Source organism: Pseudomonas sp. IT-P4 (assembly GCF_949767755.1).
In the GTDB taxonomy this organism is placed as follows: domain Bacteria; phylum Pseudomonadota; class Gammaproteobacteria; order Pseudomonadales; family Pseudomonadaceae; genus Aquipseudomonas; species Aquipseudomonas monachiensis.
Window position 1 is genome coordinate 1 of record NZ_CATKPX010000100.1, and the last position, 57,671, is coordinate 57,671.

General features: G+C 60.8%; 48 protein-coding genes (1 of these 48 running past the window's edge). 14 read left to right on the forward strand and 34 right to left on the reverse strand.

From position 1 onward, the window contains the following. Positions 1-3 precede the first annotated feature (3 nt). Both ACM6IT_RS27050 and ACM6IT_RS27055 read right to left on the reverse strand, forming a co-directional pair. Positions 4-1,191: an MFS transporter gene (locus tag ACM6IT_RS27050; protein WP_414919029.1), complete on the reverse strand. Its 1,188-nt coding sequence runs from the start codon at positions 1,189-1,191 to the stop codon at positions 4-6. 280 nt (positions 1,192-1,471) lie between these two features. Further along, positions 1,472-3,058, reverse strand: coding sequence for an ABC-F family ATPase (locus tag ACM6IT_RS27055; protein ID WP_056724659.1), 1,587 nt, complete (start codon positions 3,056-3,058; stop codon positions 1,472-1,474). Positions 3,059-3,547: 489 nt separating this feature from the next. Here ACM6IT_RS27055 and lpxO point away from each other — a divergent pair, with 489 nt between their 5' ends. Then, entirely contained in the window at positions 3,548-4,447 is a 900-nt protein-coding gene (lpxO, locus tag ACM6IT_RS27060; protein WP_056724661.1) for a lipid A hydroxylase LpxO, read from the forward strand. A 64-nt stretch (positions 4,448-4,511) separates the two neighbouring features. Here lpxO and ACM6IT_RS27065 read toward each other — a convergent pair whose 3' ends face one another. Continuing rightward, positions 4,512-5,372 (reverse strand): Ku protein, encoded by an 861-nt coding sequence (locus tag ACM6IT_RS27065; RefSeq protein ID WP_056724663.1) that lies wholly within the window; start codon positions 5,370-5,372, stop codon positions 4,512-4,514. 193 nt (positions 5,373-5,565) lie between these two features. Between ACM6IT_RS27065 and ACM6IT_RS27070 the strand changes: the two genes are divergently transcribed. The 3 genes from ACM6IT_RS27070 (at position 5,566) to ilvA (ending at position 8,362) form a co-directional block, all read left to right on the forward strand. After that, positions 5,566-5,913 carry a hypothetical protein gene (locus ACM6IT_RS27070; protein ID WP_414919030.1) on the forward strand — a complete coding sequence of 116 codons (348 nt, stop codon included), beginning with the start codon at positions 5,566-5,568 and terminating at the stop codon, positions 5,911-5,913. Between the two features lie 67 nt (positions 5,914-5,980). After that, a complete protein-coding gene (locus ACM6IT_RS27075; RefSeq protein ID WP_414919031.1) occupies positions 5,981-7,141 on the forward strand; it encodes a PQQ-dependent sugar dehydrogenase in 1,161 nt (386 codons plus the stop codon). A gap of 204 nt (positions 7,142-7,345) precedes the next feature. Next, complete coding sequence (ilvA, locus tag ACM6IT_RS27080; RefSeq protein WP_414914427.1) at positions 7,346-8,362, forward strand: threonine ammonia-lyase, biosynthetic; 1,017 nt, start codon at positions 7,346-7,348, stop codon at positions 8,360-8,362. A 174-nt stretch (positions 8,363-8,536) separates the two neighbouring features. Here ilvA and eco read toward each other — a convergent pair whose 3' ends face one another. Continuing rightward, complete coding sequence (gene eco / locus ACM6IT_RS27085) at positions 8,537-9,019, reverse strand: serine protease inhibitor ecotin (RefSeq protein WP_409079041.1); 483 nt, start codon at positions 9,017-9,019, stop codon at positions 8,537-8,539. A 276-nt stretch (positions 9,020-9,295) separates the two neighbouring features. On the opposite strand from eco, the gene ACM6IT_RS27090 reads away from it, so the two are divergent. Further along, the gene (locus ACM6IT_RS27090) at positions 9,296-9,562 is read left to right on the forward strand and encodes a DUF1652 domain-containing protein (protein ID WP_056724670.1); all 267 of its coding nucleotides are present in this window, start codon (positions 9,296-9,298) and stop codon (positions 9,560-9,562) included. Here the strand turns inward: ACM6IT_RS27090 and ACM6IT_RS27095 are convergent. From ACM6IT_RS27095 to ACM6IT_RS27155, 13 genes are all read right to left on the reverse strand, one after another. After that, on the reverse strand, positions 9,559-9,954 hold the full coding sequence (locus tag ACM6IT_RS27095; RefSeq protein WP_414919032.1) for a hypothetical protein: 396 nt from the start codon (positions 9,952-9,954) through the stop codon (positions 9,559-9,561). The genes ACM6IT_RS27090 and ACM6IT_RS27095 overlap by 4 nt on opposite strands. A 93-nt stretch (positions 9,955-10,047) precedes the next feature. Beyond that, the gene (locus ACM6IT_RS27100; RefSeq protein WP_056724674.1) at positions 10,048-10,314 is read right to left on the reverse strand and encodes a DUF2790 domain-containing protein; all 267 of its coding nucleotides are present in this window, start codon (positions 10,312-10,314) and stop codon (positions 10,048-10,050) included. A gap of 290 nt (positions 10,315-10,604) precedes the next feature. Then, positions 10,605-11,549 (reverse strand): carbohydrate kinase family protein, encoded by a 945-nt coding sequence (locus tag ACM6IT_RS27105; protein WP_414919033.1) that lies wholly within the window; start codon positions 11,547-11,549, stop codon positions 10,605-10,607. A gap of 7 nt (positions 11,550-11,556) precedes the next feature. Next, positions 11,557-13,062, reverse strand: coding sequence for a xylulokinase (gene xylB / locus ACM6IT_RS27110; RefSeq protein WP_414919034.1), 1,506 nt, complete (start codon positions 13,060-13,062; stop codon positions 11,557-11,559). Positions 13,063-13,247: 185 nt separating this feature from the next. Continuing rightward, positions 13,248-14,720, reverse strand: coding sequence for a mannitol dehydrogenase family protein (locus tag ACM6IT_RS27115; RefSeq protein ID WP_414914431.1), 1,473 nt, complete (start codon positions 14,718-14,720; stop codon positions 13,248-13,250). 16 nt (positions 14,721-14,736) lie between these two features. Continuing rightward, positions 14,737-15,840, reverse strand: a complete 1,104-nt coding sequence (locus ACM6IT_RS27120; RefSeq protein WP_056724682.1) for an ABC transporter ATP-binding protein — start codon at positions 15,838-15,840, stop codon at positions 14,737-14,739. Between the two features lie 134 nt (positions 15,841-15,974). Beyond that, positions 15,975-16,805 (reverse strand): carbohydrate ABC transporter permease, encoded by an 831-nt coding sequence (locus tag ACM6IT_RS27125; RefSeq protein WP_056724684.1) that lies wholly within the window; start codon positions 16,803-16,805, stop codon positions 15,975-15,977. 8 nt (positions 16,806-16,813) lie between these two features. After that, a complete protein-coding gene (locus tag ACM6IT_RS27130) occupies positions 16,814-17,713 on the reverse strand; it encodes a carbohydrate ABC transporter permease (RefSeq protein ID WP_223541245.1) in 900 nt (299 codons plus the stop codon). Between the two features lie 211 nt (positions 17,714-17,924). Next, positions 17,925-19,235: an ABC transporter substrate-binding protein gene (locus ACM6IT_RS27135; RefSeq protein WP_414919035.1), complete on the reverse strand. Its 1,311-nt coding sequence runs from the start codon at positions 19,233-19,235 to the stop codon at positions 17,925-17,927. Between the two features lie 285 nt (positions 19,236-19,520). Then, entirely contained in the window at positions 19,521-20,426 is a 906-nt protein-coding gene (locus ACM6IT_RS27140; protein WP_414914434.1) for an AraC family transcriptional regulator, read from the reverse strand. A gap of 61 nt (positions 20,427-20,487) precedes the next feature. Next, complete coding sequence (locus ACM6IT_RS27145) at positions 20,488-21,378, reverse strand: phospholipase (RefSeq protein ID WP_414914435.1); 891 nt, start codon at positions 21,376-21,378, stop codon at positions 20,488-20,490. Positions 21,379-21,484: 106 nt separating this feature from the next. Further along, complete coding sequence (locus ACM6IT_RS27150) at positions 21,485-22,783, reverse strand: glycosyltransferase (RefSeq protein WP_414914436.1); 1,299 nt, start codon at positions 22,781-22,783, stop codon at positions 21,485-21,487. 74 nt (positions 22,784-22,857) lie between these two features. Then, positions 22,858-23,220 (reverse strand): response regulator, encoded by a 363-nt coding sequence (locus tag ACM6IT_RS27155; RefSeq protein WP_056724696.1) that lies wholly within the window; start codon positions 23,218-23,220, stop codon positions 22,858-22,860. A 246-nt stretch (positions 23,221-23,466) separates the two neighbouring features. Here ACM6IT_RS27155 and ACM6IT_RS27160 point away from each other — a divergent pair, with 246 nt between their 5' ends. The 5 genes from ACM6IT_RS27160 (at position 23,467) to ACM6IT_RS27180 (ending at position 30,011) form a co-directional block, all read left to right on the forward strand. Continuing rightward, entirely contained in the window at positions 23,467-26,958 is a 3,492-nt protein-coding gene (locus tag ACM6IT_RS27160; protein ID WP_414919036.1) for a response regulator, read from the forward strand. After that, positions 26,958-27,791 (forward strand): CheR family methyltransferase, encoded by an 834-nt coding sequence (locus ACM6IT_RS27165; RefSeq protein ID WP_056724701.1) that lies wholly within the window; start codon positions 26,958-26,960, stop codon positions 27,789-27,791. The genes ACM6IT_RS27160 and ACM6IT_RS27165 overlap by 1 nt, the downstream gene beginning before the upstream one ends. Then, the gene (locus ACM6IT_RS27170; RefSeq protein ID WP_414919037.1) at positions 27,788-28,381 is read left to right on the forward strand and encodes a chemotaxis protein CheB; all 594 of its coding nucleotides are present in this window, start codon (positions 27,788-27,790) and stop codon (positions 28,379-28,381) included. The genes ACM6IT_RS27165 and ACM6IT_RS27170 overlap by 4 nt, the downstream gene beginning before the upstream one ends. Next, complete coding sequence (locus ACM6IT_RS27175) at positions 28,375-29,556, forward strand: ATP-binding protein (RefSeq protein WP_414919038.1); 1,182 nt, start codon at positions 28,375-28,377, stop codon at positions 29,554-29,556. Before ACM6IT_RS27170 ends, ACM6IT_RS27175 begins: the two co-directional genes overlap by 7 nt. Positions 29,557-29,633: 77 nt before the next feature. After that, entirely contained in the window at positions 29,634-30,011 is a 378-nt protein-coding gene (locus tag ACM6IT_RS27180; RefSeq protein ID WP_007970583.1) for a response regulator, read from the forward strand. Between the two features lie 4 nt (positions 30,012-30,015). Here the strand turns inward: ACM6IT_RS27180 and ACM6IT_RS27185 are convergent, their stop codons facing one another. The 3 genes from ACM6IT_RS27185 to ACM6IT_RS27195 form a co-directional block, all read right to left on the reverse strand. Then, complete coding sequence (locus ACM6IT_RS27185) at positions 30,016-31,686, reverse strand: response regulator (RefSeq protein ID WP_056724709.1); 1,671 nt, start codon at positions 31,684-31,686, stop codon at positions 30,016-30,018. Beyond that, on the reverse strand, positions 31,683-33,185 hold the full coding sequence (locus tag ACM6IT_RS27190; RefSeq protein ID WP_056724711.1) for an ATPase domain-containing protein: 1,503 nt from the start codon (positions 33,183-33,185) through the stop codon (positions 31,683-31,685). The genes ACM6IT_RS27185 and ACM6IT_RS27190 overlap by 4 nt, the downstream gene beginning before the upstream one ends. A 116-nt stretch (positions 33,186-33,301) precedes the next feature. Further along, positions 33,302-34,357 (reverse strand): tetratricopeptide repeat protein, encoded by a 1,056-nt coding sequence (locus ACM6IT_RS27195; protein ID WP_056724713.1) that lies wholly within the window; start codon positions 34,355-34,357, stop codon positions 33,302-33,304. Between the two features lie 183 nt (positions 34,358-34,540). On the opposite strand from ACM6IT_RS27195, the gene ACM6IT_RS27200 reads away from it, so the two are divergent. The 3 genes from ACM6IT_RS27200 to ACM6IT_RS27210 are packed head-to-tail and all read left to right on the forward strand — an operon-like array spanning position 34,541 to position 37,818. Next, positions 34,541-36,676: an FUSC family protein gene (locus ACM6IT_RS27200; RefSeq protein ID WP_414919039.1), complete on the forward strand. Its 2,136-nt coding sequence runs from the start codon at positions 34,541-34,543 to the stop codon at positions 36,674-36,676. After that, positions 36,666-36,866, forward strand: coding sequence for a DUF1656 domain-containing protein (locus ACM6IT_RS27205; protein ID WP_414919040.1), 201 nt, complete (start codon positions 36,666-36,668; stop codon positions 36,864-36,866). Before ACM6IT_RS27200 ends, ACM6IT_RS27205 begins: the two co-directional genes overlap by 11 nt. 4 nt (positions 36,867-36,870) lie before the next feature. Further along, positions 36,871-37,818, forward strand: coding sequence for an HlyD family secretion protein (locus tag ACM6IT_RS27210; RefSeq protein WP_056724719.1), 948 nt, complete (start codon positions 36,871-36,873; stop codon positions 37,816-37,818). Positions 37,819-38,019: 201 nt separating this feature from the next. Here ACM6IT_RS27210 and ACM6IT_RS27215 read toward each other — a convergent pair whose 3' ends face one another. Genes ACM6IT_RS27215 through mexE form a run of 3 tightly spaced genes read right to left on the reverse strand, consistent with a single transcriptional unit; the run spans position 38,020 to position 43,886 of the window. Beyond that, positions 38,020-39,441 carry an efflux transporter outer membrane subunit gene (locus ACM6IT_RS27215; protein ID WP_414919041.1) on the reverse strand — a complete coding sequence of 474 codons (1,422 nt, stop codon included), beginning with the start codon at positions 39,439-39,441 and terminating at the stop codon, positions 38,020-38,022. After that, positions 39,441-42,620, reverse strand: coding sequence for an efflux RND transporter permease subunit (locus ACM6IT_RS27220; RefSeq protein ID WP_414919042.1), 3,180 nt, complete (start codon positions 42,618-42,620; stop codon positions 39,441-39,443). The genes ACM6IT_RS27215 and ACM6IT_RS27220 overlap by 1 nt, the downstream gene beginning before the upstream one ends. 12 nt (positions 42,621-42,632) lie before the next feature. After that, positions 42,633-43,886 (reverse strand): multidrug efflux RND transporter periplasmic adaptor subunit MexE, encoded by a 1,254-nt coding sequence (gene mexE / locus ACM6IT_RS27225; protein ID WP_414919043.1) that lies wholly within the window; start codon positions 43,884-43,886, stop codon positions 42,633-42,635. Positions 43,887-44,200: 314 nt separating this feature from the next. Here mexE and ACM6IT_RS27230 point away from each other — a divergent pair, with 314 nt between their 5' ends. Then, positions 44,201-45,208: an Ldh family oxidoreductase gene (locus ACM6IT_RS27230; RefSeq protein ID WP_056724727.1), complete on the forward strand. Its 1,008-nt coding sequence runs from the start codon at positions 44,201-44,203 to the stop codon at positions 45,206-45,208. 148 nt (positions 45,209-45,356) lie between these two features. Here the strand turns inward: ACM6IT_RS27230 and ACM6IT_RS27235 are convergent, their stop codons facing one another. The 11 genes from ACM6IT_RS27235 to ACM6IT_RS27285 all read right to left on the reverse strand — a co-directional run. Continuing rightward, positions 45,357-46,937, reverse strand: a complete 1,581-nt coding sequence (locus tag ACM6IT_RS27235) for an aldehyde dehydrogenase (NADP(+)) (protein ID WP_414919044.1) — start codon at positions 46,935-46,937, stop codon at positions 45,357-45,359. A gap of 139 nt (positions 46,938-47,076) precedes the next feature. Further along, positions 47,077-48,474, reverse strand: a complete 1,398-nt coding sequence (abaF, locus tag ACM6IT_RS27240; protein WP_414919045.1) for a fosfomycin efflux MFS transporter AbaF — start codon at positions 48,472-48,474, stop codon at positions 47,077-47,079. Positions 48,475-48,547: 73 nt separating this feature from the next. Further along, positions 48,548-49,465 (reverse strand): dihydrodipicolinate synthase family protein, encoded by a 918-nt coding sequence (locus ACM6IT_RS27245; RefSeq protein ID WP_056724733.1) that lies wholly within the window; start codon positions 49,463-49,465, stop codon positions 48,548-48,550. Positions 49,466-49,591: 126 nt separating this feature from the next. Beyond that, on the reverse strand, positions 49,592-50,620 hold the full coding sequence (locus tag ACM6IT_RS27250; protein WP_414919046.1) for a trans-3-hydroxy-L-proline dehydratase: 1,029 nt from the start codon (positions 50,618-50,620) through the stop codon (positions 49,592-49,594). Positions 50,621-50,749: 129 nt separating this feature from the next. Beyond that, the gene (locus tag ACM6IT_RS27255) at positions 50,750-51,472 is read right to left on the reverse strand and encodes an amino acid ABC transporter ATP-binding protein (RefSeq protein ID WP_414919047.1); all 723 of its coding nucleotides are present in this window, start codon (positions 51,470-51,472) and stop codon (positions 50,750-50,752) included. Next, the gene (locus tag ACM6IT_RS27260; protein WP_223541233.1) at positions 51,465-52,115 is read right to left on the reverse strand and encodes an amino acid ABC transporter permease; all 651 of its coding nucleotides are present in this window, start codon (positions 52,113-52,115) and stop codon (positions 51,465-51,467) included. The genes ACM6IT_RS27255 and ACM6IT_RS27260 overlap by 8 nt, the downstream gene beginning before the upstream one ends. Before the next feature lie 10 nt (positions 52,116-52,125). Next, positions 52,126-52,791, reverse strand: coding sequence for an amino acid ABC transporter permease (locus tag ACM6IT_RS27265; protein WP_056724739.1), 666 nt, complete (start codon positions 52,789-52,791; stop codon positions 52,126-52,128). After that, positions 52,784-54,562 carry an aconitase X gene (locus ACM6IT_RS27270; RefSeq protein WP_056725104.1) on the reverse strand — a complete coding sequence of 593 codons (1,779 nt, stop codon included), beginning with the start codon at positions 54,560-54,562 and terminating at the stop codon, positions 52,784-52,786. Before ACM6IT_RS27270 ends, ACM6IT_RS27265 begins: the two co-directional genes overlap by 8 nt. A gap of 10 nt (positions 54,563-54,572) precedes the next feature. Next, positions 54,573-55,391: a transporter substrate-binding domain-containing protein gene (locus tag ACM6IT_RS27275; RefSeq protein ID WP_046042020.1), complete on the reverse strand. Its 819-nt coding sequence runs from the start codon at positions 55,389-55,391 to the stop codon at positions 54,573-54,575. 344 nt (positions 55,392-55,735) lie between these two features. Further along, on the reverse strand, positions 55,736-56,485 hold the full coding sequence (locus ACM6IT_RS27280) for an AraC family transcriptional regulator (RefSeq protein WP_056724741.1): 750 nt from the start codon (positions 56,483-56,485) through the stop codon (positions 55,736-55,738). A 74-nt stretch (positions 56,486-56,559) separates the two neighbouring features. Next, positions 56,560-57,671: the 3' portion of an FAD-dependent oxidoreductase gene (locus tag ACM6IT_RS27285; protein WP_414919048.1), read on the reverse strand. 145 nt of this gene lie beyond the right edge of the window; only the last 1,112 of its 1,257 coding nucleotides appear in the window; the start codon falls outside the window, past its right edge; the stop codon is at positions 56,560-56,562.

The following is a 57,671-nucleotide window of genomic DNA, read 5'->3' on the forward strand; positions in this document are numbered from 1 at the left end:
GATTCAAGCCATGGCGCGGTGTTTCAACAGCAGGGTCAGCCCCAGCCCCGTCACCGACAACAACGCCGCACTGAAGAAAATCCACGTATAACCCAGGTTCAACGCCACTGCGCCCATCAACGGGCCGGCGATGGCCAGCGCCAGGTCGAAAAACACAGCATAAGCACTCAGGCCTGCGCCCCGGCTGGAGTTGGGGACCTGTTTGATGGCCTCGACACCCAGCGCCGGATACACCAGGGACAGGCCAAATCCGGTCAGGCCGGCACCAATGAGCGCGTAACCGGTCGACGGTGCCAGCCACAGCAGCACCAGGCCAACGGTCTCAATGCACATGCAGGCAATGGCCGAGGTGAACCCGCCGAAACGGCTGATGGCGGAAATGAACAGCAGTCGCGACAGAATGAAACACGCGCCAAACACCGTCAGGCAGTAGGCCGCGCCGGACCAACCGCGATTGACGTAGTACAAGGTGATAAAGGTCGTCAGGGTGCCATAGCCAATGGACGCCAGGCTCAGGCTCGCGCCAAACGGCGCAATGCGTCCGAACACCGCCCAAAACGGCAAGCGTTCACCGCGCACCACCGGCACCGAGGGCTTGTTGCGAATCAACAGCAGTGCAGCCAGGGCCAGCAGCGACAGGGCAATGCCCAGGCTGGCGAAACCCAGTTGTTGCACCATGACCACGCCCAGCGGCGCGCCAATGGCAATCGCCCCATAGGATGCGATGCCGTTCCAGGAAATCGACCGCGCAGTATGCTCGGCGCCCACCTGGCCCATGCACCAACTGATGGTGCCGACGCCGATCAACCCTTGGGCGATCCCCAGCAACAGGCGCCCGGCGATCAGGATCAGCAGGCTGAGCAAGGGAAAACCTTGCAACAGGGTCGACAGCCAGGTCAGCACGCCGCTGAGCACAATCCCGCACAAGCCATAGATGATTGCGCGCTTGGTACCAACGCTGTCGGACACCCGCCCGGCCATGGGGCGGCTGAGCAGGGTGGCGAGGTATTGCGAGCCGATCGTCAACCCGGCCACGATGGCGCTGAACCCGAGTTGTTCATGGACATAACCCGGCAAAACGGCAATCGGCAATCCGATGCAGAGGAAGGCAATGAAGGTATAGAAGACGATAGAGACGATCTGCAGGGTGATCGCCATGGAGCTTTGCGCAGGCACTTGCGGCACAGACATGAGGGCTCGTTCGCGGGCGGCGGTGGGAGACCTGCATCATGGCGCGGTGTCGGGATAAATGAAAGCAGGCTAACTACTTTTGCCGTGACATTATCACTGTTCCTCATGGCCTCTTCGCGAGCAAGCCCGCTCCCAAAGGGGAACGCATTCCAAATGTGGGAGCGGGCTTGCTCGCGAAGGATTCTCCACCCAGAAAGTCCCACCCATGAAACGCAAAAAGCCCCGTCACATGGACGGGGCTTTTCACTTGAGGCTTGCAGCTAAAGGCTTGTAGCTACCTTTAGAACACCACACCCTGGCTGCGCAGGTAGTCGTCGTAGGTGCCGCTGAAGTCGGTCACGCCGTTAGGGCTCAACTCGATGATGCGGGTGGCCAGGGACGATACGAACTCACGGTCGTGGCTGACGAAGATCAGCGTGCCCGGGTAGTTTTCCAGCGCCAGGTTCAGCGCTTCGATCGATTCCATGTCCAGGTGGTTGGTCGGTTCGTCCATCACCAGTACGTTCGGCTTTTGCAGGATCAGCTTGCCGAACAGCATGCGACCTTGCTCACCACCGGAGATGACCTTGACCGACTTGAGGATTTCGTCGTTGGAGAACAGCATGCGGCCCAAAGTGCCGCGAATGATCTGCTCGCCCTGAGTCCACTGGCCCATCCAGTCGAACAGGCTGACGTCGTCTTCGAAGTCATGGGCGTGGTCCTGGGCGTAGTAGCCCAGTTCCGCGCTTTCAGTCCACTTCACGGAACCGGCGTCCGGGGTCAGCTCGCCCATCAGGGTGCGCAGCAGGGTGGTCTTGCCGATACCGTTCGGGCCGATGATCGCCACGCGCTCGCCGGCTTCGACGGTGAAGCTGAAGTTCTTGAACAGGGTCTTGCCGTCGAAGCCTTTGGACATCTGCTCGATGGTCACGGCCTGGCGGTGCAGCTTCTTGGTCTGTTCGAAGCGGATGAACGGGCTCACGCGGCTCGATGGCTTGACTTCGGCCAGCTGGATCTTGTCGATCTGCTTGGCGCGGGAAGTGGCCTGCTTGGCTTTCGAGGCGTTGGCCGAGAAGCGGCTGACGAAGGTTTGCAGTTCGGAGATCTGGGCTTTCTTCTTGGCGTTGTCCGACAGCAGTTGCTCGCGGGACTGGGTCGCCGCCGTCATGTACTCGTCGTAGTTGCCCGGGAACAGGCGCAGCTCGCCGTAGTCCAGGTCAGCCATGTGGGTGCAGACGCTGTTGAGGAAGTGACGGTCGTGGGAAATGATGATCATGGTGCTGTTACGCGCCTTGAGGATCGTTTCCAGCCAGCGAATGGTGTTGATGTCCAAGTGGTTGGTCGGTTCGTCGAGCAACAGCACTTCAGGATCGGAGAACAGTGCCTGGGCCAGCAATACCCGCAGTTTCCAGCCTGGAGCCACTTCGGACATCGGGCCGAAATGCTGTTCCAGGGGGATACCCAGGCCCAGCAGCAGTTCACCGGCGCGGGATTCAGCGGTGTAGCCGTCCATCTCTGCGAATTCGGTTTCCAGCTCGGCCACGGCCATGCCGTCCGCTTCGCTCATTTCCGGCAGCGAATAGATGCGGTCGCGCTCGGCCTTGACCTTCCACAGCTCTTCGTGACCCATGATCACGGTGTCGATCACGGTGAATTCTTCGTAGGCGAACTGGTCCTGGCGCAATTTACCCAGGCGCACGTTCGGCTCCAGCATGACCTGGCCGCCGGACGGCTCGAGGTCATTGCCGAGAATCTTCATGAAGGTCGACTTGCCGCAACCGTTGGCGCCGATCAGACCGTAACGGTTGCCACCGTTGAATTTGACCGAGACGTTTTCGAAGAGCGGCTTGGCGCCGAACTGCATCGTGATGTTAGCTGTAGAAATCAAAGGTTTTTCCTGCGAAGCATTCAGAGTAGCTAGGGGTGCGGCAGTACCGGTTCAGTACCCGTTCCACTGTCCGGACCCGGGGACATTCATCCCGATCGGCAGTGGAAGATCCATCTGGCATCAAGTGGACAGCAGCATGTGGCGCGCCTGGCCCGAGTCAATGTGCGCTGAAAGGGGGATTTTCCCGCTCTCAACCTGGGGGCGCGTAAAGTTTGGCGGCGATTGTACTGGTCTGGCTCTTTAAACGATAGGGCGATGAGGCCTATGCAACGCTTTGACGGTTTTTGCGGACACATTTTCACAGTTACAGGTTAACTATTGGTTACAAACTGTGGCTAAAATGCCATCTAACAGCTGAACGGTGACCAATCGGCGTAGCTGGATGGCGCCAAAGGGCCGCTGTTTCGTATTCAACCGCTGCACAAGACCCGGGGACCGGCATGCCGGTAAAGGGCGCAGTTTGTATACTTCCGACCTGTGACGATTTCCGTGAAACTGATCATTGCCGTTATTTACATTGTCTCTATTGCGTACGTCCACCTGCGTGGCCGAGTGCGCCACAAGCTGGGCCGCCAGTTGAGTGATCACTCGACGTTCCTGGCGCCAATCAACTGCTTTCTTTATCTGTTCTCGAAAATCCCCAACAAGCCGTATCTCGATCCGGCTGATTTTCCCGACCTGAGCCCCTTGCAGGCACATTGGGAAGAAATTCGCGTCGAAGGCCAGAACTTGCTTCACGCCGGCGAGATCAAGCGTTCGAACCAATACGATGACGTCGGTTTCAACTCGTTTTTCAAGACCGGCTGGAAGCGCTTTTATCTCAAGTGGTATGGCGATAGCCACCCGTCGGCCATGAAGCTCTGCCCGCGCACCACCGAACTGGTGCAGGGCATCGGCTCGATCAAGGCGGCGATGTTCGCCGAGTTGCCACCGGGCTCCAGACTGGTGCGCCACCGCGACCCGTATGCCGGTTCGTACCGTTATCATCTCGGGCTGGACACACCCAACGCCGAAGGTTGCTACATCAATGTCGATGGCCAGAACTACCATTGGCGTGATGGCGAAGCGGTGATGTTCGATGAGACCTACATTCATTACGCAGAGAACACCACGCCACACAATCGCATCATCCTGTTCTGCGACGTCGAACGGCCCATGAAGTATCGGTGGGCGGCGGCTTTCAATCGCTGGTTCAGCCGTAATGTCATGTCGGCGGCAGGTGCACCGAACGAGGACGGAGACCACACCGGCGGGCTCAACCGGCTGTTCAGCAAGGTCTACAAGGTGCGCCTGCGCGCCAAGGAACTGAAAAAGCGCAACCGCAAGCTTTACTACCTGCAGAAGTGGTCGATCTTTGCCGGGTTGCTGGCGGTCTTCATTCTTATCTGATTTTCGGTGTGGCGTACCTGGGCTTCGCGAGCCTGCTCGCGAAGAAGCCGGGACATCCAGCGGATCACTTACTGACTTTCTTCCTGGCAACCGGTTTGCTGCCCGGCTTCGGCCTGGCCGCTGCTTTGCCGGCACCTTTGCTGCCGAGGCTGCGCTTGAGCAGTTCGGTCAGGTCAATGACATCCGCCGTTTTGCGCTCCTCTTCACCAGAAGCGGTTTCGACGTCTTCGATCTTGCCTTCACGGGCCTTTTTGTCCACCAGGGCCATGATCTTGTCCTCAAAGCCGTCCCGATAGTCATCCGGCGTCCACTCGGCACTCATGTCCTCCACCAGGCGCCTGGCCATGTCCCGTTCGCCCTTGGCCAGTTCGGGGCTGGTCACTTCGCTGCCCAGCGCCAGTTCATCGAGACTTCGCACCTCGGCCGGCCAGCGCAGCATCACCAGGACCAGCGCCGACTCCAAAGGCATCAGCGCGGCCAGGTGCTGGCGGGTATGCAAGACCACGCGGGCGAGGGCAACCTTGCCGGTTTTGGTCAGGGTTTCGCGCAGCAGTGCATAGACTTTGCCGCCGCGCTTGTCGGGGGCCAGGTAGTAAGGCGTGTCGATGTTCTGCAAGGGAATCTGCTTGCCGTCGACAAAGGAAAAAATGTCGATGGTCTGGGTCGAGAGTGGGTGAGCGGAACGGATCTCCTCTTCACTGAGCACCACGTACCGGCCCTTTTCGTATTGCACACCCTTGACGATGTGCTCCCTGGTGACCTCCTTGCCCGTGACTTTGTTGACCCGCTTGTAGCCCACCGGGTCCATGCTGCGGCTGTCGAGCCAATCGAAATCGACGCCTCGGGAGGACGTTGCCGAGACCAGCGCCACGGGGATGTGCACCAGTCCGAAGCTGATTGCGCCTTTCCAGATTGCCCGTGCCATGGTCGTCTACTCGCAGGTGATGTTCAGGTGACCTGCGGTCCTGGGCAAAAGTTTCTGTGGGCTGCGCGCCGGCTCCCTGGCTGGATCAACCGGGGTGCAACCTCTTGCCGGGGAGTTTTTGGTTAACAAATCCGAACCTCGGGCGTAGCGTGGTATCGAAGTCCTTATCCACGCGGACGCAGAGAGGCACCCCATGAACCGATACGTGTCTGGCGCCATTGCACTGGCCTTGAGTGGCATATTGGGCCCCTTGGTCCAGGCCGACGACCCTGCTTCGTTGCAGTTGGCCCAGAACCTGCCGGGCAGCACCAGCAATAATCCTTACAACAGCCCGATCCGGCGGGCCAATCCCAACAGTATGCAAGGCACTCAACCCAGTGCCCCGCCCATTCGCGGACCCAATACCGTGCCGGTCCCGCGCCCGCCGACGCTGGACAACGGTGGCATCGGTAATCGCTATCCCGACCGGACAGCGCCCGCCAGCCCACCGAAATTCATTCCCAATCCACCCCCACGAGACACCGGCACCAGCAACCGTTGAGTGGCAGGCGTGACGTCTACCCGCTACTTTTCACCAAGTCTCATTTCCATCAGAAAAGGAATCCTGCATGTTGCGTAAAAACCTGTTGGCAACCCTTTGTGCCAGCGTACTGATGAGCGCCGGCCCTGTGCTTTCCGCGCCGGCCCAGACGATGAAAAGCGAAGACGGCACCCTTGAGGTCACCCCCGTCGTGACGGGGCTGGAGCACCCCTGGGCCCTGGCATTCCTGCCGGATAGCAAAGGCATGCTGGTGACCGAAAGGCCCGGCAATCTGCGACTGGTGACCGCCGAAGGCAAGTTGTCCGCACCGCTCAATGGCGTACCCACGGTCTGGGCCAAAGGGCAGGGTGGATTGCTCGACGTGGCACTGTCACCCGACTTCAAGCAGGACCGGATGGTCTATCTGTCCTATGCCGAAGGTGGCGGCCAGGGCGGCAAGGCCGGCACGGCGGTGGGCCGTGGCCGGCTCTCCGACGATATGACGGCACTCAAGGATTTCCAGGTGATCCTGCGTCAGGAGCCCAAGCTCTCGGTCGGCAACCATTTTGGCTCGCGGCTGGTGTTTGATCGCGACGGCTATCTGTTCGTGACCCTGGGGGAAAACAACGACCGCCCGACCGCCCAAGACCTCGACAAGCTGCAAGGCAAAGTGGTGCGCATCTACCCGGATGGCACGGTGCCCAAGGACAACCCCTTTGTCGGCCAGGCCAACGTACGGCCGGAGATCTGGTCCTACGGGCAGCGTAACCCGCAAGGCGCTGCGCTCAACCCGTGGAACGGCACGCTGTGGGAAAACGAACACGGCCCTCTGGGCGGTGATGAAGTCAACATCATCGAGCGCGGCAAGAATTACGGCTGGCCGCTGGCGACCCATGGCATCAATTACTCCGGTCAACCGATTCCCGAAGCCAAGGGTGAGACCGCTGAAGGTACCGTTGCCCCGAATCATGTCTGGGAAAAATCCCCGGGCCTGAGTGGCATGGCGTTCTACGATGCCGATCGTTTCAAGGCCTGGCAGCGCAACGTGTTTATCGGAGCGCTGATCAGCCAGGAACTGATCCGCCTGGAGTTCGATGGCGACAAGGTGATCCACGAGGAGCGCTTGCTCGGGGATTTTAAAAAACGCATCCGCGATGTGCGGCAGGGGCCGGACGGCTATTTGTATGTTTTGACTGATGAGGAGAACGGTGGGTTGTATAAGGTGGGTTTGAAGTTGCTGGCTGACTAAGATATCTGAAAACTTGCCATTGACTTGCCATCAGACCCCGGCTAATTTCGAACCATGACTTCCACCGTATTGCGCTGCCAGCCAAGCATTATTACCGCCATTCCTCATTTGGCGGGCTAGCTCACGACTGCAGCACCCAACCCGCCCTGGAGGCGGGTTTTTACTTTCTGTCTCCCGGGCCCCGAACAATGTCAGGAGACGACCATGAGTTTTACGACCGACCAGCAAAGCCTGCTTGGACACTACGTCAAAAAAATCCTTGCCGCGCCGGTGTATGAACTGGCCGTGCGCACGCCGTTGCAACCGGCACCTGCCTTGTCCGAAGCCTTGGGTAACCAGGTCCTGCTCAAGCGCGAAGACCTGCAACCGACCTTTTCCTTCAAGATCCGCGGCGCCTACAACAAGCTGGTGCAATTGAGCGAGGCGCAAAAGGCTCGTGGCGTGGTCACCGCTTCTGCTGGTAATCATGCCCAAGGCGTGGCCCTGGCCGCGCGGGAGTTGGGCATCAGCGCTACCATCGTCATGCCCTGCACGACGCCGCAACTGAAAGTCATCGGGGTGCGCAGTCGCGGCGCCGAGGCGGTGTTGCACGGCGAAAGCTTTCCGTTCGCACTGGCTTATGCGCTGGATTTGGCCGAGGAAACCGGTCGCACCTTTGTATCGCCCTTCGACGACCCGGAGGTAATCGCGGGGCAAGGCACGGTGGCCATGGAGATCCTGCGCCAGCATCAGGGGCCGCTTGATGCGATCTTCGTTCCGGTGGGTGGCGGCGGGCTGATCGCGGGTATCGCCGCTTACGTGAAGTACCTGCGGCCGGAAGTTCGCATCATTGGCGTCGAGTCGGAACATTCCGCGTGCCTGCAAGCGGCGATGCATGCCGGCGAACGGGCCGTGCTGCCAAGCGTAGGTACCTTCGCCGATGGGGTGGCGGTGGCGCAGATCGGCGCATACGGTTTTGAGGTTTGCCGGTTCTGCGTCGATGACGTGGTGACGGTCAGCAACGATGAGCTTTGCGCCGCGATCAAGAATATCTACGACGATACCCGCTCGATCACCGAACCTTCCGGTGCGCTCGCCGTTGCCGGGATCAAGAAATACGTCGCGCAAACCGGTGCCTTGGGGCAGACCCTGGTGGCGATCGACTCGGGTGCCAATATCAACTTCGACAGCCTGGGGCATGTGGCCGAGCGCGCCAAGAGGGGCTGCAGTATGCCGTCGTAATATTGAAGGATGAACACTGTACCTGTGGCGAGGGAGCTTGCTCCCGCTGGGGCGCGAAGCGACCCCAAAACTGCGACTGCTGCGCAGTCCAACGGAAGCAAGCTTCCTCGCCACAGGTTACTTATTGCACTCTCAATATCTCTTAAACGAACAGCATTACACCGGATGGCCGGGTTATTCCTGAACGGCTTTCTCGACCTTGGTCGACGCTGACCAGATCCGATAGCGCACTTCGATGTCCTTGGGCACGTACAGCACGAGCGGCAGTTTGCTGTTGTAACGCAGCAGGAAGCCGTCACCGACCACCGGTACAAAACCCTGCTTGCTCGTGCCCGCCGGGCAGGCCATTAGCGTGCTCATCGGGCCAATGACTTTTTCCAGGCGATAGAACGGATAGCCCCAGCCCTCGAGGTTCTTCTCCTCGAGAATGCCACCCAGACGCGGGTTGTTGCAGTCGACGGTCATCGTCTTGCCGGCCAGGATCTCGACCTGGAAGTCGTTTTCCCGGGGCTGTGGCGCGAGGTGAATCACCTGGCGGGTAAACCCGCTTTCGGCCTTCGCAAAGGGTGCGGTGTCTTCGAGTTTGGCGGCATGCGCCACCCCGGCAAGCCCCAGTGCGAATAGCGCTGTGCAAGCGTTAACGGTCAAAGAATTCATGATGCCTCCTTGCTTGAAGTGAAGGGCGGCATTTTCACTGTCGTGCGCAGTGAATGCAAACCCGGGACATCCGGTGTGCAATATGCAGGGGCGCCAGGGTCTATAATTGTAAATTGCATGACAGGTTTTACAGGTAACCCGCCCGGACCCTTGAATTACCGATGAGCTGCACAACGAAGTTCAGGGTATGTTTTATGCTGTTGTCCTTGAAGCTTGCCGGGATTTCAAATGAGCAAGCATCGGTTGTCAGGCAGTCTCACAAAGGAGGGAGTCGCCATGTTTCTTTCTGCCTTGGAAATTCGCAACATCATCGAAAGCAGTTTTCTGCCCAAGCGCTGCCAGTGCACGCTGTCACCGGATCTGTCAATGACCGTCAAGGTCTATGCAGACGGGCAAACCGATCAGCTCGATCTATTGGTCACCGGTATCGATGCCTCCGGGCTCAATGGTTGTCGGGAAATCAACGAGTTGATTGCCCAACTGCGTTCCAGGCAGCATCACGTCGAGGTCGAACCGCATTCCAGGCTGGGCAATGCACTCTAGCTTGCTGTTTCAGGTTCCACGGACACGCGCCGGGTCTGGAAGAACGCCAGGCCCAGCGCCAGTTCAAATCCGACCGCCAGTAGAATCCCCGGCCCGACATGGCCACTGAGCCATTCGGCAAAACCCAGCACGGCCAATCCCCAGCTGCCGACGACGAAGCCGAGGCTCAGGGCATTGCGGGTTGCGCAAGGGGGCGCGTTGCGAACCAGAAAAGAGAACACGCTCAACGCCCCAAACAGCACGGCGGTGCGTCGCGCGACCAATCCCACCGCGAATGAAAACTCGATGTCCCAGAACGACAACAACCATTGCGGTGTCAGGCCCCAGACCAGGCTCAGCAAAAGACATAAGGCTGCGGTAAATATCGACAGTGCGCGAAACGACAACTGCATGGCTAATCCTTGCGGGCAGAGAGGGGGGGGCGCTAAAGCATAGCGCCGCAACCCTCAAAGGAATACCGCCAAGTACCAAATCAGACCTTTCAGTCAGCCCTGGTTCTCGCAAGCGTCAGAAAGTTTACGGTAGGAAATTTCTGCGAGTTTCCCCGTGTCATCGATGTACTTCATTTCGGCCTTCACCACTTTGCACTCCAGGGTGTCCGGCTCGGTCAGTGAAATCACTTTGCTGACATGCAATGGCATGCCGTAGTGATAGGGCACGGCTTGGGAGGTTGTGGTGTCAGTGGCCTGAGCCAGGCCGGCAAACGCGGCGCAGCCGAGGGCGGCGGTAACCAGCAGGGTGCGAGTGTTCATCAGGGATCTCCGGTGCGGACGGAATGTCAGTTCGATATGTCGCTGGTCGAACTTGCCGCACTGGGCGTCAGAACAGTCTGAGGGCGTGCGGTCCAGTGAAGTGTTGGATCGCACGGTTAAGCGAGGGTTAACCCGGCTGAACGCCGCCTGTCGCGGGTGCGCGATCCTGTGTATCAGTTAAGACCATCGGGGGCCTGATGGAAAGGCATCGCGAACAAGGCTGGACACAAATGCTGTGAACGACCCGCAACCCTGTGGGAGCGAGCTTGCTCGCGATGAGGACGTCAGTGTCAGTGCAAATCCAACTGCTGCCGATAAGGCAAATCCGGCCCAGTCTTGCTGCACGTCAGCGCCGCAGCCTGCACCGCGAACTTCAGCATGCTGTCGATCTGTTCGCGGCCAAGTTGCTTCACGCCCTCTATCGAGTCCAGTTGCTGTTCGGTCAACCAGGTAATCAGCGCCGCCTGAAAGGTATCGCCCGCGCCCACGGTGTCGGCGATTTTTACCGCAGACGCAGGAGTCGACCACGAGCCGTGAGCCCGGCTGAACACGCTCGCACCTTCGCCACCCCGGGTCAGGAAGACCAGCTGGCAGCGATGCCGTAACCAGCCTTCGATCACCTGCGCGGGGTCCTGGTCGGGGTACAGCAGATGCAGGTCCTCGTCGCTAACCTTGATCAGGTCCGCCAGTTCCACCAGCGTCGCGATCCGGTTACGCCACAGGTTAATGTCCGGCTCCGGGTTCAGGCGCACGTTCGGGTCGAGACTGATCAGGCGCTTGCCGCATTCCCGGCGCACCAATGCCAATAGCGTGTCGGCAATCGGCTGCACCACCAGGGAAAACGAGCCAATATGCAGGCCGCGTACTTCAGGCCCGAGCGCCGGCAGGTGCTCCGGTTGCAATTGTCGATCCGCGCAGCCTTCGCCACGGAAGCTGTACTGCGGCGAACCATTGGCCCCCACGGCGACCATCGCCAGGGTGGTCGGCGCGGCAAAATCCAGCAGGTAGTCCTGGCGCACGCCTTCATCTTGCAAGACTTGCAGCAGGCGCCGGCCCAGGTAGTCGGTGGACAACCCGGCCAACAGCGCCGCGTCCACGCCCAATCGGCGCAAGCCCACCGCCACATTGAACGGCGAGCCACCGGCAATGGCCTTGAAACTCACTTTGGACGCCAACCCACTGGCGTCGTTTTCACTGAAAAAATCGAACAGCGCTTCGCCACACACCAGGTACATAGTTTGTTCACTCTTTAATTAGGGTTGCGACTTGCTGTCGATAGCGTTCATACGCCTGCTGGCAGGCTTGTACATTGTCGGCGACGGGCGGGGTTTCACTGGCCGGGTCGAGTTTTACGCAGCGCTTGCACCATTGCGCCAGGCTGTCTTCGCGACCGTTTGCCCGGGATACGCACCAGGCCGCCTGAATTGCCGCACCCAAGGCTGCGGCCTCGCTTTGTTCGGTGCAGATCACCGGCGTATTCATGGTATCGGCGACGATTTGCCGCCAGACCGCACTTTTTGACCCGCCGCCAATCAGCCGAATGCTGCGGCTTTGTAAGCCATTGTGGCGCAGCAGGTCCAGTCCGTAACGCAAACCGAAGGTCGTGCCCTCGACCACCGCGCGGCACAGGGTGGCCCGGGTCAGGTTGGTCATGGTCAGGCCCGACAGGCTGGCGCTGGCATGGGGCAGGGCAGGCACCCGCTCACCGTTGAAGAACGGCAGCATGCACACTCCGTCGGCACCGATCGGCGCCTGGGCAACCAGCTCGTTGAACTGATCGATGTCGAGGTCCAGCAGGTCACGAATCAGGCCGGTGGCATTGGTCAGGTTCATGGTGCAGATCAATGGCAACCAGCCGCCGCTTGAAGAGCAGAAGGTGGCGACCGCGGCATCTGCGGCAATGTTCGGCTGATTGGCATAGGCGTACACCGTGCCCGACGAGCCGAGGCTCATGGTGATTGCACCGGGCTGGATGTTGCCGGTGCCGATGGCCCCCATCATGTTGTCCCCACCACCGCTGGACACCAGTGCCTGGGGGTTGATGCCCAGGTGTTCGGCAATGCCTGGCAGAATGGTGCCGACCGCCTGGTGGGCATCGATCAATTCCGGCAACGCCGCTTGCAGGCGTCCGCTGGGGTCGATGTCACGCAACAATTGCACATCCCACTGGCGCCTACGCACATTGAAGTACCCGGTGCCCGAGGCATCGCCGTATTCGCTGCAACTGCGGCCGGTCAGCCAATGGTTGAGGTAATCGTGGGGCAGCAGGATGCGGGCGATCCGGGAGAACACCTCGGGATGCTGCTCTTTGGTCCATAACAGCTTGGATACGGTGTAGCCCGGCGCGATGACCACGCCGAGGCGCTCCAGAGAACCCTTTTCACCGCCCAAGTGGGCCAGCAGTCGGTCATTCTCCGCAGTGGTTTCGGTATCGCACCAGAGTTTCGCCGGTCGCAATACCTGCCCCTGTTCATCGAGCAGCACCAGGCCGTGTTGCTGGCCGGATACGCCGATGCCGAGAATCGACTGGCCATCGACTTTGGCCGCGAGCAAGGCGCGGCGGGTGGCGGTGGCGAAGGCTTCCAGCCACTGTTGGGTGTCCTGTTCGCGGCGGCCATCGGGGCCGCTGATCAGGCTGTGGCTGGCGACTCCCTGGCCGAGCACATCACCACTGCCCGCGTCGAGGATGATGGCTTTGGTGCCCTGGGTGCCGCAGTCGATGCCGAGGAAGCGTTGTCGGGTTGTCATGCAAGATCCTTGGTCGTCATCTCGATACAAGTCTGGATTCAGTATCCCTGGTGCCTGTCCGGGCGCCTTCGCGAGCAAGCCCGCTCCCACAGTCGATTTGTAGTGAACACCGAATTTGTGTTCGACAGCGCTTCAGTGTGGGAGCGGGCTTGCTCGCGAAGACGGACTCAGACTCACCGCCACATTTATGCCAACACTCGTTCCAGAGTCCGCGACACCCCAACCTCACGCAAACTGTTGCAGCACCACTCGAACGCCGCGACAAACTCCGGCGAACGCGCAATGGCCGTACCAAAAATCTCCTCGACCGCCAGCAAGCGCTGGGTAATCAGCACATCATCGACCACCAGTGCCTGGCAGAACGCCGCCCGCGGATCCGCAATCGAGTAGGTCTCGCCTTGCTCATCCACGCCCTTGAGGTACAGCGCCCACGCCGCCACCACCAACGCCGCGCGGCGGGTCTCGCGGCCATCGGCGATCAAGCGGTTGATGGTCGGTACGGTGAATTTCGGAAACTTCGACGAACCATCCGAACACACCCGTTCAAGCTGATCGGCAATCGCCTGATTGGAGAAGCGCGCCACCAGGGTGTTCTTGTATTCGGTCAGGTCGATTCCCGGCACCGCCGGCAGTTGCGGCGTCACGTCCAGGTCCATGTAGGCGCGCATGTAACGCACGAACAGCGGGTCGTTCATGGTCTCGTGGACGAAGCGGTACCCCTTCAGGAACCCCAGGTAGGTCAGCGCCAGATGACTGCCGTTGAGCAGCTTGATCTTCATTTCTTCGTAGGGCGTGACATCGTCGGTGAATTGCACGCCGACCTTTTCCCAGGCCGGGCGACCGTTGACGAACCGGTCTTCCAGCACCCACTGCGTGAAGGGTTCGCAAACCACCGGCCAGGTATCGTCCACGCCATGCAGGTCCGCCAATTGCAGGCGATGAGGGGGGCTGGTCATCGGCGTGATGCGGTCGACCATGGCGTTGGGGAAACTGACGTTGGCGTCGATCCAGTCGCGCAACTGGCTGTCGTGCAAGGCGGCGAAGGCCAGCAGGGCCTTGCGGGTGACGGCGCCGTTGTGGGGCAGGTTATCGCAGGACATCAGGGTGAAGGCCGCTGTGCCAGCGGCGCGGCGCCTGGCCAGTGCGGCACAGAGGAAACCGAACACGGTTTTCGGTGCATCCGGGTGCGCCAGGTCATGCTGGATCTGCGGCAGGTGCGCCATGAACTCGCCGCTGCTGTCGTCGATGCAGTAACCGCCTTCGGTGATGGTCAGCGAGACGATGCGAATCTCGGGGCTGGCCAGTTTGTCGATCACCGCCTGGGCACCGTCCTCGGCCAGCAGCATGTCGCGGATGGCGCCGATTACCCGCACTTCGGTGTCGTCGCTATCGCCGAGTTCGAACAGGGTGAACAGGTAGTCCTGGTCCTTGAGATCGTCACGGGCGCGGCGGTCTTCAGCGCGCAGGCCGACACCGCAGATGGCCCAGTCCAGGCCTTCGCCGGTATTCATCAGGGCGTCGGTGTAGTACGCCTGATGGGCACGGTGGAAACCGCCGACGCCGATGTGCGCGATGCCTTGGCGGGTCTCGCCCAGGGCGTATGCGGGCAGGGCCACTTCAGGGGCGAGGCGGCTGAGGTTTTGTTTGTTCAGTTTCATCGCAGGCTCTCTGAAATCAGGCAGCAACGCGCAACGGACGGGTCAACGCCACGCCGTCGACATCGAATAAATGGCAGTGTTGCGCATCCAGATGCAGGCTCAGGGTTTCACCGTAGCGGCTGGACAGATCGCCGCGAACACGCAGGGTCAGGGCTTCGCCGGATGCTGTGCGGACGTGGCAGAAGGTGTCGCTGCCCAGGCGTTCACTGACATCGGCGGTGACCTGCAAGGTGCAGTCGCCGGGTTTGGCCAGTTCCAGATGCTCCGGGCGAATGCCCAGTGTCACTGCACTCCCGACGCTCAGGTGCCTGCCGCTCAAGGGCAGGCTGATGCGGGTCCCGGCGTCCAGTTGCACTTCACAGCCCTTATTGTCGACGCGGGTGACCTTGCCTTTGAGGAAGCCCATTTTCGGCGTGCCCAGGAAACCGGCGACGAACAGGTTGGCCGGCTGGTGATAGAGGTCCAGTGGCGAGCCGACTTGCTCGATCTTGCCGCCATTGAGTACGACCACTTTGTCGGCCATGGTCATGGCTTCGACCTGATCGTGAGTCACGTAGATCATCGTGGCTTGCAGTTCCTTGTGCAGGCGCAACAGTTCCAGGCGCATCTGCACCCGCAGGGCGGCATCGAGGTTGGACAACGGTTCGTCGAACAGGAAGATTTTCGGGTTGCGCACGATGGCCCGGCCAATCGCCACGCGCTGGCGCTGGCCACCGGACAGTTGCTTGGGCTTGCGCTCCAGCATCGGCCCCAGTTCGAGGATGCGCGCCGCTTCACCAACCTTTTTCTCCACTTCGGTTTTCGCCACGCCGGCCAGGTCGAGGGCGAACGACATGTTCTTGCGCACGCTCATGTGCGGGTACAGGGCGTAGGTCTGGAACACCATCGCCAGGTCGCGCTTGGCCGGGCTGACTTCGGTGATGTCGCGGCCGTCGAGTTCGATGGTGCCGCCGCTGACTTCCTCCAGCCCGGCGATAAGCCGCAGCAGTGTGGATTTACCGCAGCCCGAGGGGCCGACGAAGACCACGAACTCCTTGTCGTTCACTTCAAGGTCGATACCCTTGATGATGGAAAAGCCTTCGAAGCCTTTTTGCAGATTCTTGATTTTCAGGTTGGCCATGATGATGGGCCTCCGTTTGTTGTTTTTTTAGATCAAAAGATCGCAGCCTTCGGCAGCTCCTACACAGAGCCCCCAAGCACCGCGCCCCCCCCCCCTGTAGGAGCTGCCGCAGGCTGCGATCTTTTGCTTTTGATTCATTTCACGGCGCCGAACGACAGGCCGCGCACCAGTTGTTTCTGGCTGATCCAGCCGAAGATCAGGATCGGCGCACAGGCCAGGGTCGACACCGCCGACAACTTGGCCCAGAACAACCCTTCGGGGCTGGAGTAGGACGCGATCAATGCAGTGAGCGGCGCGGCTTTCGACGAGGTCAGGTTCAGCGACCAGAAGGCCTCGTTCCAGCACAGGATCAGCGACAGCAGTACCGTGGATGCCAGGCCGCCCTTGGCGATGGGCAGCAACACGCGGAGCATCTCCTGGGCCAGCGTTGCGCCGTCCAGTCGTGCGGCTTCGAGGATGTCCCTGGGGATGTCCTTGAAGTAGGTGTAAATCATCCAGACCACGATCGGCAGGTTGATCAGCGTGTAGATCACGATCAGCGCGATCCGCGTGTCGAGCAGGCCGAAACTCTTGGCCAGCAGATAGATCGGCATCAGCACGCCCACTGGAGGCAGCATCTTGGTCGAGAGCATCCACAGCAGCGTGCCCCTGGTGCGCCGGGTTTCATAGAACGCCATGGAGTAGGCCGCCGGCACCGCGATCAGCAGGCACAGGGCGGTGGCGCTGAAGGAAATCACCACCGAGTTCCAGGCGAAACTGAAATAGTCGCTGCGCTCGTTGATGTGCAGGTAGTTCTCCAGCGTCGGCATGAAGATGAACTGCGGCGGCGTGGCGAAGGCATCGATTTCGGTCTTGAAACTGGTCAGCACCATCCAGAAGATCGGGAAGAAAATCACGATGGCGATGGCCCAGGCCAATGTACCGAGCAGCAGGCTTTGCAAACGACGGGATTGTTGAAGAGTCATGGCAGGCCTCAGGCTTTGTCGGTCAGGTTTTTGCCGATCATCCGCACCAGGATGATCGCGGCGATGTTGGCGATGACCACGGCGATCAGGCCGCCCGCCGAGGCCATGCCGACATCGAACTGCACCAGCGCCTGGTTGTAGATCAGGTAGGCGAGGTTGGTCGAGGCGTAGCCGGGGCCGCCGTTGGTGGTGGTGAAGATTTCGGCGAACACCGAGAGCAGGAAGATGGTTTCGATCATCACCACCACCGCAATCGGCCGCGCGAGGTGCGGCAGGGTCAGGTGCCAGAAAATCGCAATGGGCCCGGCACCGTCCAGGCGCGCGGCTTCTTTCTGTTCCTGGTCGAGGGACTGCATGGCGGTCATCAGGATCAGGATCGCGAAGGGCAGCCATTGCCACGAGACAATGATGATGATCGACAGCAGCGGGTAGTGCGCCAGCCAGTCCACCGGTTGCGCGCCGAACAGCTTCCAGACGTAGGCGAGAATCCCCGATACCGGATGGAAGATCAGGTTCTTCCAGATCAGTGCGCCTACCGTGGGCATGATGAAGAACGGCGAGATCAACATCACCCGCACGATGCCGCGACCGAAAAACTCACTGGCCTCCAGCAATGCACTGATCAGCACGCCGAGCACCACACTGATCAGCAGCACGCTGCCCACCAGCAACAGGGTGTTGGTGGCGCCGGGCAGGAAGCCCGAGTCGGTGAGGAAGTAGGTGAAGTTTTCCAGGCCGACGAACTCGTTTTCGCCGGGATTGAGCAAGTTGTAGCGAATCGTCGAGAAGTAGACGGTCATACCCAGCGGTACGATCATCCACAACAGCAGCAAGGCCACCGAAGGGCTGACCAGGAACCAGCCGGGATTGACCACACGGCTTTTGTGCTGCGGCTGGGCAATGTCCATGTGAGCTTTTGCAGTTGATGTATTCATGGTGATCACTTGCTCGTTATTCGGCGAGTTACTTGTGGCGAGGGAGCTTGCTCCCGTTCGACTGCGGAGCAGTCGTAAACCTGGCGAAGGTGTCCTGTCAGAAAAGACACTGTTGCTGGGTTTGGGGCCGCTTCGCAGCCCAGCGGGAGCAAGCTCCCTCACCACAAAAATGAGTGCTGATGGGTTACTTGGGATAACCTGCGCGCTTCATTTCGCGTTCAGTGGTTTGCTGGGCCGCCGCCAACGCCTGGTCGACCGTGGTCTGGCCGATCAGCGCCGCCGAGAAGGATTTGCCGACTTGGGTACCAATGCCCTGGAACTCGGGAATGGTCACCAACTGGATGCCGATGTAAGGCACGGGCCTGGCGCCCGGCTTGCCCGGGTCCGCGGCCTTGAGCGATTCCAGCGTCACCTTGGCGAATGGCGCGGCGTTCATGTACGCCTCGCTGTAGGTCGAGGCGCGGGTGCCCGGCGGCACGTTGGCGATGCCGTCTTTTTGCGCGACCAGTGCGCCGTACTCCTTGGACGTGGCCCAGGCGCTGAAGGTTTTCGCCGCGTCCTTGGCCTTGGAACTGGTCGGAATGGCCAGCGCCCATGAGTACAACCAGGCCGAGCCCTTGTCAGTGACCTGATGCGGCGCATAGGTGAAGCCGACGTGATCGGTGACCTTGCTCTGGGACTTGTCGGTGACGAACGAGCCGGCGACGCTGGCATCGACCCAGATCGCGCATTTGCCGCTGTTGAACAACGCAAGGTTTTCATTGAAACCGTTGCTTGACGCCCCCGGCGGGCCGGATTTCTTCATGGTGTCGACATAGAAGTTCAGCGCGTTTTTCCATTCGGGACCGTTGAATTCCGGCTGCCACTTTTCATCGAACCAGCGCGCGCCATAGGCGTTGGCCACGGTGCTGATCAGCGCCATGTTCTCGCCCCAGCCAGCCTTGCCCCGCAGGCAGATGCCGTACTGTTCCTGCCCGGGTTTGTTCAGTTTGGCGGCGAATTCACCAATCTGCTCCCAGGTCGGGCGCTCGGGCATGGTCAGGCCGGCATCCTTGAACAGGTCGGTGCGGTAGTAGGTGATCGAGCTTTCGGCGTAGAACGGCAGGGCGTACAGCGTGCCTTTGACCGACAGGCCTTCGCGCACCGACGCAAACACATCGTCGAGGGCATAGCTGGCCGGCAAATCCTTCATCGGCTCCAGCCAGCCCTTGGCGCCCCAGAGTGCGGCTTCGTACATGCCAATGGTCAGCACGTCGAACTGTCCGCCCTGGGTGGCGATGTCGGTAGTCAGGCGCTGGCGCAGGACGTTTTCTTCGAGGACCACCCAATTGAGCTTGATGTCCGGATGCTCGGCCTCGAAGGTTTTCGAGAGTTTTTGCATGCGGATCATGTCGCTGTTGTTGACGGTGGCGATGGTCAGGGTCTGTGCGCCAAGGCTGACGCTGCTCAGGGTCATGCAGGTGAGGGCAAGCAGGGCTTTTACCGAAGGTTGCATCGTGCACTCCTTTTCTGCACCCGGCGGGAAACAGAAGGACAGTTATTGTTTTTGTGTCTTCCTGCGCAGGGAAGAATCTGTGCTGATTACATCCTTCAATGGCAGGCGAGACAAATCATCCATCGCACTTTGATCGATACTTTTTTGCACTGAGGTTTTGCGGGGTAGACGCAGGGAAGGGCTTTTCAGCGAAGGAGGGGTATTGAATCCGTACAGGTTTGAGGGGGTAACGCTGTACCTGTGGGAGCGAGCAAGCCCGCTCCCACAGGGATTTGAGGTGTGACTTCAGCCCAGGTTTTGCTCGGTCAACCGCTGCACCACCAAGCGCCGGTAGTGAGAAGGTGTCATGCCCTTGAGTTGCTGGAAGCGCCGGTTGAAGTTGGAAATATTGTTGAAGCCCGATTCGAAGCAGACATCGGTCACCGGCTTGTTGCCATCGGCCAGCAACTCGCAGGACTTGCTGATGCGCAGGCGATTGACGAACTCGATGAAATTGCGCCCGGTGGCCTGCTTGAATACCCGGCTGAAATACGTCGGTTTCATGCCCAGGTGCTCGGCGACTTCCTCCAGCGTCAAGTCCCGGGCGTAATGGGCGAAGATGTAATCCACCGCGCGGTTGGTGCGATCGATGTTGTGTTCGTCGGCCAGTTGCGGGGTCGTGGCGCCAGAGAGCAATTGGTAGTCGTCGGTGGCCGCGAGCAACTCCAGCAGAATGAAAAAATTCCCGAGACGGGTCACACCGCTCGTGTCGGCGATGCGCTGCATCAGATCCATCGCCTTGGCGATGGTGTGCTTGCAGCGAAACTCGATGCCGTACTGCGCACGCTCCAGCAGCGGTGCCAGGGCCTTGAGTTCGGCGAACACCTGATAGCCGCTGTCGAACAACTCGTCGGTGAAGTTGACCAGCATGTCGCGTTTTGGCACCACTTCATCCTCGGCCACCTGGCTGATCCAGTTGTGGGGCAGGTTGGGGCCGGTCAGGAACAGGGTTTGCGGATAGAAGTTGCCGATGTAGTCGCCGATGAACACCTTGCCGGAACTGGCGACGATCAGGTGCAGCTCGTATTCCTTGTGGAAATGCCAGCGCACCAACGGGCAGGGGAAACCGTGCTGGCGATAGATGATGGACAAGCCGTTGTGGTCGTCCATCAGCTCGTAGGAAGGATCGGTGACTCTGGCGGTGCGGGTCATGTCAGGGCGCTTTTGTAGTTATCCCGCCCGGATCATGCCTCTTGACGCAGGGCCAGCGCTACTACCGCCGGTGCGTCTGTTCATGCAAGGCACGGCCGTAAACCGCTTTCATGCTGGTGGCACTCCAGCAATAACGGACGATGTCGGACTCGTCGAAAAAGTCGGTGCTGATGATGCTGCAACGCGTCACCCAGTTTCCCGTGGTGTTGAACCAGTCGTTGATTTGCCGCTTGATATTCCCGGGCCCACCGAGCAGCGAGTAGGTGGTCGCGGACAGTGACCAGAGGAAAGTTTCGTAAGGCGCGTCTTCCAGGGTCTGCGCGATGTAGCGTTGCAGTTCGGCTGGGGCGGAGAACCTGTTGTCGCGCCATTTGTGCGGGATGCGTGGCCAGAAGTATTCGCCATCGAGTTCTGGCCCGGCGGGTGCCGCCATGATCACCCGGCGATGCTGGCTGGCGCTTTTCAGTTCTCCCACTGTTTTGAGTCCGTCGCCGGGTAGGACGGCTCGCAGCCCGAGACGACGCACGAGCCAGTCATTGAGCCGTTGATGATCGAAAGGTTTATTGCCATCGGCCAGTTGATGGAAGTCCAGCACGATGAATTCGTCCGGGTTGCGATCGAGGAACAGCAACACCGCGTCGATCAAGTCGTCCAGGACCCGATGCGAGCGATAGCCGTTGTGATGAAAGTGGAAGCCCGATCGAGCCGCTCCGGCCCTGTAGCCCAGACGGATGTCGAAGGCGCGGGCGCCGTTGGCCAGTTGCCAGGAAAACGTGTCGTTCTGACAGGCGGTCCAGTTGCCGGTCACGACGTCGTAGTTCGGCGCTTTCTTGTCCATGCCGGCGTTATGCACGCCAGGCCAGACGATATCGGTGAGTTTGAGTTGATCGATCTCGAGGGTGTTGCTCATCCAGCTTTGCTTGTCGAGCAAACCACGCGTGTTGCGGGTCATGGCCATTCCTTGTGCGAAACACCCCCGTCCATGGGGTGTGAAGCGGTCAGGTTAACCGGTCGGGCACAGCAACGGCGGTAACTATGTATTGCACAAGAAAAGTGGGCTACTCCTGATTCAGCCGGTTCTTCGCCTCAATCCATTGCGCCATGTATTGAGTGCTCTTGTGCTGGTGGTGACGCAACATGCTGCCGGTAAAGTTATCTCGTCGTATGTTTGCCAGATCCCGCTGGCAATCGACCAGCCGCTGGATCAACGCCGGGCCATGAACGGATTTGCGGTAGCGGCCGGCCAGCAGGGTTTGCCCGTGCGCCTGGGCATCAAGCCAGCGCGTCTTGTCGTTGTGCAGTTGCACGGCATGATCGGCGAACTCCTGTGCCGAACGGGTCACTGCGCCTGGCCATGCCTCTTCGCCATGCATCGCCTCGGCACCCACTGGCGTCGTCACATTCGGTGTGCCACAGAGCATCGCATCGACAATCTTGCCCTTGATTCCCGCGCCAAAACGCAGAGGCGCCATGCAGACCCGCGCCGACGACATGACTTGCAGGGCGTCTTCTGCCCAGTTCATCACATGAAAACCCTGTGCCGGGTTATGCAGGGCCGTCGCCTTGGGTGGTGTGTAGGCACCGTAGATATGCAATTGAGCGCCGGGTATCTGCTCGCGAATCAGCGGCCATATAGCGGTTTTCAACCAGAGCACGGCATCCCAGTTGGGCGCGTGGCGAAAGTTACCGATATGAAGAAAGTGTGCCCGGTTTTCAAACGGTACCGGCGCACGGGTCGGAACATCGACCATCAACGGGCACCAGTGCAACAGGTTGCGCGCAAACCTGAACTGCTCGACCAGCAATTCGATTTCCACTTCGGAAACCATCAGCGTCAAATCACAACGATAGAACGAGGCGATCTCGCGCTTCGCCATATCGGTATCGGCCATGTGTTCGAACTCTTCACGCGACGCGGGGGCGAACAGATCGCTGAAGTCGTTGTTGTCGTCACTGGCCTTCAAACGCTCCTTGAGGCGTTGATGCCGGCCCTGCCTGAGGCTTTGCAGGTCGCAGCTTTCGAGTACGCGCAAGGCATCGGGGCAATGCTTCTCGACCCGCCAGCCGAACTGTTCCTCCATCATGAATTGATCGAACAGCACGATGTCCGGCGCCAGTTCGCTGATGAAAGCATCGAAACTGCTGTTGTTCAGTTCGATGGGGACTTCGCGGATACCCAACGCAGTAAGGTCTGCACGTTGCTCGCCGAAGCCTGCCGGGCTGCTGAATGTGATGTCCCAGCCTTGTTCCAGGAAAACCTCGAGAATCTGCATGACATGCCCACTGGCCGCCGAAGAGCGGGGCTCGGGCCAGACGTAACCAATGACCAGGACTTTGGTTGCGCGGGACTCAATCATGTACGGGCGTTCCTTGAAGCGAAGACAGGGTGGGGATGAAAAAGGCGCGCATTAAACCACAGCGCGGCCCAGGGTCACCCGAGAATGCTTTTGACCTTGTCGCGCAACTGATCAATGGAGAAGGGTTTGCCGATCACGTGCATGTCGACAGGGACTTCGATGCTTTCGGCATAGCCGCTGGCAAACAGGATGGGCAGGTTGGGACGTAACGTGCGGGCAAGGGTGGCCAGTTCACGTCCGTCCATGACCGGCAGGCCAACATCCGTCATCATCAGGTCAATGTGTAGGTTCACATCCTTGAGGGTCTCCAGCGCCTGTTCGCTGCCATCGGCTTCCAGCACCTTGAACTCCAGTTCCTCCAGTACATCGACGATCAGCATGCGCACGATGGCATCGTCTTCGACGACGAGGATGGTGGAAGCGTTGGCGGATGACATGGTCGAATTCCCGAAAAAGATTGGTATTGCCGGTCGCAGGAAATCACCGGCCTCTTGCATGAGTAAGTGGTGGGTCCCGACAAGTTCCCAGCACGTTGGAAAAAGCTTTCACGGCGCGGGAAAGGCAAGGATAGCGCGGACACAGCGTAATTAGGACCTTGCGCGCAAACATGTCAGATAATTGGATCGATGTGCCAGTTTTGGGGCAAACTCCTTGCATCCTGACAGTTCGACAAGGCCTGCCCCATGACCTCAGCGTCCTCGGTTGATGAGCAACGATTTCGTAAACTCCTGAGCCGTAACATCAGCCTGCCGTTGGGGCTGGGTTTCATCAGCGCCGTGTTCTTCGTCTCGCTGATCAGCTATTTGTTGTCGACGATCCAGTGGGTGGAGCACACCGACCGGGTGATCAATAACGCCAATGAAGCGGTCAAGCTGACCGTGGATCTGGAAACCGGGATGCGCGGTTTCCTGCTCAGTGGCGATGAACATTTCCTCGATCCCTACGAAACCGCCAAGCCGCGCATCGCCGTGGCGCTCAACACCTTGCTCGAACTGACTGACGACAACCCGGTGCAGACCGACCGCTTGTTGCGGTTGCAGGCCTTGCAGCAGGAGTGGGCGAGCTACGCACAATCGATGATCGATTTGCAGCGCAGCAGCGGCGATTATCGCGCCGTGGTCAAGGCCGGACGCGGCAAACGCCTGACCGATGAAATTCGCAAGCAGTTCGAGGCGGTGATCGACACCGAGCAACAGTTGCGCGCATCGCGCAATGATGAAGTGCGGCGCACCACGATCATGAGCATCAGCTTCTACCTGTTGCTCATAGCCGGGGTCAGCGGGTTGCTGGCGTATGTCGGGCGTCGCGACTTGATGACCCTGTCGCAGAACTACAGCGTCAACCTTGCCGGCCAACAGGCCAGCGCCCATCGTCTGGAGCAACAGGCCTGGCTGCGCAACGGCCAGACCGAACTGGCCGAGCAGGTATTGGGGCAATTGAGCCTGGCCATGCTCGGTCGCAACATCCTGCAATTCTGTGCGCAGTACCTGGGCAGCGCCGTGGCGGCCATTTATGTGCGCGAAGACCACGGCGGCCTCAAGCGCATCGCCACCTACGGGTTTTCCCGTGAACAGGAAGAGCGTGAGCAGCAGATCTACAGCGACGAAGGTATTGTCGGCCAGGTGGCGCAACAGGCACGGCTGATTCGCCTGGACGAGGTGCCGGGGGATTATTTCAAGGTCAGCTCCGGCCTCGGTGACGGCTTGCCCCGCAGCGTGCTGGTGGTGCCCACCAGCGACGACGAGCGGGTCAATGGCGTGATCGAGTTGGGCTTCCTGCGTCCACTGACCGACCGTGACGTTGAATTGCTTGAGTTGATAGCCGGCAACATCGGCACCTCGATCGAGGCGGCACGCTATCGCCAGCGTTTGCAGGAGGTGTTGGCCCAAACCCAGCAACTCAACGAAGAATTGCAGGTTCAGCAGGAAGAACTCAAGACCGCCAACGAAGAACTCGAGGAGCAGTCGCGGATTCTCAAGGAGTCCCAGGCACACCTGGAAACCCAGCAGGTGGAGCTGGAGCAGACCAACGAACAACTCGCCGAGCAGGCAGAAATACTGGCCGAACAACGCGACGCCATGGACCTGAAGAATACCGAACTCAATCAGGCCCAGATCCAGCTCGAAGAGCGCGCGGTAGAACTGCAGCGATCGAGCAAATACAAGTCCGAATTCCTCGCCAACATGTCCCACGAGTTGCGCACGCCGCTCAACAGCTCGTTGATCCTGGCCAAGCTGCTGGCGGAAAACCCGGAAGAAAACCTCACCGCCGAGCAAGTGAAGTTCGCCGAGTCGATCTACTGCGCCGGCAATGACTTGCTCCACCTGATCAACGACATTCTGGACATTTCCAAAGTCGAGGCCGGCAAGCTGGAGATCCATCCGGAGAACACCAGCGTGGCGCGTCTGGTGGATGGCCTGCGCGGCCTGTTCCAGCCATTGGCCACGGACAAGCAGCTGGATTTCCAGGTGGATATTCAGGACGGCGCACCGCTGATGCTGTTCACCGACCGCCAGCGCCTGGAGCAAGTGCTCAAGAACCTGTTGTCCAACGCCGTGAAATTCACGGAAAGCGGCAGCGTCAGCCTGTCCGTCGCCTCGGCGCCGAGCGACGGCATCGCGTTCAGCATCGGCGATTCCGGGATCGGCATCGAGGTGGATCATCACGAAAGCATCTTCGAAGCGTTCCGTCAGGCCGATGGCACCACCAACCGGCGCTACGGCGGCACGGGGCTGGGTTTGTCGATCTCCCGAGACCTGGCGGCCTTGCTCGGCGGTTCCATCAGCGTGAGCAGCACGCCGGGGCAGGGCAGTGTATTTACCCTGGTCTTGCCGCGGCAATACGTGGAACCGGGCGAAGTGCCTGTCGAACCGATGCGAGCCGCTCCAGTGGTGGCGGCGTCGAGTGTGTCGACGCCCACGTTGTCGCCACGGGTGGCCGAAGTCGACATTCCGCGTTTCGATGACGATCGCCACAAGGGTCCGTTCACCACCCGCTGCATTCTGGTGGTGGAGGACGAGCCGAACTTTGCCCACATCCTCTACGATCTGGCCCATGAACTGGGTTATCAATGCCTGGTGGCCCACGGTGCCGATGAAGGCTACGAGCTGGCCAAGGCGTTCATCCCCGATGCGATCCTGCTGGATATGCGCCTGCCGGATCATTCCGGCCTGACCGTGCTGCAACGTTTGAAGGAGCACGCCGAAACCCGACACATTCCGGTGCATGTGATTTCAGTCGAAGACCGGGTCGAGGCGGCGATGCACATGGGTGCCATTGGCTATGCGGTCAAACCGACCAGCCGCGAGGAACTCAAGGAGGTGTTTGCACGCCTCGAGGCCAAGCTGACCCAGAAGGTAAAGCGCGTGCTGCTGGTCGAGGACGATGACTTGCAGCGCGATAGCATTGCCCGCCTGATCGGCGACGATGACATCGAGATCGCCGCCGTTGGCCTGGCGCAGGAGGCGCTGGACCTGCTGCGCACGTCGGTCTTCGATTGCATGATCATCGACCTCAAGTTGCCGGACATGCTCGGCAATGACCTGCTCAAGCGCATGTCCACCGAAGACATCTGCTCCTTTCCGCCGGTCATCGTCTATACCGGGCGCAACCTGACCCGGGATGAAGAAGCCGAACTACGCAAGTATTCGCGTTCGATCATCATCAAGGGCGCACGCTCGCCAGAGCGGTTGCTGGATGAGGTGACGCTTTTTCTGCACAAAGTCGAATCACGGTTGTCCCATGATCGACAGAAGATGCTCAAGGTCGCCCGCAGCCGCGACAAGGTCTTTGAAGGCCGCAAGGTGCTGCTGGTGGATGACGATGTGCGCAACATTTTCGCCCTCACCAGTGCGCTGGAGCATAAGGGCGCAGTCGTGGTCATTGGCCGCAATGGCCGCGAAGCGATAGAACGACTCAATGAGGTGCAAGACATCGATCTGGTGTTGATGGACGTGATGATGCCGGAAATGGATGGCTTTGAAGCCACCGTTGAAATCCGCAAGGACCCGCGCTGGCGCAAGCTGCCGATCATCGCGGTGACGGCCAAGGCCATGAAGGACGATCAGGAGCGCTGCCTGCAGGCCGGCGCCAACGATTACCTGGCCAAGCCCATTGACCTCGATCGCCTGTTTTCGCTGATCCGTGTGTGGTTACCGAAGATGGAACGGATCTAGTGGAGCGCAATTTCCCAGTGGAGCGAAACAGCGAAATCGAACTGCGGTTGTTGATCGAGGCGATCTATCTCAAGTACAGCTACGATTTTCGCGATTACTCCGGCGCTTCGATCAAACGCCGGGTCAACCATGCGTTGAGCCAGTTGGAGTGCAACACCATCTCGGCATTGCAGGATAAGGTCCTGCACGATCCCGCCGCGTTCATGCAACTGCTGCAATTGCTGACCATTCCGGTCAGCGAGATGTTTCGCGACCCCTCGCACTTCCTGGCCATCCGCAAGGAAGTGGTGCCGTTGCTGCGAACCTATCCCTCGATCAAGGTCTGGATCGCTGGATGCAGCACCGGAGAAGAGGTGTATTCAATGGCCATTCTGCTGCGCGAAGAAGGCCTGCTGGACCGCACGATCATCTATGCAACCGATATCAATCCGCGCTCGCTGGAAAAGGCCAAGCAAGGGATTTTCTCGATGGAGAACGTCCGCGCCTACACTGCTAATTATCAGCAGGCCGGTGGCCAGAGTTCGTTTGCCGACTACTATACGGCGGCCTATGGGTACGCGATTTTCGACAAGACACTGCGCGAGAACGTGACCTTCGCCGATCACAGCCTGGCGACGGACAGCGTATTCTCGGAAACTCAATTAATTTCATGTCGTAACGTATTGATTTATTTTAATAAAAAACTTCAGGATCGGGCATTCGGACTGTTTCATGAGTCCCTCTGTCATCGCGGTTTTTTGGTGCTGGGCAGTAAGGAAACCCCGGATTTCTCAGCCTTCGGCGATCAGTTCGAGCCGTTGGTCAAACAAGAACGGATTTATCGAAAAACATGAACAGTGCAAGGAAATTACCGGCGATCGAAGCGATCGTGATCGGTGCCTCCGCCGGTGGCGTCGAGGCGCTGTTGAGCATCCTCGGCCCGCTGCGCGAAGGCTTCGCACTGCCGATCATTGTCGTGCTGCACATGCCGGACGAGCGCCGCAGCCAGCTGGCGGACGTGTTTTCCCGCCGGGTTGCCCTGCCGGTGCTGGAAGCGTGCGACAAGACCCCGGTCGAGGCCGGCACGCTGTATTTCGCCGCGCCCGGTTATCACCTGTCAGTGGAGCGGGACCGCAGCTTTTCGCTGAGCCTGGAGCCTCGTTTGCATCATTCGCGACCCGCCATCGATTACCTGTTCGAATCGGCCGCCGATGCGTACGGCGCCCATCTGGCTGCAGTGTTGCTTACCGGCGCCAACTGCGATGGCGCGCGCGGCCTGGCTCAGGTCAAGCAGCGCGGTGGCATGACCATCGTGCAGGACCCGCGGGAGGCTCAGGTTGCCACCATGCCCCAGGCCGCGCTGGACATGCACCAGCCGGACCACATACTTCCTGTACGCGGCATCGGCCGTTTGCTTGTCGAACTGGAACGAATCGCATGTTGAGTAATATCCAGGCCAAACTGCTGATCGTGGACGATCTGCCGGAGAATCTGCTGGCGCTCGAAGCGCTGATCAAGCGTGAAGACCGCATCGTGTACAAGGCGCTGTCCGCCGACGAAGCCTTGTCCCTGCTGTTGGAACACGAGTTCGCCTTGGCCATCCTCGATGTGCAGATGCCCGGCATGAATGGCTTCGAGCTGGCCGAGTTGATGCGCGGCACGGAAAAGACCAGGAACATCCCGATCGTTTTCGTCAGCGCCGCCGGGCGTGAACTGAACTATGCGTTCAAGGGCTATGAAAGCGGAGCCGTGGACTTCCTGCACAAGCCGCTGGACATCCAGGCGGTCAAGAGCAAGGTCAATGTGTTCGTTGACCTGTATCGCCAGAGCAAGGCGATGAAGGAACAAGTGCTGGCCCTTGAGCAAAGCCGTCGCGAACAGGAAGCGCTGCTCGAGCAACTGCAAAACACCCAGCTGGAACTGGAGCAGGCGGTGCGCATGCGCGATGACTTCATGTCCATTGTCGCCCACGAAGTGCGCACGCCGCTCAACGGTCTGATCCTTGAGACCCAGCTGCGCAAGATGCACCTGGCCCGGGACAACGCCGCCGCCTTCACCCTGGACAAGATGCATGCCATGGTCGACCGCGACGAGCGGCAGATCAAAAGCCTCATTCGCTTGATCGAAGACATGCTCGATGTCTCGCGCATCCGTACCGGCAAGTTGTCGATCCGGCCCAAGCGCGTTGATCTTTCGACGCTGGTTCGCGACGTGCTGCACAACTTCTCCCAGCAGATCGACGCCGCAGAGGCTTCGGTTTCGCTCGATGCCGCGCAACCGGTGATCGGAAACTGGGATGAGTTTCGTATTGAACAGGTCATTTCCAACCTGTTGACCAACGCCTTGCGCTACGGGGCCAAGAGCCCGATCGCGGTGAAGGTCTACAGTGAGGGTGGCCAGGCACTGGTGGATGTTCAGGATCAAGGGATCGGCATCAGCGAGGAAAACCAGAAGCGGATCTTCCAGCAGTTCGAGCGGGTATCGGCCAGGCACGCCGTCGCCGGACTGGGTCTGGGATTGTTTATTTCTGAGCAGATTGTGGCCGCCCATGGCGGTACTATTACCGTCCAGAGCAGGATTGGCGAAGGCGCCTTGTTTCGCGTTTGTCTGCCGCTGTAGGAAAACAGCCAGGTAAACGCAACCTCTGATCGACACCACGGTCGTATCAGCAGCAATTGACCGAACAAAGGCTTCCCATGAGCGAAGATGCACAAGATGTAGTACTCGTCGTCGAGGACGATCCCTCGATTCTGATGGTGCTGTCCGCTTATCTGTCGGGCGAGGGTTACCGCGTGTTGCAGGCCGAAAACGGCGAGCAGGCTTTCGAGATCCTGGCGAGCAAACCGCACCTGGACATGATGATCACCGACTTCCGCCTGCCCGGGGGAATCTCCGGCGTGCAGATCGCCGAGCCCGCCGTGAAGCTGCGACCGGAGCTCAAGGTGATTTTCATCAGTGGCTATGCCCAGGAAATCCGTGAGACCGACAGCCCGATCACCCGCAAGGCGCCGATCCTCGACAAACCCTTCGATCTGGATAAATTGCAGGAACTGATGCAGGACATGCTTTCCTGAGCGCTCAGGCGCTGATCATCTCCCTGACCTTCGCCGTCAACAGGTCGAAGGTAAACGGCTTGGTGATCATCTGCATGCCCGGATCAAGGAACCCGCCGCGCACTGCGGCGTGCTCGGCGTAGCCGGTGATGAACAGCACCCTGAGGTCGGGTCGCAGTTGCCGGCCGATTTCCGCCAGTTGCCGGCCATTCATGCCGGGCAGGCCGACATCGCTGATCAGCAGGTCGATGCGCTGGGCCGAGTCGAGTATCGGCACCGCGCTATCGCCATCACAGGCCTCGACGTAGGCATACCCCAGGTCGCTCAACACCGTGCTGACCAGCACCCGCACCGCCGGGTCGTCCTCGACGATCAACACCGTCTCGCCATGCTTGGCCAAAGGTGAATGTTCGACGTCCAATGGACGCTCCAGGGGCAGGTCTCCACTAAAGCGTGGCAGGAACAGGCTCACCGTGGTGCCTTCGCCCACGACGCTGTGGATGGCGACGTGACCTCCCGACTGCTTGCTGAAACCATAGATCATCGATAACCCCAGCCCGGTGCCCTGGCCGATGGGCTTGGTGGTGAAGAAGGGGTCGAAGGCGCGGTTGATGGTGCTTTGCGGCATGCCACAGCCGGTGTCGGTGACGCTGAGCACCACGTAGTCACCCGCATCGAGACTGTTCTGGCCCTGGGTGAAGTCCTCGTCAAAGTGCTGGTTCGCGGTCGAGACCAGCAGCCGTCCGCCATTGGGCATGGCATCGCGTGCATTGATCACCAGGTTGAGCAGGGCGCTTTCCAGTTGATTGGGGTCGGCTTCGGCCACCCACAGTTGCTCGTCCAGTTGCATGTCCAGGCGAATGGTTTCGTTGATGCTGCGTTGCAGCAGTTCATCCATGGAGATCACCAGACTGTTCATCTCCACGGGTTTCGAATCCAGCGACTGGCGCCGGGAAAACGCCAGCAGGCGGTGGGTCAGGCCCGCCGCGCGGTTGGCCGACGTCACCCCCAGGTCGATCAGGCTGTCGAGGTCTTCGGTTCGCCCCCGGGCCAGGCGTCGGCGCAACAACTCCAGACTGCCGATGATACCGGTCAGCATGTTGTTGAAGTCATGGGCGATGCCGCCGGTGAGCTGGCCGACGGCTTCCATTTTCTGCGACTGACGCAATGCCTCTTCGTTGTGACGCAGTTGCGCCGTGCGCTCTTCCACCTGTTGCTCAAGGGTTTCGAGGGTATTCTGCAGGCGCAATTCGCTCTGGCTCAGGTCGATCAGCCGGTCCCTGGCTTCATACTGTCGTCGCCGCCCGCGCAGGGCCGTGGTGACCAGGCTGATCAGTGTGACCGGGTGAAACGGCCGCTCAAGGAAGGTGACGTTGCCCAATTGCGGGCCGAAGCGTGATGCCAGGTCCTGTTGCGGGCCACCGTGGTGCGTCATCACCACGATCGGCAGATCCGACCAGGCGGGCTGGTGTTCGATCAGGCGGATCAGCGGTTCCAGATCGGCACCCAATAGTGCCTCGGAGGAGATCAGCAGCAGGCCGGCCCCCTGTTCCAGTTCGGCGCACAATCCTGGCAGGTCGGAGCTGATCACCCCGTGAAACCCGGCCTCGTTGAGCATCATCAGGGCGATCTGGCCATCGCGCCCTCGCGGTGCAAGGATGATTGTGCGTTCGGGCGTGGCTAGCATGGCCGTCACCGGATTTCATCCGCGAGCAACGGGTTGCTGGCCCCGAGATAGGTGGGGACGCCACGCAATACGCCCTGGAAGGCTTCCAGCGGTTCGCCGATGGTCATGCCCAGGCCGCTGATGCGGTATTCACGGATGGTCGACTCATGGCTGCCGGTACGCTTCTTGATGATCGAAATGGCCCGGCGCACCTTGCCCAGGGCTTCGAAGTAACGCAGCAGAATGACCGTATCGGCCAGGTAAGTGATGTCCACCGGCGCCTGCATATCGCCGACCAGGCCGTGCTGGGCCACCGTCATGAAGGTCGCGGCGCCTTGGCGATTGAGGTACAGCAGCAACTCGTGCATGTGCAGCACCAGGGCGTTTTCTTCCGGCATCGCCGCCTGATAGCCGTTGATGCTGTCGATCACCACAGTCTTGATATTGCCTTCGTCAACGCAGCGCCGGACCCGGTGGGAGAACTCGCCGGGGGACAGTTCAGCCGCGTCCACTTGTTCGATCAGCAAATTGCCGCTGTCTTGCAGGGCCTGCAGGTCGATGCCGATGTTCTTCATGCGCTCGAACAGCAACCCCAACTCTTCATCGAAAATGAACAGCGCGGCTTTTTCGCCCCGAGCCACGGCTGCGGCGGCGAACACCATGGAGATCAGCGATTTGCCGGTCCCTGCCGGACCGAGGATCAAGGTGCTGGAACCGGTTTCGATACCACCGCCCAGCAGCGCATCCATTTCCCGGATGCCGCTGGTCAATTGCTGACGCAGGTATTGACCGCGATGTTCGGCAGCCACCAGGCGCGGGAATACATGCACGCCGTCGCCCATGATGGTGAAGTCATGGAAGCCGCCGCGGTACTTCTGGCCACGGTACTTGACCACGCGGATGCGACGTCGCTCGGCGCCGTAGTTTGGCGTCAGTTCTTCCAGGCGAATCACGCCGTGGGCCACGCTGTGCACGGTTTTGTCGAGGGACTCGGCGGTCAGGTCATCGAGCAGCAGCACTGTGGCATCGTAACGCACGAAATAGTGCTTGATGGCCAGAATCTGCCGGCGGTAGCGCAGCGAGCTTTGCGCCAGCAGGCGAATCTCCGAAAGGCTGTCCAGGACAACGCGGGTCGGCTTGAGCCGCTCGACCACTTCGAAGATCTGGCGGGTGGCTTCGCCAAGTTCCAGGTCGGAGGAGTAGAGCAGTGTCTGCTGCTGTTCGGCATTGAGCAGGCTTTCCGGGGGCGTCAGCTCGAAGATATGGACGTTTTCGTCCATCTCCCAGCCATGGGACAAGGCGCCTTGGCGCAGTTCGCGTTCGGTCTCGGACAGCGTGATGTACAACGAGCGTTCACCGACTTGCGCGCCCGCCAGCAGGAAGTGCAGCGCCACGGTGGTCTTGCCGGTGCCCGGCTCGCCTTCGAGCAAAAACACATGTCCGCGGGACAATCCGCCGTCGAGGATATCGTCCAGACCTTCGATACCGGTGGCGGCCTTGGCTTGGTTCAAATCGTCGGATAGAGACAAACAAGCGTCCTCATATGGCCAGGGTCAACGAAGCAGCCGCTGCGAAGTGCCGCAACGGGCTGCTTGTTCACTTGACCCTTGGCCAGGACGACGGTTCAACGAAATTTCAGTCGGGGTCAAAGCCCTTGTTGCAACGCCGGATCATCGGGGTTCATCTGTTCGAGTTGGGCCAACAGGATCTGCACGTTTTGCAGCTGCCCGCTTTCCTTCCAGTAATTGATCAGCAGCACCCGGGCCTTGCGATCGTTCGGATGGCGCTGAACGACTTCCTGCAACTGGTTCTGTGCCGCTTCGAGCTCATGTTCACCGTGCAACGTGGTGGCCAGGTCGTAGCGGTAATCCCGGTTGTCAGGCTCAAGCTCTACGGCCTTGGACAGGCCGAGCAGGGCGAATTCGCTTTGCTCGTGATGCAGCAGCCAGAGCCCCAGCGCGTGTTGCAGGTAGGCCGAGTTGGGTTGTGTCTGCAGTTGCCTGGCCAACAGCTGCCGGGCGGCGTCGTTCTGGCCCTGTTTATCCAGCACCTCGATTTGCAGCACTAGCGCCGGCAGGTTCTCCGGCGCCAGGCGCAGGGTGTTATCCAGCGCCTGTTGCGCTTGCTTGAGCTCGGCGTTGTGCAGGTGCAACCGGGCCAGTTGGAATTGGTTTGCGGCGCTTTGCGGCTCGCTCTTGAGCACTTGTTCCCAGGCATCGATGGCTTGTTCCAGCGGCCCGAAATACAAACCCAGTTCATCCGGGGACAACCCCAGCAGCGCGTTGATCGCCGCCAGCCGCACGCTTTGTTCGCTGTCATCGAGCAATGGCCCCAGCAGCAGACTGCGCTGGCCGTTCGGTACCAGGCCACTGATACTCCTGATCGCCGCGATACGTACTTCGGGCGACTCGTTCTGCAAGTCGGCATCCGCCAGCTTCAGGGCCACCGAGCTTGGATAGTTGGGCAGCTCGGCATGCAACCAGATACGCCGCTTGGGGGACAGGTCCGGACGGGCCAATTGCTGGTAGAGCACCCGCGCGGCACCCGGTTGACCGCCCCGGGCAGCCGCCAGCGCTTCGCTGTAGCCATGCTGGATGGCTTCGGGAACCACCGGGGTGGTATCGCGCAGGGAGAACCACACAAGGCCGATGACGAGCAGGGCGAAGACGCTGATAAACAGGAGGCGGCGGGACTTGGGCATGCAGGAATCCGGAAGCTGGCAAGCTTTGCAAAGGCGCCAGCTTCGGTCAGGCCAGGCTTTGAGTCAAACCTTGACGACGTTCACTGACGATTCAATGGACCAGCAAGCTGCGTCGACAGCAAAACCTCTCGAGGCAGCGCGGCAGTGACTACGCTTGCTGGAGGTGTCTCGACGGGTGCTTCCATGCAAGGGTTGTTACAGTACTTCAAGGCCATTCTCAACCCCGGGCCCGGGGTGTTGCTGTTTGCCCTGCGAACCATCGCAGCCGGATTGTTGACCCTGTACCTGGCGTTTTTGTTCGACCTGGACCAGCCCAAGTGGTCGATCATGGCCGTGGTCATCATCAGCCAGCCCCTTGGCGGCATGGTGCTGGCCCGCAGCTTTGGCCAGGTGATCGGCACCACGGTGGGCGCGGCCGTGGCGGTGCTGATCATGGCGATCTTTCCCCAGGCGCCGCTGCCATTCATCACCACCCTGGCGCTGTGGCTGGCGCTGTGCACCGCCGGTGGCACCCTGTTGCGCTATACCAGTTCCGGGGCGTTTGTCCTCAGCGGCTACACCGCCGTGGTGGTGGCCTTGCTGGCGGTGCCGGACCCGGACGGCATGTTTTTGCTGGCGGTCACCCGTGTCACCGAGACGCTGCTGGCGGTTGCCTGCGTGTGCGTGGTCAGCCTGCTCACCGCCAGGCCACAAGCCGTGGCCCGGGATTACTTCGCCAGGATCGATCAAATCACCCGGTTGCTGGCCACCCACGCCAGCGCCGTCATCCGCACCGAAGAGAGCGAAGCCGAGTTCCAGCAGCGGCAAATGCAGCTGCTGGGCCAGATCAGCGGCCTGGAAGGCGTGCGCCGGCACCTGTACTTCGATGCTCCGCGCTTGCGCAGTGCCAACGGTCTGGTGCAACTGTTGGGCAACCAATTGGTGCTATTGACCGCGCGGTTGACCGCCTTGCGCCACCAGCGTCTGTTGTTGACCGAGCGCTGGGAGGGCGAGTTGCCTGAAGAGATTCAACGGTTGCGCGGCGAAGAGCTGGCCTTTCTCGATGAACTGGCGCGGGAGGGCCGTTCGCTGTCCAGTGACAAGCGCCAGCATTTCACCTCGCTGCAACAACGCTTTGATGAGCTGGCCTACAGGGCCGAACAATTGACCGAACCGCTGCCGGCCACCTTGCGTTCGCTGGCCTGGTCGCTGCGCTGGGAGCAGGCGCGTCTGTTGCAGCAATTGGAGCAGATTCTGGAATTGAGTGATGCCATCCAGAGCGGGCGACCGGCCAGCAGCGTGTATCGCGGGCGGGAAAACCCGCTGCACCTGGACTTCACCCTGGCGACCATGAATGCCGTCCGGGCCTTTTGCGCGCTGTTGATCGCCGGCCTGATCTGGATCGAAACCGGTTGGGACGGTGCCCGAGGCGGAATGGTGCTGGTGGGCATCCTGTGTTCGCTGATGTCGACGTTTCCCCGGCCGCTGCTGGCGGTGCAAAGCTATGCCAGGGGGTTCGGGCTGGCACTGGTGGCCTCGGCGCTCCTTCAGTTCATGTTTGTGCCGATGATCAGCAATTTCGAGATGCTGGCCTTGCTGCTGGCGCCCTTGCTCTACGCGGTCGCGGTGGGGCTGGCCAGTCCAGCCACCACCGGTACCGGCATTGGCCTGGGGCTCACGACCTTTCTGTTGCTCGGCCCGTTGAACGTGGGGATTGGGCAAAACACCGCCACCCAGTGGTTTGAGTTTGCGGGTGCCTATACCTGCGCGACCGCACTGGCGTTGAGTGTCTATGCGCTGATCTTTCCGTTCATGCCGGATTTGCGCATGCGCCGGCTCCACAAAGAGAACGGCGAGCAGGTGTACGCCTTGCTGAAAACCTCGGCGAGCGATGAACAGCAGTTTGCCTTCGAGAGCCGCATGGTTGATCGCCTGACCATGATGCTGGGGCTGCTGCCGGCGACCCGGGAGCCACACTCGCGCGAGCTGTTTCAAGTCAGCCTGGCCTGCATGGCATTGGGTATTGCCTTGAATCAGCTCAGGCAGCAGGGGCAGAACAACGCATTGCTGACTCCCGATCTGCAAAGTCGCCTGTTTTCGACAGTCCGGGAAACCGGCAGGCTGGTCGCCGGCCGGCCCGGGGTCGAAGTGGCGCAGGTGCTCGATAGCCTGCACACCCTGGGCGACGACCTGGATGCCCTGCATACCGATGTCCATGAGCACTTGTGGTCGGTGTTCCGCATGCGTGTGGCGCTGTTGATCGTGGTGTCGTTCGTCGAACGCTATCGCGGCTACTTTCAACCCTCAGGCCTTGAAGGAGACCCTGTCCTTGCCCATTGATCTTGAAGTGGGCGGTGCCTATCTGCCCCCGATTGCCCAGGCGCTGCTGCTGGGCCTGCCGATTTTCCTGCTGCTGGACTGGGCGTTGCGGCGCCTCGGCGTGCTGCAGTTCGTCTGGCACGAGGCGTTGTTCGAAGGCGCGCTTTACGCCTGCGTCTGCGCCACGTTGATTCTGGTGATGGGAGCTTGATGCCATGAAGAACATCCTTTCCCGACTCACGACGGTGGCGGTGGTACTGCTGGCCTTTATCCTGGGCTGGTTCGCCTGGGAGCATTACACCCGTGCGCCCTGGACCCGGGATGCGCGAGTGCGTGCCGATGTGGTGACCTTGTCCGCCGACGTATCGGGGCGAATCGTCAGCCTGGCCGTACAGGACAACCAGCATGTGAACAAAGGCCAGGCGCTGCTGGAGATCGACCCGGCGCGTTACACCCTGGCGGTGGAGCACGCCAAGCGCGCGGTGGAGGTGGCGAAAGCCTCGCTCGGGCAGGCCCAGGCGGCCATCATCGCCAGCGAAGCGTTGCTCAAGCAACGTCAGAGCGAGGAGCAGCGCCGGCGCACGCTCAAGGATCGTTCGGCGATTTCCGGCGAAGAGTGGGAGAAGGCCAACACCGATGTATCGGTGGCCCAGGCCGACTTGCTGCGTAACCAGGCCAATATGGTGTTGGCCCAGGCCAACGTGCAACTGGCCATTGCGGCCTTGACCCAGTCCGAGCTCGACTTGCAGCGTACCCACGTGGTTTCACCGGTGACCGGCTATGTTACCAATCTGCTGACCCGGGAGGGTGATTACGCCTCGGCCGGCGGACCCTTGCTGGCGCTGGTGGACAGCGAATCGTTCTATGTCAGCGGTTACTTCGAAGAAACCAAGTTGCCGCGGATCGGGGAGGGCGACCTAGTCAGGATCGAGTTGATGAGTGGCGAGACATTTGGCGGCAAAGTGCAGAGCATTGCCTTCGCCATTGCCGACCGGGAAAACCTGCCGGGCGGTCGCCTGCTGGCCAGCATCAACCCCAGTTACACCTGGATCAAACTGGCGCAACGGGTACCGGTGCGGATCGAGATAGATGCCGACTATGCGGGTAAAAACAACCTGCGCGCCGGGACCACGGCTACTGTGACCGTCGAAGAACAGCGCTAACCCTGTAGGAGCTGCCGAAGGCTGCGATCTTTTGATTTTGATCTTCGCGGGTCAAGTACACAAAAAGGTCAAAAGATCGCAGCCTTCGGCAGCTCCTACAGGGATATGTATTGTGTGCAAAAAAAGCCCCGCGACCGAATGAGACGCAGGGCAAGGAAATTGGTTGGTTGCGGCCAACCAAAGGAGCACTTTGAAACCGTATTACTTGCTGGCGACCGTCTCCAGCTGCCAGCCGCCACCGAGGGCCTTGTAGATCGCGACGATCCCTCGATACAGGTCGACTTCGGCCAGGGCCTGGGTGTCTTCGGCCGCCAGGCGTTCACGCTGGGCGTCGAGCAGCACGAGGAAATCGGCGGTGCCTTCGCGGTAGCGGATTTCCGCCAGGTCGGCGGCCGAGCGGCTGGACTCGCTCTGGCGAATCAGCGAGATCAGGCGCTGCTGGCGTTTACCGTAGTCGCTGAAAGCGTTTTCCGATTCTTCCAGGGCCAGCAACACTTGTTGCTCGTAGGTTGCCAGGGCGCCTTCGGCATCGGCGTCGGCGCCGCGCAAACGGGCCTTCACACTGCCCAGGTCAAACGCCGCCCAGGTGATGCTCGGGCCCAGCGCCCAGGCGTTGGCCGCCGAGGAGCCGATCTGCGAACCGCGCCCGGCGGTAAAGCCAAGGAAGCCGCTAAGGCTGACCCGAGGAAACAGATTCGCCTTGGCCACGCCGATACGCGCCGTGGCCGAAGCCAGTTGGCGTTCGGCACTGCGAATGTCCGGACGGCGTTGCAGCAGTTCACCCGGATCACCGATCGGCAAAGCCTTGGCGATCGCCGGCAGGTCTTTCGGGCTCAGGTCCACGGTCAGCTTGTCCGGACGCTCACCCAGCAGGGTGGCGATGCGGTTTTTCTGCCGGATCTGTTCGGCCTGCAGTTGCGGCACGCTGGCCTCTACCGACGCCAGTCGCGCATCGGCGCGCTCCACATCGAGTTGGTCGCCGACACCAGCATCACGCAAGCTGATGGTGATCTTGCGCGATTCCTGCTGGTTCTCCAGGTTGGCCAGGGCGATTTTCTCCCGCAGCTGCGCGCCGCGCAGTTGACCGTAAGAATCCACCAGTTCGGCAATCATGGTGACTTGCAGTTGGTACAGGTCGGCCTCGAACGCCTGTTGCTCGGCGTTGGCCGACTCCAGGTTGCGCTGGATGCGGCCGAACAGGTCGATCTCCCAGGCCATGTCCAGACCCAGGTCATAGCGTTCGCTGTTGACCCGGTCGGTGGTCTGGCCCGGAATCTGGCCTTTGCCCAGGTCACTGCTGACGCGGCTGGTGACAGTCGGCATGGCGTCGTTGCTGACATCATCGCGGATCGCCCGTGCGGCTTTCCAGCGGGCGAAGGCGACGCGCAAATCGCGGTTGCCTTGCAGGGATTTCGTCACCAGCTGGTTGAGGGTCGGGTCTTCGAACTGCTGCCACCAGATGCCTTCGAAACGCGAACGGTCAAAGTTCTTCTGGCCGGCGGCGCCATCGGTGGCGGCCGTGATGTTGGCCGCCTCGGTGGTTGGCGTCTTGTAGTCCGGGCCCACGGCACAGGCACTCAGGGCCAGTACCAGCAGGCTCGGCAGGAAGGCTTTCAAACTCATCAGTGCGACTCCAGCTTCAGGGTGGCCTTGGCAGCTTTGCGCTTCTCGCCGCGCTCGACAAAGTTACGGATCAGTACGTAGAACACCGGTGTCAGCAACAGACCGAAGAAGGTCACCCCGAGCATCCCGGAGAACACCGCCACACCCATGGCATGACGCATCTCGGCACCGGCACCGCTGGAGAACACCAAGGGCACCACACCCATGATGAACGCGAAGGAGGTCATCAGGATCGGCCGCAGACGCAGGCGGCACGCTTCCAGGACCGCTGCCAGAGGGTTGAGGCCTTCCAGCTGTTTGTCCTTGGCGAACTCGACGATCAGGATCGCGTTCTTGCAGGCAAGTCCCACCAATACGATCAAGCCGATCTGGGTAAAGATGTTGTTGTCACCGCCAGAGGCGATCACTCCGGTGATGGCCGACAGCAGAGTCATCGGTACGATCAGGATCACCGCCAGTGGCAAGCTCCAGCTTTCGTACTGCGCCGCCAGTACCAGGAACGCCAGCAGCACACAGAGCGGGAACACGAACAACGCGGTGTTGCCGGACAGGATCTGCTGGTAGGTCAGGTCGGTCCATTCGTAGGTCATGCCGTTGGGCAGTTCTTCCTTGAGCAGTTTCTCGATGGCTTTTTCCGCCTGGCCGGAGCTGTAGCCGGGGGCTGCCGCACCGTTGATTTCAGCGGTGATGAAGCCGTTGTAGTGCATCACGCGGTCGGGCCCCGAGGTGTCGCTGACTTTGATGAAGGTCGCCAGCGGGATCATCTCGCCCTTGTTGTTACGCACTTTCAGCTGGCCGATCTGGTCGGATTCGAGGCGGAACTGTTGCTCGGCCTGAACGTTGACCTGATAGGTACGGCCAAAACGGTTGAAGTCGTTGGCATACAGCGAACCCAGGTAGATCTGCAGGGTGTCGAAGATATCGCTGACGGCCACGCCATGGGTCTTGGCTTTCTCGCGGTCGATGGCGGCATCGACCTGGGGCACGTTCACCGTGTAGCTGGTGAACAGGCCGGCCAGTTCCGGCACGTTGTGGCTCTTGTTGATGATGTTCATGGTTTCCTTGTACAGCTCTTCGTAGCCCAGGTTGCCCCGGTCTTCGATCTGCAGGCGGAAACCACCGATAGTGCCCAGGCCTTGTACCGGCGGCGGCGGGAAGATTGCCATGTAGGCTTCCTGGATGTTCGCGTACTGGCCGTTCAAGGCACCGGCAATGGCCCCTGCGGACATGCTCGGGTCATTACGTTCGTCGAACGGCTTGAGGGTCACGAACACGATGCCGGCGTTCGGACTGTTGGTGAAACCGTTGATCGACAGGCCAGGGAAGGCCACCGCACTTTCCACGCCAGGTTGTTTAAGGGCCAGCTCGGACATGCGCTTGATCACGTCTTCGGTACGGTCCAGGCTCGAGGCATCCGGCAGTTGCGCGAAGGCCACCAGGTATTGTTTGTCCTGGCCGGGTACGAAACCGGTCGGGGTGCTGGAGAAACCGAAGAAGGTCAGGACCATCAGGCCGGCGTACAGCAGCAGGGCGATACCGCTGGAGCGGATCACGCGGGCAACGGTGCCGACGTAACCATGGCTGGCCTTTTCAAAGAAGCGGTTGAACGGACGGAACAACCAGCCACCGAAAATCTTGTCCAGCACCTTGGAGAAACGGTCTTTCGGCGCGTCGTGACCCTTGAGCAAAACCGCGGCCAGGGCCGGCGACAGGGTCAGGGAGTTGAAGGCCGAGATCACCGTGGAAATCGCGATGGTCAGGGCGAACTGCTTGTAGAACTGCCCGGTCAGGCCGGAAATGAACGCCGCCGGAACAAACACCGCACACAGCACCAGCGCGGTGGCAATGATCGGGCCGGTCACTTCACGCATGGCGCGCTTGGTAGCTTCAACCGGGGTCAATCCAAGCTCGATGTTCCGTTCGACGTTCTCCACCACCACGATCGCATCGTCGACCACGATACCGATGGCCAGTACCAGGCCAAACAGCGACAGGGCATTGAGCGAGAAGCCAAACAGATGCATCACGGCAAAGGTACCGATCAGCGATACCGGCACAGCGACCAGTGGAATGATCGAGGCGCGCCAGGTTTGCAGGAACAGGATCACCACCAGTACCACGAGGATCAGCGCTTCGAAGAGGGTGTGAACCACCGCCTCGATGGAACCGCGCACGAAGATCGTCGGGTCATAGACGATGCTGAAGTCCATGCCTTCGGGGAAATTCTTCTTCAGTTCGGCCATTTTTGCCCGAACTTCGTTGGAGATTTCGATGGCGTTGGAACCCGGACGCTGGAAGATCGGGATCGCCACCGCCGGCTGGTTGTTCAGCAACGAACGCAGGGCGTACTGGCTGGAGCCCAGTTCGACGCGGGCGATGTCCTTGAGGCGAGTGATTTCACCGTTGTCGCCAGAGCGAATGATGATGTTCTCGAACTCTTCCTCGGAAACCAGGCGGCCCTGGGTGTTGACCGACAACTGGAAGGCCGTGGCATTCGGTGCAGGAGGCGCACCCAGCGCACCGGCCGCGACTTGACGGTTTTGCTCGCGAATCGCGGTGACCACATCGGTCGCGGTCAGGTTGCGCGAAGCGGTCTTGTTCGGATCGAGCCACACTCGCAGCGAGTAATCGCCCATGCCGAACAGCTGCACATCACCGACACCGCCCAGGCGCGCCAGCTCATCCTTGATGTTGAGCAGGGCGTAGTTGGACAGGTACAGCATGTCGTAGCGTTTGTCCGGCGAGGTCAAGTGCACCACCATGGTCAGGTCGGGCGACGCCTTGTCCACGGTGATACCGATGCGCGTCACTTCCTCGGGAAGTTTCGGCTCGGTGCGGGTCACACGGTTCTGCACCTGCACCTGGGCGTTGTCCAGGTCGGTACCCAGGGCAAAAGTGATGGTCAGGGTGATCTTGCCGTCGGCAGTCGATTGCGAGGACATGTACAGCATGTTCTCGACGCCGGTGATGGCTTGCTCCAGGGGAGCAGCCACGGTTTCACCGATGACTTTCGGGTTGGCACCCGGGAAGTTGGCGCGGACCACCACGGTCGGCGGCACCACTTCCGGGTATTCGCTGATCGGCAGCTGGAACAGCGAGATCGCACCGGCGATCAGGATCAGCAGCGAAAGAACCGCTGCGAAGATCGGCCGCGAAATGAAGAATTGGGAAAAATTCATCGTAAAAATCCCTTAACCGCGTGGGGTCGTGGCAGCCAGTTTCACAGCCGTACCCGGCGCGACCTTGGCAGGCGCGACTTGGGGCAGGTTGCTGGCTTCCAGCGCTTGGCGTTGTTGTGCGAGTGCCGCGAGGGTTTGTTCACTGGCCATCGGAATCACTTCAGGGGTGACCGGTGAACCAGGACGTACCCGTTGCAGGCCCTTGACGATGATGGTGTCGTCCTTGTTCAGGCCGTTGCGCACGATGCGCAGGCCTTCAATCTTCGGACCCAGCTCCACCGCGCGGTAGGCGGTCTTGTTGTCGGCATCCATCACCAGCACGAACTTCTTGCCCAGGTCGGTGCCGACCGCTTCATCGTTGATCAGCATGGCGCTGTAGGTGCCGCTGCCCACCAGTTTCAGGCGTGCATACAGGCCCGGCGTGTAGCTGCCGTCGCTGTTGTCGAACACGGCGCGACCACGAATGGTGCCGGTCTTCGGGTTGACCTGGTTGTCGACGAAGTTCATCACACCCTGGTGCGGGTTGCCGTCCTCATTGGACAGGCCCATGTAGACCGGGGTGGTGGCGCCGCGCTTGCCCTGGCGAGCGAGCTCGGTGTACTTGAGGAATACACGCTCGTCCGCGTCGAAGTAGGCGTACACCTTGTCGGTGGAGACCACGCTGGTCAGCGGGGTGGTGTCGGCGGTCACCAGGTTGCCGGCGGTGATTTCGGCACGGCTGACGCGGCCGCTGATGGGAGCAGTCACGCGGGTGAAGCTCAGGTTCAGCCGCGCTAGATCAAGCTGCGCTTGCAGGGCACCGACGGCGGCGCGGGCTTCTTGGGCGGCGCTGGTGCGCGAATCGGCCAGCTCGGCGGAAATGGCGTTGCTGGTGCGCAGGCGCTCACCGCGCTGGGCTTCGTTTTCGCTGCGGGTGGCGTTGGCGCGCGATTGTGCAACCAGGGCTTCGAGGCGGCGGACCTCAGCCTGGAACGGACGCGGGTCGATCTGGAACAACAGGTCGCCTTTCTTGACCAGGGCGCCTTCAGTGAAGGTCACTTCATCGATCTGGCCGGAGACCCGTGGGCGAATCTCGACGGTTTCCGGCGCTTCGAGGCGACCGGTGAATTCGTCCCACTCGTTGACCGGTTGTTCCAGCACCTTGGCCACGCTGACCTTGGCCGCTGGCATACTGGCGGCGGTTTCCGGGGCCTTGCCGCACGCGCTGATCACCACGACGGCCAACAGAGCCAACGGGAAGCGCAAATGTTTGAGTGACTGTTCCATGGATGCATCCGCCAATGTGTTGAGATTGGCGAATGATGCGCGGCGGGTTTGTATCTCACGAATCGAATGGGGCGAAGGTAACTATCATCCGGAATGATATAAGACCCAAGCCAGCCCTCTAGCCTGCGCCTTGCGCTTGGTCATCATCAACTGGATTGATGACAATTGTGTGTTGCTTTGGATGCAATAGTCAGTTGGTTCAACGGGCCACAACGGCCCGAACTGTGCCAATTTCGTCACCGCCAATGCCCAAACCCATCAAGCCATGACGCCTCGGATAGACCACTCTGACCGGTCTGTCCAAGGAGATGACCATGATCCGACTGACCCTGATCGAAGCCCGTGAGTTGGCCGAATCGATCCTGTTGCACAACGGTTTTAATCTGGCCCATGCACAAGCGGTGGCGGCGACGGTGATTGCTGGCGAACGTGATGGCTGTGCCTCCCACGGTTTGTACCGGATTCTGGGGTGTGTCAATTCCCTGCGGGCCGGCAAGGTGTCAGCCGATGCCGAGCCACAGGTGATCGACCAGGCGCCGTCGATTGTACGGGTGGATGCAGGCGGTGGGTTTTCGCAGTTGGCGTTTCAGGCGGGGTTGCCGTTGCTGGCGCAGAAAACCCGGGCCAACGGCATTGCGGCGTTGGCAATCAACCGCTGTGTGCATTTCTCGGCGCTGTGGGTGGAGATCGAGCAGCTGACGGCTGCCGGTCTGGTGGCACTGGCGTGTAATCCGAGCCACGCCTGGGTGGCGCCGGCCGGAGGACGACTGCCGGTGTTCGGCACCAATCCCATTGCCTTCGGTTGGCCCCGTGCGGGGCAAGATCCGTTTGTGTTCGACTTCGCCACCAGCGCGATTGCCCGTGGTGATATCGAACTGCACCGGCGTGCCGGCAAGGCGATTCCCGAGGGTTGGGGCGTCGACGCCCAAGGCCAGTCGAGCACCGACGCCAACGTGGTGCTCGACAGCGGCGCGATGCTGACGTTCGGCGGGCACAAGGGTTCGGCGCTGGCGGCGATGGTGGAGTTGATTGCCGGGCCGCTGATTGGTGACCTGACCAGTGCCGAGTCATTGGCTTACGATGGAGGCAGCAAGTCGTCGCCGTACCATGGCGAATTGATCATCGCCCTGGACCCTCGGCGCTTTCTGGGGGACGCCACCGAAGAACATTTGGCCCGGGCCGAAACGTTGTTCCAGGGCATTGAAGGGCAGGGCGCACGCTTACCGTCGCAACGACGTTACGCGGCGCGGGTACGCAGCCTGGTGGAAGGCGTGCAAATTCCCGAGGCGCTGTACAACGACCTCAAGGCATTGCTCGCCTGATTGAATCAACGTGCCCGCTTCCACATTTGATTGGTGGCGATCACATATTTTGCGTAGGAGCTGCCGAAGGCTGCGATCTGTTGATCTTAAAAATCAACATCAAAAGATCGCAGCCTGCGGCAGCTCCTACAGGTATTTGTGTGGTTTTCTAGATTGAGTCGCGTTGGCTGCTGCCATCCACCAACCGTGCAATCCCCAGCGGGTTGGCGTTTTTCAAGGCGTCGGGTAGCAAGGCGTCCGGGCAATTCTGGTAGCACACCGGACGCAGGAAGCGCTCGATGGCCAGGCTGCCAACCGACGTGCCACGGGCGTCGGAAGTTGCAGGGTACGGCCCGCCATGGACCATGGCATCGCAGACTTCGACCCCGGTCGGGTAACCGTTGAACAGTACCCGGCCGACTTTTTGTTCCAGCAGTATCAGCAGGTCCGCATGGGTCTGAAGATCCGATGCTTCGCCAATCAATGTCGCAGTCAGTTGCCCGTGCAAGCTGTTCAACGCCTGCCGCAGTTCAACCTTGTCCGCCACTTCAACGACAATGGTGGTCGGCCCGAACACTTCTTCCTGCAGCAGCGGATCCCCATTGAGCAGCAGGCTGACGTCGGCCTTGAACAGTTGCGGCCGCGCCTGATTGCCCTGCTGGTCGTGGCCTGCCAGGTGCGTCACACCCGGATGCTCGAGCAAGGCCCGCAGCCCTTTTTCATAGCTGCCGAGGGTGCCGGCATTGAGCATTGTTTGTGCCGGTTGTTCGGCCATCAGGTTGCTTAGTCGCGCAATGAACGCCGTCCATTCAGGGGCGCGAATGCCAATGACCAACCCCGGATTGGTGCAGAACTGCCCGCAACCCTGGACCACCGATGCCACCAGTTCACCGGCGATTTTCTCGCCGCGCGCACGCAAGGCTTCGGGCAATACCAACACTGGATTGATGCTGCTCATCTCGGCGAACACCGGGATGGGTTGTTGCCGTGCGGCGGCCATGTCGCAAAGGGCACGGCCACCTTTGAGCGAGCCGGTGAAACCGACGGCCTGAATCGCCGGGTGCTTGACCAGCGCTTCACCGACACCCGCGCCGTAGATCATGTTGAACACACCCTTGGGCATGTCGGTCTGCTCGGCGGCGTGCAGGATTGCATTGGCCACGCATTCGGCGGTTGCCATGTGCCCGCTGTGGGCCTTGAACACCACCGGGCAACCGGCGGCCAGGGCCGCTGCGGTATCGCCGCCAGCCGTCGAAAAGGCCAACGGAAAATTGCTGGCGCCGAACACGGCCACCGGGCCGACGCCGATCCGGTACTGGCGCAGGTCAACCCGTGGCAGCGGCTGACGCTCCGGCAGGGCACGGTCGATGCGCGCGCTGTAGAAATCGCCCCGACGCAGGACCTGAGCGAACAGACGCATCTGGCCGCTGGTGCGGCCGCGCTCGCCCTGTATCCGGGCACTGGGCAGGGCGGTTTCACGGGTCACCAGGGCAACGAACTCGTCATCCAGGGCATCCAGTTGCGCGGCGATGGCTTCAAGGAATTGCGCCCGGCGCGTCGCCGGCAAATTACGAAAGGCTGGATAGGCGACCGAGGCGGCCTGGGCGGCCGCGTCGACTTCTTGCGCGGTGGCTTGCACGAAAGAGTAGGGCAGTGCTTCGCCGGTGCTGGCGTCATGGCTGTTCAGGATGATGCCGCCGACGGCGCTGCGCGCTCCGCCGATGTAATTGTGGCCAAGGATTTCGAGCATTGAAAATCTCCGGTCTGGAAAGATAAAGGGCAAAAGATCGCAGCCTTCGGCAGCTCCTACACTGACCGTATTCACCCGGCATTAACGGATGGACACCATTTCTGTAGGAGCTGCCGAAGGCTGCGATCTTTTGAGGCACTCAAGCCAAAGAGTCACCCCGGTGCGGGGTGGCTGGCACGGCTGCGTCCACGGCAGCAACCCGCGCCGCCGACTCGGCATCCACCTGGCGCAATGACTTGCCACGGGTCTCGCGGGTCAGGCCGACCGCCACCACGGAAATCAGCGCGGCGCCCACCAGGTACCAGGCGATCGGAGTCGAGCTGTTGTACTTGTTGAGCAAGGTGATGGCGATCAGCGGTGCCAGGGAACCGGCGAAGATCGGCGCCACCTGGTAGCACAGGGACAGAGCGGTGTAGCGTACGTGGGTCGGGAACAGTTCAGCCATCAGCGCCGAGTAAGGCGCATAAGTCATCGACTCGATGGCCAGGCCCAGGGTAATGGCGGCCATGATCAGCCAGTTGTTGCCGGTGTCCATCATCGGGAAACCGATGAAACCCCAGAACGCTGTGAGCACCGCGCCGGTCAGGTACACCGGCTTGCGCCCGACAATGTCCGACAGATAGCCCATCAGCGGAATCAGGAAAAAGTGCACCAGGTGCGCGCCGAACATCAGCAGCAGAATTTGCGAAGTGTCCTTGTGCACCACCAGTTTCAGATAGGTAATCGAGAACGTCACCACGGTGTAGTAGAGGATGTTCTCGGCAAAGCGTGCACCGATTCCCACCAACACCGAGCGCCAGTGATGACGCAGCACCTCCACCACACCGAGCTGTTGCTGTTGGGTCTGTGCCTGGCGGGCCTGGGCTTCCTTGAAGATCGGCGCGTCATCGACGCTGGTGCGAATCCAGTAACCGATCAACACCACTACCGCCGAGAACCAGAACGCCACGCGCCAGCCCCAGGCCAGGAACTGTTGCTCTGACAGGTTCGACGACAACAGCAGCAGGGCGGCCGTGGCCACCAGGTTGCCGGCCGGCACTCCGGCTTGCGGCCAACTGGCCCAGAAGCCCCGACGATTGTCCGGGCAGTGTTCGGACACCAGCAGAATCGCGCCGCCCCATTCGCCACCGAAAGCGAAGCCCTGGATCAACCGCAACAGCACCAGTAGCACCGGCGCTGCGTAACCGATCTGGTCGAAGCCAGGCAGGCAACCCATCAGGAAGGTGGTGATGCCGACCACGACCAGGCTCAGTTGCAGCAGGCGTTTGCGGCCGAATTTGTCACCGTAGTGACCGAATACCAACCCGCCCAACGGCCGGGCGAGAAAGCCGACCGCGTACAAGGCGAAGGCGGCGATGATGCCGTCGATGGGGCTGTCGGTCTGGCGGAAGAACAGCTTGCCGAAAACCAATGCCGAGGCGGTGCCGTAGAGAAAGAATTCATACCATTCGGCGACGGTGCCAGCCATGGCGGCGGCCACTACGCGTTTGAGTCCGGAGGGTGAGGTTGCGCTTTGCGTGTGTTGAGGATTCGACATGCTGACGTACCTTGTTAAGGCGCAAAAAAGCGGGCAGCCGGGCCGGGCCGGTAAAGGCCCGCCCGACAATCACTCAGAGACCGACGTCCGGCAGTTCCGGGCGGTTGGCCAGTGCCTTGGCCATGATCTGCTCGACGAATACGCGGTCGGCTTCCGGCAGGGCCAGGCGTGGCGGACGGGTCAAGGCACTGCCGCGACCGGCGATGGCTTCACACAGCTTGATGCACTGCACCAGGTCGGCACGGGCATCGAGGTGCAGGATCGGCATCAGCCATTCGTAGATCGGCATGGCTTCGGCGAAACGCCCGGCCTTGGCTAGGCGGAAGATGGTTTCGCCTTCTTTCGGGAACACGTTGGACATGCCCGAGACCCAACCTTCGGCACCCACGGCGATGCTTTCCAGCACCACGTCGTCGAGGCCGGCGAACAGCACGAAACGGTCACCGACTTCGTTGCGCACGTCGATGAAGCGGCGGGTGTCGCCGGAAGAATCCTTGAAGCACACCACGTTGTCGCAGTCGGCCAGGGAAATCAGGATGTCCGGGGTGACGTCATTCTTATAGATAGGCGGGTTGTTGTAGACCATCAGTGGCACGTCGGCGTTTTTCGCCACGTAGCGGTAATGCTCGGCGGTCTCGAACGGCTTGGAACCGTAGACCAGCGCCGGCATCAGCATCACGCCATCGACGCCGACCCGGCGTACGGCATTGGCGACCTTGGCCGCTTGTATGCTGGTGAACTCGGCCACGCCGCAAATCACCGGTACGCGACCGCGGGAGGCATCGACAGCGACTTCGGTCACGGCGATTTTCTCTTCGGCGGTCAGCGAGGTGTTCTCTCCCACCGAACCGCAGACCACCAGGCCTGAGACGCCATCGCGAATCACATTGGAAATCACCTGGTGTGTCTTATCCAGGTTGATCGTGAAGTCATCGTTGAATTGAGTGGTCACTGCAGGGAAGACGCCACTCCAGTTAATGCGCTTGCTCATTGTTGCCTCCGGTTCGTTAATTGTATTTCGTATACGATATTTAAAATGACAAATTTCGGCTAGTGCTTTTTTCAGTTTTCAGGGGTTGTTTATGCGCCGTTGGTCCGGTGTTCAGGCATGCCGCGATCAGGCGCCGGGCCAGGTATCGGACAGGCGATAGCCTTGTGGCCACGGATCGCTTGGGTCGAGCAGCAATTGATGGGTGCCGGTGATCCAGGCCCGGCCGGAAATACACGGGTAAATCGCGGCGCGGCCGGCGACTTCGGTCAACGAATCAATGCGGCAGTGGAACTCGGAGCCGATAATCGAACGGCCGATAAAGCGCTCGCCAACCTGCATCAAGCCTTTGGCCTGCAACACCGCCATGCGCGCCGAGCAACCAGTTCCGGTGGGGGAGCGGTCGATTTTGCCTGGTTGGATGACCACCGCATTGGCACCGGTGGCGATGCCGTTCTCGTGGACGATGGGCGCAGCGATCTGGCAGAAGGAAATGTGCGACCACTCGGGGTTCAGCGGATGCACGAAGCCCAGTTGTTCGTTGGCCGCTCGAGTGATTTTCAGACCGACCGCCACCAGATCGGCGGCTTCATCCGGGCCGATGGAAAAACCCAGGCCTTTGGCATCGGCAATCACAAAACTGTCGCCACCATAAGCGGTATCAACCTTCAGCGAGCCGATGCCTTCGACTTCAATCCACGCATCCAGGCGATCAGCGAAGGACGGCACGTTCTTGACCTCCACTCGCTGGACCTTGCCATCGCGGCAATCGGCCACGGCTTCGATCAGGCCACCGGGCGCTTCCAGCACCAGGCGGGTTTGCGGCTCGGTCATGGGCAGGATACCGCTGTCGAGCAATACGGTGGCGACGCACAACGAGTTGGAGCCGGACATCGGCGGGGTGTCCGCCGGTTCCATGATGATCCAGGCCATCTGCGCCCGTGGGTCCTTTGCCGGGACCAGCAGGTTGACGTGGCGGAACACGCCGCCGCGGGGTTCGTTGAGGACGAAGTTACGCAGGGTTTCGTCCCGGGCGATCCAGCGCGACTGTTCCCACACGGTGGCGCCGGGCGGCGGGGCGACACCGCCGACGATCACGTCGCCGACTTCGCCTTCGGCGTGGCAGCTGACTACATGAATGACTTTTGATGAACGCATGGTTTGTTCCTTGTGTTGTCTGTCAGGGCCTCTTCGCGAGCAAGCCCGCTCCCACACTGGTCTGTGTACGCCGCAAACCCTGTGGGAGCGAGCTTGCTCCGGGCGGCGTTCCGACGATGGGGCTGGTGGCTATTTCACCGATTTAAGGAAAGCCGCTGTCTCCGCACGCACCGGATTGCCAATCACCTGATCCGGCGAACCAATCTCATGCACCAGGCCATTGCGGAAGAACGCCACGCGGTCGGACACGTCCCGGGCAAAACGGATTTCGTGGGTCACCAAGACCATGGTCATGCCGTCTTCGGCGAGCATGCACATGGTGTCCAGCACTTCACCGACCAACTGCGGGTCGAGGGCCGAGGTGGCTTCGTCAAACAGCATGTAGTCCGGTGACATGGCCAGGGCGCGGGCGATGGCCATGCGTTGTTGCTGTCCACCGGACAGCTTGCCGGGGAAGGTCTTGAGCTTGTCGCCCAGACCGACGTGGGTCAGTTGCTTGACCGCCAGTTCTTCAGCTTCAGCCTTGCTTTTGCCCAGCACTTTGCGCGGCGCAAGCATGACGTTTTCCAGCACCGTCAGGTGCGGGAAGGCATTCCATTGCTGGAACACAATGCCGATTTTCTGCCGCAGGCGATTGAGGTCGGTGGCGCTGTGATGGACCTCGACGCCGTCAACGCGGATGTTGCCTTTCTGGATCGGTTCCAGGCCGTTGATGCACATCAGCAAGGTCGATTTGCCGGAGCCGGAGCCGCCGATGATCGACACCACTTCGCCCTTGTTCACCGTCAGGTTGACGCCCTTGACCACTTCGAGGTTGCCGAAGGATTTATGTACGTTGTCGATCTCAATCATTTTCTTGCCACCTTCTTTCCAGACGAGCGCCCAGGCGTGCGACCACCAGGCTCATGACGTAGTAGATAAGGCCCGCGATGCACAGCACCAGCAACGGTTCCTGGATGCGGGTGACGATGGTTTGCGAGGCGCGCAGCAGTTCGACGATGCCGATCCACATCACCAGCGCGGTGTCTTTCATGACACCGAGAACCAGGTTCAGCCAGCCGGGGAACGCTACCCGGGTGGCCATCGGCAGGACGATCCAGCGCAAGTCCTGCAAGAAGCTCAGCCCCAGCGAACGGCTGGCCCGGCGCACGGTGAACGGCACCGCCAGCACGCCGGCTCGCACGATCTCGGTGAAGTACGCCGCCGCGTAAACCCCCAGCACAATGCAGCCGACGCTGAAGGCGCTGATGTTCAAGCCGACGATGCTTTTGAGTGAGTTGAACAGCACGAACTGGATCAGCAACGGCACGCTGCGAAACACGTCCAGCACCCAGGCCAGCGGCAGGCTGGCCCGTGGCAACAAGGCCCTCAGCAGGCCGAAGAACAACCCGGCGAAGGAGCCGAGAATGATCGACCAGAACGTCAGTTGCATCGTGACCCACGCACCGTTGAGCAGGAACATCAGGTCATTCGAGGAAAAATCGGTGAAAAACATGGACAGCTCCTCAGTAACGGAACAACCGCCAGGCCATCAGCCGGGCTGCCGCGACGATCGCCTTGGCAATCAAGTAATACAGCACCGCTGCGATGGCGAAATACTCGAAGGTGCGGAAGGTTTTGACGTTGTATTCCTGGGTCACGCCGGTCAGGTCATTGTTTAGCCCGACGATCACCCCCAGCGACGTCATCAACACCGCCCAGACCATCTGATTGGTCAGCGGGTAGAACACGATCCGCAGCAGTTGCGGGACGATGATCATGCGGTAGGCCTGGAAGGCACTCATGCCCAGGGAACGCGCCGCACGCACCTGCGTGTTCGGCACGGCCTTGAGGCCGCCGCGAAAGTTCTCCGCCAGATACCCGGCATTGTTGAAGGTAATCCCGGCCAGCAGGGCGAACCAGGAACTGACGTGCAGGTTCAGCGAGCCGAGGCCGAAGTAGAGGATGTAGATCTGGAACAGCGACGGGGTGTTGCGGGCAATCGATACCCAACCGTTGCCGAACCCGCGCAGTAATGGGTGTTTGGCCTCGCGCATCACCGTCAGCGCCAGGGCGATCAGCACGCCGAAGATCATCGACAACGCGGCGGTTTCGAAGGTGACGATGGCACCGCCGAGCATGTCCGGCAGGGCGCGCAGGGCGGCGCGCCATTGGAAGCTGTAGTCAAACATGCGCAGGGCTCTCCAGTAGGGCAGCAGGTTGTAACCAGGCCGGCAAACGTCCGCTGGCCGTTGCGGTGCAGGCCGCGTCGACGCATTCGGCAAGGCTGGCGAAGTGCACCTTGCGGCCGACCAGGCCCGGTGCGTAGTGGGCGTATTTGCCCGAGTTGGTCATCAGGGTTTTGGCTGCCAGGGGGATTACGGGTTCGCCGAGCATGCACCAGCAGGTGTCGGTGACCAGGGTCGCGCCAAACCCTTGGATCACGGCGATGTGCCCGGCCTCGCGGGCCTGCTCCAACACGGCACGGCCGCAGGTGATGGCAAGCACCACATCCGGGTGTCTTTGTCGTCCCCGGCACAGTCGCGCCAGGTGAGCGAACTCGCTGAGGGAAAAGTGCGGGTTACCCAGCGACACCACATCCACCCGGTTATCGCGAGCACTGTTGAGTGCGCGCCAACTCGACAGCAGGTCCTTCAGGCGGATCTTTTCCACGGCAATGGAAATGTCCGCATCCAGCACCTGTGCCGGGTCAATGGCCTCCGGGGTGACCCCGGCGATGTGGAACAGTGGCGCCGCAGAGGTGGTGGCGAAGGCCGCGCCAAAGGCTTTGAGGTCGTCCAGGCTCGGCTTGCGTTTTTCCAGTCCCCGCACCAGCGGCACGCGACTGCCGGCCAGGGCACCAATGTGGTAACCCAGCAGCGGGTAGAAGGCATCGTCCAGTTCACCGAGGGCAGGCAACTCGATCTGCAACCGGGCCTTGCGTTGCGTGTCCAGGTGGCAACCGATCAGCGGCGCGCGACCGGTGAGGGCGATGCAGATGTCCAGGTAATCCGGGTATTTCAGGGTGCGTGCACCGAGCACGCTGTTGGCGTAGACCACTGCGTTGGATTCGGCCCAGACGATTTGTTCGCCAGCCTTCGGTGCAGTGTCGAGCAGGTACGGGGCGCAGGTGAAACTGAGCTGTGCGCCCATCGCCATATAGGCATCGCCCAAGGCACTGGCCGGTTCACCCAGTGCCGGGTCGATCCCCAGTTCGCGCCAACGGCGCTGGTCGACGGAAATTGAATTGAGGGTGGTGGGCACTCGCACTTTTGCTCCCCATTGCACCAGTTGCCCGGCAAAGCGCAGGCTCGCCGGTCCCGTGTAAATGCAGCCGTCGATGTGTGCTTGAGTGACATCCACCAAGTGCTCGGCACCCTGCAGTTCGGCCATGCGCAGGACGATCTGCATGGCCATTTGCGCGGCCTTGCCATGCCGACCATCGAGCAGCGCCCGATCGTGCTCGGTGAGCCGGATCGAGGCGGTGCTGTCAGTGTTTGGCAGTGGGCCGTCGAGCGCCTGCCAGGCGTCGCCCGGCAGGTGATCGAACAGGCTCAGCGTTGTATTTTCGACCCGGGCGAAGGCCTGGCCGCGCAAGGCGGCGAAGGCCTCCCGACCGATGCACAGCACCGGCAGGGAACGGGCAAAAATGGTCTGCGCCACCAGCACGCCCAAGGTCAGGATTTCGTCGGCTTCGGCCAGCACCAATGCCGCCGGTGCATGGCCGTTGCTGATCAGTTCCATCAACACACTGCTGCCGGTGCACGAGCCGCGACCACTGGGAATCGCCAGCACGCGGCCGGCCAGGTGTTGGCCGCTGAGCGGGTGATGGCGGTCGATGACTTCACCCGTGCAGGGATCGACTCCGCCCCAGAAACTCAAGCCGACATCGGCGAACAGCAGGGCGCCTTGCGCGGCACCCGCCACCAGGCTGCGCCCGGTCAGAGAAATTGGCCTAGGCATGCCGGACATCTCAGTAATAGACCTGAGGCACGGTCAGGTTGGTCGGCGGGATCTCGGTGCCGACCCATTTAACGAACAGCTCCTTGTAGCGACCGGTGCGCACCTGTTGGTTGACGAACAGGTTGAGGTAGTTGAGCAGGCCGAACTCGCTGCGCTTGGCACCCAGGGACACATAGTCGATGACGTACGGGGCGTTACCGGCGACTTTCAGGTTTTTGTATTTGCCCGACTTGAGGGTGGCCGCGGCCACGGTGTTGGTGACCACGGTGGCATCGATGTGGCCTTGGGCGACCGCTAGCAGGGTATCGCTCTGCGACTGGTAGGCTCGGAAACTGCCCGAGCCCCAGTTCTTCACGTCTTTCTCCAGGGCGATGGCCTCATAGGTGCCGCTGGTGTTGCCCACTGCTTTGCCCTTGAGGTCGTCGAAGCCGTTGATGCCGGTGTCGTCGCGGGTCAGCACCACCATCTGGAAGGCAAAGTAGGGCACGGTGAGGCCAACGGTCTTGGCGCGTTCGAGGGTGTCGGAGGTGGATGCGACGATCACGTCAGCCCGCCCGGAGACCAGTGCCGGAATGCGATCCGGGAAGGGCGTTTCCACCACTTCGGCCTCGACCCCGAGGATCTTCGCCAGGTCGCGGCAATAGTCCACATCGAAGCCGGCCGGCGAGTTGCTGGCATCGCGAAAGCCCATGGGCGGGAAGTCCAGGGTCACGGCGCAGCGCAGCTTGCCCGAACCGATGATGTCGTCGAGCTTGTCGGCCTGGGCAGTGGCGATAAAGGAGGTACTGAGAACAGCGCTGAGGGCTACGGCAAATGCGGGGTTTTTCATAGAGGCCTCGTTGATGTGAAGTGCTGTTGAATATCGTATTGGGGATTTCGTATACGATATTAACAATAGCAATCAACGTGCCTATTTCCAGTCCGATGGGTGAATTAGTTGTCAGGCCTTGGCGTAGAGGTTTTATAGCGGTGCAACCCGAGATGTGGTGACGCCAAGGTATCGGGGGCAGGTGTTACATATAGGAGCAGCGGTAGCGCGGGCGCCCCTTTAAGGAACACTGGCTGTCAAAAGATCGCAGCCTTCGGCAGCTCCTACGGGATTGGTGTACGCCCTTTAATCACGGGTGTACGCGGTCGGCGTAGGAGCTGGCGCAGCCTGCGATCTTTTGATCTTCAGCGCTGATTATCGCGATACTGACTCGGCGACAAACTGGTCAGCGCCCGAAACTGCCGGCTGAAGGCACTGTGGTCGGTGTAACCACAGCGCAAGGCAATCTCGGTGATCGGCAACCCGGTGTGCAGTAACAACCGCGAACCTTCTTCCAGGCGCGCCTTGTGAATCATTTGCCGTGGGGTGAGCTGGAACACCCGCTTGCAGTGCCGCTCCAATTGCGCCACGGAATAGCCAGCGATGGCAGTCAGTTCGGCGAGGCTGATGGAGCGGGCGAAGTGGCGGCGGATATGGGCATCCACGGCGGCGAGTTTCTGGAACGCCGGATGGTTCGACTGCGGCGATTGCAGGTCGCGGGAGATACCGGCCAGGCCGACGATTCGACCCTGTTCATCCTTCAAGGCGAGTTTGTGGGTCAGGCACCAGATCGGCTGATTGCCATAATACAAATGCAACTCCAGCTGATCGGCCAGTTCGCGACCGCTGGACAGCACTCGCCGATCCTGCTCGGTGTACAGCGGACCGAAGCGTTCCGGGAAGACCATTTCGGCGGTGCGCCCCAGCAGCTCGTCCCTGTGTTTGAAACCACAACGCCGGGCCAGGGTCTGGTTGACGAAGGCGTAGCGGGCCTCGCCGTCCTTGATGAAAAACACCACGTCCGACAGGGTATCGAGCAACGGCGCGATGGGCTGAAGGCTGTTCAGCAGCGTCGGCAGATCGCAAGGTTTAAAGGTAGTGAGCGAGGGATACATGGCGCTGGGGGTCTGAGGATGACCCCCGGGATCATAGAGGCTCGCCAGCGTGGCCGAAAGCCCTGGCGTGGTCATCACGCTGGTGGGGTATCGTCCAGGGACATCAAGGTTTCGATCCGCGCCGGGCTGAAGGGTGGGCGCGGTGCCGAGGGCTGCCAACCAAACATATGCTGCACTGCACCGCCACACACCCGGCCCTGGCAGGCGCCCATGCCGCAGCGACTGGCGAGTTTGGCTTCGCGCCAGTCAGAGTGACCGGTCAATGCCGCGTAGGGCACGTCTTCGCAGCGGCAAACCAGGGTGTCGGGGCGGGCCAGGGACTTGAGTCGCGGGTTGAGGGCGAACGCGCTGTTCAGCGCCTTGGCGAAACCCTGCCAGCGCGCCCGGCGCGGCCACAATTGCCTGGCGGCTTGCAAATTGCCGACCGCAGCGTGGCCGGCAATCGCACCCTCCACCAAGGCCAGTTCACTGCCGCCGAACCCTGTGCATTCGCCCGCCGCATAATGATCGGCGCGGTTGCTGGCCTGCCAGGTATCCACCGCGATAGCTTGATCTTCGATGGCGCAACCCAGTGCCTGACCCAACTGGATATTGGGAATCAACCCGAAACCACAGGCCAGCCGATCACATTCCAGTTCGACGATGTTGCCTTGTTGTTGCAGGCGCACGCCTTCCACTCGGTCGGTGCCGAGCGCCGCCAGTATGTGGGTGGCGGTGCGGTAATGGTGGTCGAACAGGCTGAACGATTGCAGCCATTTGCCGGGCCAGCGCGGCAGTTGCGCGGCGAAACCGGCGACGGCGTCAAGGCTGGCTTGTTCGGCAATGCGTTGCACTTGCGCGCCATGCTGTTTGGCGGTGGCGGCACTGGCCAGTAATAGCGGGCCGCTGCCGGCGATCACCACGCGCTCGTTCTGCACCGGCAAACCGGCCTTGATCAGCGCCTGCAAACCACCCGCACCGGTGACGCCCGGCAGGGTCCAGCCGGGGAAGGGCAGCAGCAATTCACGGGCACCGGTGCACAGAATCAGTTTGTCGTAGCTGATCAACCAGCCGTGGTCGTCATCTTCCACCAGCAGTTGTTTCGCGCCGGGGTTGGCGATCACCCGGGTACCGGCGTGATGGCGAATGTTGTTGCACGACGCCAGACGCTCGCGCAGGCGCCGGGCCTGACCGGGCACGTTGGCTT

Coding starts and splice junctions, on each gene's coding strand:
- ACM6IT_RS27050 (WP_414919029.1), bottom strand. CDS start 1,191: ATGTCTGTGCCGCAAGTGCCTGCGCAAAGCTCCATGGCGATCACCCTG.
- ACM6IT_RS27065 (WP_056724663.1), bottom strand. CDS start 5,372: ATGGCACGGGCAATCTGGAAAGGCGCAATCAGCTTCGGACTGGTGCAC.
- ACM6IT_RS27070 (WP_414919030.1), top strand. CDS start 5,566: ATGAACCGATACGTGTCTGGCGCCATTGCACTGGCCTTGAGTGGCATA.
- ACM6IT_RS27075 (WP_414919031.1), top strand. CDS start 5,981: ATGTTGCGTAAAAACCTGTTGGCAACCCTTTGTGCCAGCGTACTGATG.
- ilvA (WP_414914427.1), top strand. CDS start 7,346: ATGAGTTTTACGACCGACCAGCAAAGCCTGCTTGGACACTACGTCAAA.
- eco (WP_409079041.1), bottom strand. CDS start 9,019: ATGAATTCTTTGACCGTTAACGCTTGCACAGCGCTATTCGCACTGGGG.
- ACM6IT_RS27090 (WP_056724670.1), top strand. CDS start 9,296: ATGTTTCTTTCTGCCTTGGAAATTCGCAACATCATCGAAAGCAGTTTT.
- ACM6IT_RS27095 (WP_414919032.1), bottom strand. CDS start 9,954: ATGCAGTTGTCGTTTCGCGCACTGTCGATATTTACCGCAGCCTTATGT.
- ACM6IT_RS27100 (WP_056724674.1), bottom strand. CDS start 10,314: ATGAACACTCGCACCCTGCTGGTTACCGCCGCCCTCGGCTGCGCCGCG.
- ACM6IT_RS27105 (WP_414919033.1), bottom strand. CDS start 11,549: ATGTACCTGGTGTGTGGCGAAGCGCTGTTCGATTTTTTCAGTGAAAAC.
- xylB (WP_414919034.1), bottom strand. CDS start 13,062: ATGACAACCCGACAACGCTTCCTCGGCATCGACTGCGGCACCCAGGGC.
- ACM6IT_RS27115 (WP_414914431.1), bottom strand. CDS start 14,720: ATGAAACTGAACAAACAAAACCTCAGCCGCCTCGCCCCTGAAGTGGCC.
- ACM6IT_RS27120 (WP_056724682.1), bottom strand. CDS start 15,840: ATGGCCAACCTGAAAATCAAGAATCTGCAAAAAGGCTTCGAAGGCTTT.
- ACM6IT_RS27125 (WP_056724684.1), bottom strand. CDS start 16,805: ATGACTCTTCAACAATCCCGTCGTTTGCAAAGCCTGCTGCTCGGTACA.
- ACM6IT_RS27130 (WP_223541245.1), bottom strand. CDS start 17,713: ATGGACATTGCCCAGCCGCAGCACAAAAGCCGTGTGGTCAATCCCGGC.
- ACM6IT_RS27135 (WP_414919035.1), bottom strand. CDS start 19,235: ATGCAACCTTCGGTAAAAGCCCTGCTTGCCCTCACCTGCATGACCCTG.
- ACM6IT_RS27140 (WP_414914434.1), bottom strand. CDS start 20,426: ATGACCCGCACCGCCAGAGTCACCGATCCTTCCTACGAGCTGATGGAC.
- ACM6IT_RS27145 (WP_414914435.1), bottom strand. CDS start 21,378: ATGACCCGCAACACGCGTGGTTTGCTCGACAAGCAAAGCTGGATGAGC.
- ACM6IT_RS27150 (WP_414914436.1), bottom strand. CDS start 22,783: ATGATTGAGTCCCGCGCAACCAAAGTCCTGGTCATTGGTTACGTCTGG.
- ACM6IT_RS27155 (WP_056724696.1), bottom strand. CDS start 23,220: ATGTCATCCGCCAACGCTTCCACCATCCTCGTCGTCGAAGACGATGCC.
- ACM6IT_RS27160 (WP_414919036.1), top strand. CDS start 23,467: ATGACCTCAGCGTCCTCGGTTGATGAGCAACGATTTCGTAAACTCCTG.
- ACM6IT_RS27170 (WP_414919037.1), top strand. CDS start 27,788: ATGAACAGTGCAAGGAAATTACCGGCGATCGAAGCGATCGTGATCGGT.
- ACM6IT_RS27175 (WP_414919038.1), top strand. CDS start 28,375: ATGTTGAGTAATATCCAGGCCAAACTGCTGATCGTGGACGATCTGCCG.
- ACM6IT_RS27180 (WP_007970583.1), top strand. CDS start 29,634: ATGAGCGAAGATGCACAAGATGTAGTACTCGTCGTCGAGGACGATCCC.
- ACM6IT_RS27195 (WP_056724713.1), bottom strand. CDS start 34,357: ATGCCCAAGTCCCGCCGCCTCCTGTTTATCAGCGTCTTCGCCCTGCTC.
- ACM6IT_RS27200 (WP_414919039.1), top strand. CDS start 34,541: ATGCAAGGGTTGTTACAGTACTTCAAGGCCATTCTCAACCCCGGGCCC.
- ACM6IT_RS27210 (WP_056724719.1), top strand. CDS start 36,871: ATGAAGAACATCCTTTCCCGACTCACGACGGTGGCGGTGGTACTGCTG.
- ACM6IT_RS27215 (WP_414919041.1), bottom strand. CDS start 39,441: ATGAGTTTGAAAGCCTTCCTGCCGAGCCTGCTGGTACTGGCCCTGAGT.
- ACM6IT_RS27220 (WP_414919042.1), bottom strand. CDS start 42,620: ATGAATTTTTCCCAATTCTTCATTTCGCGGCCGATCTTCGCAGCGGTT.
- mexE (WP_414919043.1), bottom strand. CDS start 43,886: ATGGAACAGTCACTCAAACATTTGCGCTTCCCGTTGGCTCTGTTGGCC.
- ACM6IT_RS27230 (WP_056724727.1), top strand. CDS start 44,201: ATGATCCGACTGACCCTGATCGAAGCCCGTGAGTTGGCCGAATCGATC.
- ACM6IT_RS27235 (WP_414919044.1), bottom strand. CDS start 46,937: ATGCTCGAAATCCTTGGCCACAATTACATCGGCGGAGCGCGCAGCGCC.
- abaF (WP_414919045.1), bottom strand. CDS start 48,474: ATGTCGAATCCTCAACACACGCAAAGCGCAACCTCACCCTCCGGACTC.
- ACM6IT_RS27245 (WP_056724733.1), bottom strand. CDS start 49,465: ATGAGCAAGCGCATTAACTGGAGTGGCGTCTTCCCTGCAGTGACCACT.
- ACM6IT_RS27250 (WP_414919046.1), bottom strand. CDS start 50,620: ATGCGTTCATCAAAAGTCATTCATGTAGTCAGCTGCCACGCCGAAGGC.
- ACM6IT_RS27255 (WP_414919047.1), bottom strand. CDS start 51,472: ATGATTGAGATCGACAACGTACATAAATCCTTCGGCAACCTCGAAGTG.
- ACM6IT_RS27260 (WP_223541233.1), bottom strand. CDS start 52,115: ATGTTTTTCACCGATTTTTCCTCGAATGACCTGATGTTCCTGCTCAAC.
- ACM6IT_RS27265 (WP_056724739.1), bottom strand. CDS start 52,791: ATGTTTGACTACAGCTTCCAATGGCGCGCCGCCCTGCGCGCCCTGCCG.
- ACM6IT_RS27270 (WP_056725104.1), bottom strand. CDS start 54,562: ATGCCTAGGCCAATTTCTCTGACCGGGCGCAGCCTGGTGGCGGGTGCC.
- ACM6IT_RS27275 (WP_046042020.1), bottom strand. CDS start 55,391: ATGAAAAACCCCGCATTTGCCGTAGCCCTCAGCGCTGTTCTCAGTACC.
- ACM6IT_RS27280 (WP_056724741.1), bottom strand. CDS start 56,485: ATGTATCCCTCGCTCACTACCTTTAAACCTTGCGATCTGCCGACGCTG.